Here is a 56,108-nt window from a genome sequence, read left to right as displayed (position 1 = left end):
CGCCGACGATCTCGCCCGCCCGGATGCACGCGGAGACATGCTCCGGCTCGGCAGGGTCATGTGCCACGAGCGAGGGCTCGACCTCTCGACACGCGTCGATCGCGATCGGGCAGCGGGCCGCGAACGGGCACCCCTGCGGAAGGCTCGCGAGGGACGGCGGACGCCCCTCCAGCGGCACGAGGCGGTGCGTGCCCGCCGTGAGCATATTCGGGACCGAGCGCAGAAGGCCGATCGAGTAGGGCATCTGCGGCGCCGTGAACACGTCCTCGGTCGTGCCCATCTCGACGAGCTTCCCCGCGTACATGACGCCCACACGGTCCGCGTGGCCGGCGACGACGCCGAGGTCGTGCGTGATGAGCACGATCGATGCGCCCGTGATCTCCTTCGCCGTCTCCAGCACCTCGAGGATCTGCGCCTGGATCGTGACATCGAGTGCGGTCGTCGGCTCGTCGGCCAGGATCACCTTGGGGTCGTTCGCGATCGCCATGGCGATCATGGCGCGCTGGCGCATGCCGCCCGAGTATTCGTGCGGGAACGCCTTCGCACGACGCTCGGCATCGGGAATCCCGACGACCTTGAGCAGCTCGACGGCGCGGGCAGCCGCGGCGCCTGCCGACAGGTGCGAATCATGCAGTCGCAGTGCTTCGGCGATCTGGTCGCCCACCGTGTAGACGGGCGTGAGCGCGGACAGCGGGTCCTGGAAGACCATCGCGAGGTCTTTGCCGCGGATCTTCGACAGGCGGTTGTCGTCGAGACCGAGGAGTGACTGCCCCTCGAACTCGATCGCTCCCGTGATCTGCGCCGTCGAGGGCAGCAGGCCCATCACCGCGAGCGACGACACGGACTTTCCGGACCCCGACTCCCCCACGATCCCGAGGAACTCACCGGGGTAGACGTCGTAGGAGATGCCGCGGACGGCCTGCACGGCGTTGCCCTCGCGCTGCGGGAACGTGACGCTGAGGTCCCGCACCGACAACAGGGGCGCTCCGGTGCGTCCGCGGGGTGTGTGAAGGAGGGCGTCAGTCACGGTTCATTCCAGAGGTCGGGTCGATCGCGTCGCGCAGCGCATCGCCGACGAGGCTGATCGCGAAGAGCAGGATGATGAGGACGAAGGCGGGGAAGACGAAAAGCCACGGGCGCGTGACCGCCGCCGCCGTGCCGTCGGACAGGAGCGTTCCGAGCGACACGTCGGGCTTCTGGATGCCGAAGCCGAAGTAGCTCAGCGACGTCTCTGCCATGATCGCCGAGACGACACCGAGTGTCGCATCGATGATGAGGAGCGATGCCATGTTCGGGATGATGTGACGGCTGAGGATGGTGTGCGTCGGCATCCCCATGTACCGCGCCGCGCGCACGAAGTCACGGTTGCGGAGGGACCTCGTCTGCGACCGCACCACCTGCGCCATGATCATCCAGCTGAACAGGGCGATGTAGAACATCAGCACGACCCAGGACAGACCCTTGATGAGCGGGCTCAACAGGATGAACAGGAAGAACGCCGGGATCACGAGGAGCAGCAGGATGATCCACTGCACGATCCGATCGAGCCATCCGCCGATGTAGCCCGACGCCGAACCGACGATCGCGGCGATGAGCGTCGCCGTCGGGCCGGCCACGAGACCGATGATGAGCGACTTCTGCAGGCCTGCGAGCGTCTGCGCGTAGATGTCCTGGCCGATCGAGTTGGTACCGAACCAGTGGATCATGGTCGGGCCCATGCCCATGTTGAGGACGTCGCGATCGGTGATCGACCACTGGTAGACGAGCGGCCCGATGAACGCCCACACGATGATCAGCGCCACGATCGACGCGCCGATCCAGAACCGCGGCATCCGCTTCAAGCGCTGCCAGACCAGGCCCGAGCGCGACAGCGGGCGGCGAGTCTTGGTGACTTCGCTGACGGCGTCGAGCGTGCCCTCCATCGCCTTCTCCTGCATGACCGACATGTCAGTTCCTCACTCTCGGGTCGAGTGCGGCGTAGAGCACTTCGGACAGCGTCGACGCGATGAGATAGAGGACCGCCACGAACAGGGCCGAGCCGGCGACGGCGTTGATGTCGTTCTTCTGGATCGCCTCGATCTGGAACTGGCCCATTCCGCGCCAGCTGAAGACGATCTCGAGCATCGCGGACCCGGCGATGAGCGTGCCGAAGCTGTACGCGAAGAACGTCGACATGGGGATGAGCGCGAGGCGCACTCCGTGACGGAACAACGCCTTCGACCGTGGCAGCCCCTTCGCGCGCGCCGTGCGGATGTAGTCCGCGCCCAGCACATCGAGCATGACATTGCGCTGGTAGCGCGAGAACCCGGCGGCGCCGATCATCGCGAGCGCGATCGTCGGCAGCAGCAGGTGCACCGCGCGGTCGAGGGCCAGATCCCACCAGCTTCCCGAGATGCCGGCGGTGTACTCCCCCGTGAAGGTGATCACCTGCGAGCCGACGAGGTTGTTGAACTGCGTCGCGAGGATCATCAGCAGCACGCCGATGACGAAGGTCGGCGTCGCGATGACCACGAACGAGGCGTACGTCACGATCTGGTCGCTCGCGCGGTACTGGCGCACGGCTCCCCAGACTCCGAGCAGCACGCCGATGACGGCGCCGAGCAGCGAACCGATGAGAAGCAGGCGCAAGCTCGTCCCCGAGCGGGCCGCGATCTCAGCCGTGACCTGCGCGCCGCCGACGGTGGTGCCCATGGAGAACTGCGTGAACAGCCCCACGAGCCAGTTCCACAGCCGCACGATGATCGGCACGTCCGGGTTCACGCCCATCGCATTCAGCGACGCGTCGATGGATGACTGCGGAGGGCGCGGATTGATGCCGTAGAACCGCGCGGCGGGATCGAGGGCGATGCTGGCCAGGACGTACGCCATGCACGTCGCGATCAGACTCAGGATCGCGTAGTTCAGAAAGCGCCGGATGACGTAGAGGGTCATCGAAGAGGGCTCGCGCAGACGGTCGGAGCGGAAGGATGGATCATCATTGTTCTTTCATCGAGGGCGACTCGAGCGGCCTTCGGTTCATCGACCTTAACTCGCTGAACGCTCTCCGACCGTCGTTGGCCGGGACTCTTTGCATGACCGTAACATTCCGTCACACGCATGCAAAATGCCCACTTCCAACCTGTGAATAGTTGCCAACCTGCGCTGTCGTCAGGCGACACTCAGAACGGATATCGCAGCGGCGACGATGAGAACGCCCACTGCGACGAGGCCCGGAGCATCCCAGGCGCGCGCCAGGGCGCCCGCCCCTGAGGCGGGGGAATCCGACGCCTGCCAGGCGTCGCGCAGCTCACCGATATCGCGCATCCACGCGGGCACGCGGCTCGGTTCGCGGGCTGTCCGTGCTGCTCTTCCGGGCCTCCCGGCGACGGGACCGCCATAAGCGACAATCGTCGACCCGCCGGTCAGCGCGAACTGCAGCTGCCACCGCATCTCGATGTCGGACACGCGCGACCACGGGATCCACGTGCGCCGGAGGTAGTTCTGCACGAGCACCCCGTCGCGGTCGAAGGCGACATGCGGTGCGTAGAGCGCGACGTAGACGCCCCAGACAGCGAGCAGGATCCACGGGGCGAGGCGCAGCATCTCGGGCAAGCCCGCGCGTATCGCGGCATCCACCAGCAGCCACAGCGCGACCACGCCGGACACGATCAGGATGACCGTGCCCGACGTGGGCCGCAGAACGCGCCGAGCGGGCGCATCGGCTGCGCCGTGACGGCGACGAGCGAGGGACACGCTCAGAGGCTTCCCGCGGCTCCACCGCCGAGGGTGATGCTCGCGCCCGGGATCGCGTCGAGCAGACGCCTCGTGTACTCCTGTGCGGGGTTCGCGAAGATCTCGTCGACACTTCCCTGCTCCACGACCTTGCCTCGCTCCATGACGCAGACGAGGTCGGCCACCACGCGGACGACGGCGAGGTCGTGCGTGATGAACAGGTAGGTGAGACCGAGCTCGGACTGCAGCTCGGCGAGGAGCTTCAGGATCTGATCCTGCACGAGCACGTCGAGCGCAGAGACCGCCTCGTCGAGGACCACGATGTCGGGCTTGAGTGCGAGCGCCCGCGCGATCGCGACCCGCTGGCGCTGGCCACCGGACAGCTCGTTCGCGTAGCGCGAGGCGAGGCTCTGCGGGAGAGACACCTGGTCGAGAAGCTCGCGCACGCGCTCGCGGCGCGAGGCCGCCGTGCCGACCTTGTGGATCTCGAGCGGTTCCGCGATCGTGTTCTCGATGTTGCGCAGCGGATCGAGTGACCCGTACGGGTCCTGGAACACGGGCTGCATGCGCCGACGCAGCGCGAAGATCTCCTTGCGCGAGAGCTTCGCCGTGTCGACGCCGTCGATCTCGATCGTGCCCGAGGTCGGATCTTCGAGCTTCAGCACCATCTTGGCGACGGTCGACTTGCCCGAGCCCGACTCGCCGACGAGGGCGAGAGTCTTGCCGCGCGGGATGTCGAACGACACGGAATCCACAGCGCGGAACGGCTCACTGCGGAAGCTGCCCTGACGGATCTTGTAGTCCTTCGTCAGCTCGCGCACGCGCAGCGTCGGCGTCGCGTCGGCGATGTCGGATGCTGTCCGGACGCCCCGGTCCTCCGCCACCGCCTGAATGCGCTGCGACGCGATCGACGGAGCGGCGGCGACCAGGCGCTGCGTATACGGGTGCTGCGGGTTCTCGAGAATGAGCCGGCTCGGTCCCGCCTCGACGATCTCGCCGTCCTTCATGACGATGATCCGCTCGGCGCGCTCGGCCGCAAGGCCGAGATCGTGCGTGATGAGGAGCACCGACGTGCCCTTCTCGCGCGTGAGGCCGGCCATGTGATCGAGGATGACGCGCTGCACCGTGACATCCAGCGCCGACGTCGGCTCGTCGGCGATCAGCAGCTTCGGGTCGGCGGCGAGACCGATACCGATCAGTGCGCGCTGACGCATGCCGCCGGAGAACTGGTGCGGGTACTGGTGCATACGCTTGTCGGCATCGGCGAGACCGGCTTGCTTCAGCACCTCGATGGCGCGTGCCTCGATCTCCTTCTTGCCCGACGCGATGCCGTTGGCGCGCACAGCCTCCTTCACCTGGAAGCCGATCGACCACACGGGGTTCAGGTTCGACATCGGATCCTGCGGCACGTAACCGATCTCACGTCCGCGGATGTCCTCCATCTGCGCCTTGTTGTAGAGCGTGAGGTCCTCGGCGCCGAGCATGATGGTGCCCGATGTGACGTGGCCGGTCCCGGGCAGCAGGTGGATGAGGGCGGATGCCGTCGTCGACTTGCCCGATCCCGACTCCCCCACGATGGCGAGCGTCTCGCCGGGGAAGATGTCGAAGCTGACGCCGTGCAGTACTTCGCGGCTGCCGGACTGCGACTCGAACGCGACGCGCAGGTCGCGCACGCTCAGCAGCGGTTCGCGTGAGGTCGCGTTCATCGGCGGGCCCTCGCTCTCGGATCGAGGGCGTCGCGGATGAGCTCGCCCAGAAGGATGAAGGCCAGCACCGTGACCGTCAGGATGATCGACGGGTAGATGAGAGCCATCGGAGCCACGCGCAGAGACTGCTGCGCCTGCGCAATGTCATTGCCCCACGACATGACGTTGCCGCCGAGCCCGACGCCCAGGAACGCGAGGGTCGCTTCCGCGACGATCGCCGCGGCGAGCGAAATCGTCGTGACGACGAGCAGCGGCGCGATCGCATTGGGGACGACGTGCGAGAGCAGGGTGCCGAAGCGCGACTTTCCCAGGGCCCGCGACGCGGTGACGAAGTCCGCCTGCCGCACACGCAGGACCTCGGCGCGCATGACGCGGGCGGTGGATGCCCAGGCGAAGCCGCCGATCGCGAACGCGAGAGTGAGGACGTTGCGATTGGCGGAGAAGACGCTCATCACGACGATCGCCGCGAGGATGTACGGGATCGAGAAGAAGATGTCGCCGATCCGCGAGAGCAGCGAGTCGAGCCAGCCCCCGTAGAAGCCGGCGAATGCGCCCATGACGAGACCGATCACGGTCCCGATGATCGTCGCGATGAGACCGACCGAGAGCGACGTGCGCGCACCCCACACCATGCGTGCCCAGACATCGCAGCCGAGGAACGTGAATCCGAGCGGATGCCCGTCAGTGGGACCTCCGTTGCTGTTGCCCAGCTGACAGTCGTTGTTCGGCGGCACCTGCGTGAACAGCGTGGGCCAGATCGCCATCAGCAGCACGATGGCGACGACGAGGAGGCTGAGCCAGAAGACGGGGCGGCGGCGAAGATCGCGCCACGCGTCGGTCCAGAGATTGCTGGGCTTCTCGTCGACGCGCACGGCGTCGACGACGAGAGTCGTCGTCGCAGGGGCGACGTAGTGGTTCACCCCCGCAGGGCCACCGGAGTTGTGGAGATCACTTGACATAGCGGATCCTCGGGTCGAGCAGCCCGTAGAGCAGATCTACGAGCAGGTTGACGAGCACATAGATGATCACGAACACCGTGACGAACGAGACGACCGTGGGGCCCTCGTGCTTCTGCACGGCGTGGAAGAGCGTATTGCCGACGCCGGGCACGTTGAAGATGCCCTCGGTGACGGTCGCGCCGACCAGCAGCACGCCGAAGTTCGTCGCGGAGTTCGTGATGACGGGGATGAGCGAGTTGCGCAGCACGTGCACGGGGATGACCCGCGAGCGGGACAGGCCCTTGCCGTACGCGGTGCGCACCCAGTCCTGGTTGAGGGTGTCGATGACCGACGAGCGCATGAGCCGCATGCTGGTCGCGTAGAGGCTGAGGCCGAGGACGATCGCCGGCAGCCACAGGTCGCCCCAGTCGTTCTGCGCGCCCACCGTGGGCTTGAACCAGCCCCACTGGATCGCGAGGAAGTACTGCGCGAGGAAGCTCAGCACGAAGATGGGCAGCGCCACAAAGATGAGTGCGACGACGAGTGACGTGTTGTCGAAGAGCTTGCCCTTACGCAGCGCCGAGATGGTGCCGATGATGATCGCCAGAGTGAACTCGATCGCGATCGCCATGACCGCGAGGCGGCCCGTGACCGGGAGTGTCCGGGCGAGAACGTCATTGACGGACTGACCGGAGAAGGTCACGCCCAGGTTTCCCTGGAAGATGCCGGTGATGTAGTAGAAGTACTGCACGAAGAACGGCTCATCGAGGTGATACTGCGCACGCAGCTGAGCGACCACCGCAGGGTTCGGAGTCTTGTCGCCGAACAGGGCGATGATCGGATCTCCCGGTAGTGCGAAGACCATGAAGTAGATGAGCAGAGTGGCCCCGAAGAACACGGGGATCACCTGCAACAGGCGTCTGAGGATGTAACCGAGCATCCCTCTCCTTCAGATGTGGGGCGCGGCGCGTCGGGCACGGCCGGAAACCCGCTAGAAGCATCGTGCCGCGCGAACGGCGCGGACGCGAGAGCCAGATGGACATACCGTGGGGCGGTGACTCGGTGTCACCGCCCCACGGATGATCAGGGAATGATCGGATTACTTGGTGATGAGGTAGTACAGGGGCACCGAGTTCCAACCGAACTCGACGTTCTGCACACCCTCGGCGATACCGCCGGTGACGTTCGAGTACCACAGCGGCGTCGCCGGGAGATCCTTCAGCAGGATCGACTGAGCCTTCTGGAAGTCCTCGTTGGCGGTCGCCGAGTCGGTGGCCGAGATGCCATCGGACAGCAGCTTGTCGAAGTCGGGGTTCGAGTAGTCACCGTCGTTCGAGCCGGCGTTGGTCGCGTAGAGCGGGCCGAGGAAGTTGTACAGACCCGGGTAGTCGGCCTGCCAACCGGTGCGGAAGGCGGTCTGGATCGTGCGACCCGTGACCTCCTTGCGCAGCGACGCGAAGTCGGCGAACGGAGCACCGGACGCATCGATCCCCAGCGTGTTCTTGATCGAGTTCGTCACCGCGTCGACCCACGTCTGGTGGCCGCCGTCGGCGTTGTACGCGATCTGGAACGAGCCCGACCACGGCGAGATGGCGTCGGCCTGCGCCCACAGCTTCTTCGCCTCGTCGGGGTTGTACGCGAGCACGTCGGCGCCCTCGAGCTTGTCCGACCAGCCGTCGATGACGGGAGACGTGAAGTCGCTCGCCGGAGTGCGCGTGCCGTTGAAGACGACCTTCGTGATCTCCTCGCGGTTGATCGACATCGAGATCGCCTGGCGGCGCAGCTGACCCTCTTCACCCGAGAAGTGCGCGAGGCGCGACGGGATGGTGAAGGACTGGAAGACGGCCGCGGGCTGGTTGACCGCACGGTCACCGAGCTCCGACTCGAAGGTCGCGAGCGCGGACGGCGGAACGCCGTCGATGACGTCGACCTCACCCGAGAGCAGGTCGGCGTACGCGGCATCCTGCGTCGCGTAGAAGACGATGTCCAGGCCCGCGTTGTGCGCTGCACGGCCGCCCTGGTAGTCGTCGTTCTTCACGAGCGAGATCTGCACGTTGTGCTCCCACGCGTCGGCAGAGGCGATCTTGTAGGGACCGTTGCCGATGGGGTTCTGACCGAACGCGTCCATGTCCTCGAACGCGACGTCCGGGAGCGGGTAGAACGCGGAGTAACCGAGACGCAGCGCGAAGTCGGATGCCGGCTTGTTGAGCGCGATCGTGAAGGTGTAGTCGTCGACTTCCTTCAGACCCGTGAGGTCGGAGTCCTCGTCGTAGCTGAAGCCCTCGATGTCCTCGAAGAAGTAGCTGTTCAGCTGGGCGTTGGACAGCTTCGCGCCGTAGTTCCACGCCTCGATGAAGTTGTGGGCCTGCACCTCGGTGCCGTCCGTGAACTTCTGGCCCTTCTTGAGCTTGACCGTGAGGTTCTGCGCGTCGTCGACGGTGATCGACTCGGCCATGTCGTTCTGCGGCGCACCCTTGGCGTCGTAGTAGACCAGGCCCGCGAAGATCTCGTCCAGGATCTTGCCGCCACCGACCTCGTTGGTGTTGGTCGGGATCAGCGGGTTCTCGGGCTCGGAACCGTTCGTCTTGATGATGGCGGTGCTGTCGCCGCCTCCCGACGCGCTCGGCGAGCCGCTGCCACTGCCGGAGCAGCCCGCGAGGGCCAGTCCTCCGGCGACGAGCAGCGCGATGCCCGCGAGGGCGATCTTGTTGCGCTTCAACTTGTCCTCCTGTGCAAGGGTGAATCGCCCACGGCGTGCTGTGAGAACGCAGGGGCGGGAATAGGGAAACTGTAAGTAACGGATCACTCTTCGACAAATCAACCCAGGAAAACGTTACAGACCCTTAACTCGATCGATCGCAGATGTGGCAATCTGACAAGATGATCGCCGATCGTGACCCATTCGGCCCTGCAGCACCCTCGGCATCCCCACCCCGTCTGCGCATGTCGCTCTGGTGGGAGATCGCGATCGTGCTCTGCCTGTCGGTGGGGCGCTCGGCCGTCTACTCGGTGCTGCAGCTCGTGCAGGCGCTCACGCGCGAGCAGGCGCTGGGCGATCAGTCGACGGCGCTCAACCCGGGCGCGGCCGCACAGGAGTTCTGGGACGTGCTCTATCAGTTCGTCGCGGCATTCTTCGGTTTCGCGCCGATCGCCCTCGCGATCTACCTGCTGTGGGAGCCGGGTCGGTCGGCCTTCCGGAGGATCGGGCTCGACTTCCGGCTGTTCGGACGGGATCTGGGCGCCGGCATCCTGCTCGTCGTCGTCATCGGCGTACCGGGGCTGGGACTGTACGCCGCCGGGCGATCACTCGGGATCACGGTGCAGGTGGATGCCGCGCCGCTCGACGCCTCGTGGTGGACGGTTCCGCTGCTGCTCATCGCGGCGCTGCGGGCGGGGCTCACGGAAGAGGTCATCTTCATCGGGTACCTGTTCGACCGGTTGCGCCGGCTCGGGTGGAGCACGTGGACGATCATCCTGTCGACGGCGGCGCTGCGCGGGGCGTACCACGCGTACCAGGGATTCGGCTCGATCGTCGGCAACATGGCGATGGGTGTGGTGTTCGGCTGGGTCTACCATCGCTGGGGGCGGGTCATGCCCCTCGTCATCGCCCACACCGTGATCGACGTGATCGCGTTCGTCGGCTACCCCCTCGCCGCCGCCTGGTGGCCGGGCCTGTTCTGAGCGGGCGGGGCGGGGCTGGGGTCGGGGTCGGCGAGACCGACCACATGGCGCGAGACCGCCTGCCCGGCGGTGTGTGTGGACGCCTCCGGTCGGTCTCGTGGTGGGTGCGTCGACTGCTTCCCAGGGCGCGAGTTCGGCGGAGCATCCACAGATCGGTCGGTTGGCCCCCGCGTGCGCGGTCGGCGCCCGAGGATGTGGGGATGCCGCTCATCGCCTGCCCCGTCGACCTGATCCTCGCGCGCGAGAAGCGCGCGCTCGGCGAGCGCGTCGCGGGCGACCCGACCCTCCACCGCGTGCGCCCCGGCGTGTACGCCGACAAGATCGCCTGGGCGCGCCTGGCACCGTGGGATCGGTATCTGGCTCGCGTACACGCGGTCGCGCTCACGTGGGATAACCCGGTCTTCATGCTGGAATCCGCCGCGGTCCTCCGCGGGCAGCCGGTCTTCCGCGAGCCGGCAGATATTCATCTGCTCTCGCGCACCGCGCACTCTTACCGCCGCGGCGACGTCGTCGTTCACGCCTCGGCGGATACCCGTGAACTGGTCACCGCACAGGGCCTGATCGCCACCGGGCTGATCGACACCACCGTGGATCTCGTTCGGGTGCTGCCGCCGGCGCACGGACTCGCTGTCGCGGATGCCGCGCTGCGTAGCCTCGGACTGTCGTGCGACGAGCTCGAACTCGACGCGCGGGCGCGGTTGCAGCGCTACGAACGGGGACTGCGCCGGGTGGCCTGGGTGGCCGAACGGGCCACCGGCGCAGCCGAGTCGACCGGTGAGAGCGTCAGTCGCGCCGTGATCGAGTGGCTCGGCTACGAACCGCCCGAACTGCAAGTCACCTTCCACTACGAGGACGTGACCGATCGCGTCGACTTCTTCTGGCGGCGGCAGCGCATCGTGGGCGAGTCCGATGGCTACGGCAAGTACGACGGGGCGGATACCGAGGCATCCAAAGCGCGCTTCATCCGCGAGAAGAAGCGCGAAGACCGGCTGCGCCGCCACCTGGGCGGTTTCGGTCGCTGGGACGTGGCCGACGGGTATGCGTTCACGCGATTGGACGGCATCCTCGGTACGGCCGGACTCACCCCCGTGCGCGCACGGCAGAACGCGTTTCTGCGCACCCTGGCGCACGACCCGCGCTCGGCGGTGCCACGACACCGATCGGCAGGCACGAGACCGACCGGCGGGCGGTAGGTCTCGTGCCAGACGGTCGGTCTCGTGCGCGCGCGGCTACGCGAACGCCTCGACGGGGGGGCAGGCGCATACGAGGTTGCGGTCGCCGTACGCGTTGTCGATGCGGCGGACAGGCGGCCAGTACTTCGTGCGCACCAGGGTGTGCACGGGGTACACCGCCAGCTCGCGCGGGTACGCGTGCGCCCACTCGGTGGCGACGACGGCCGCCGCCGTGTGCGGCGCGTTCACGAGGGGATTGTCGGATGCCGGCCACTCCCCCTCCTGCACACGCGACGCTTCGGCGCGGATCGCGATCATCGCCTCGATGAACCGCTCGATCTCGCCCAGGTCCTCCGATTCGGTCGGCTCGACCATGAGGGTCCCCGCCACCGGGAACGACATCGTCGGCGCGTGGAAGCCGTAGTCGATCAGCCGCTTGGCGACGTCGTCGACCGTGATGCCGGTCTCCTCCTTCAGCGGCCGCAGGTCGAGGATGCACTCGTGCGCCACGAGTCCGCCCTCGCCCGAGTAGAGCACCGGGTAGTGCTCGCGCAGCCGCGCGGCGATGTAGTTCGCCGAGAGGACCGCCGCCGCCGTGGCATCCCGGAGGCCCTCCGCACCCATCATGCGGATGTACGCCCACGAGATCGGCAGGATGGATGCCGAGCCGTAGGGCGCCGCGGAGATCGGCCCACCGTCGAAGACGTAGCCGCCCGCGTGCTCGGCGCGCTGCGCGAGCGGGTGCGACGGCAGGAAGGGCGCGAGGTGCGCCTTCGCCGCGACCGGCCCGACGCCCGGGCCTCCCCCGCCGTGCGGGATCGCGAAGGTCTTGTGGAGGTTGAGGTGCGACACGTCGCCACCGAGGTCGCCGAAGCGCGCGAACCCGACGAGCGCGTTCATGTTCGCGCCGTCGACGTAGACCTGCCCGCCCGCCTCGTGCACGGCCGCCGTGATGTCGACGACGTCATGCTCGTAGACGCCGTGCGTCGACGGGTACGTGATCATGAGGGCCGCGAGCGCGTCGGCGTGCTGGGCGATCTTCGCGCGGAGATCATCGAGGTCGACGTTGCCCGCGTCGTCGCATGCGACGACGACGACGCGCATCCCCGCGAGGACGGCGGATGCCGCGTTCGTGCCGTGCGCCGACGACGGGATGAGGCAGACGTCGCGCTGGAGGTCGCCGCGGGAGTGGTGGTACCCGCGGATCGCGAGGAGCCCCGCGAGCTCACCCTGCGAGCCGGCATTCGGCTGAAGCGACACCGCGTCGTAGCCCGTGATCTCGGCGAGCCACGACTCCAGCTGCTCGATGAGCACCAGGTACCCCGCGACATCCTCCGCGGGAGCGAACGGGTGCACGCGCGAGAACTCCGGCCACGACACCGCGGCCATCTCGGTGGCGGCGTTGAGCTTCATCGTGCAGGAGCCGAGCGGGATCATGCCGCGATCGAGCGCGTAGTCGCGGTCGGCGAGCTGCTTGAGGTAGCGCATCATCGCCGTCTCGGAGTGGTGCACATGGAAGACGGGGTGCGTCAGGAACTCGTCTTCACGACGCAGGTTCTCCGGCAGAAGCTCCGAACCCGCGACGGCCGAGAACCCGAAGGCCCGCTGCTCGGGGCCGCCGAACACCTGGGCGAGCGCGTGCAGCTCGCTCGTCGTCGTGGCCTCGTCGACGGAAATGCCGACCGAGTCGCTGTCGCGGAACCACAATTGGAATCCGCGCTCGCGGGCCGTCTCGACGACAGCGCCAGCGCGCCCCGGCACGTTGACGACGATCGTGTCGAAGAAGTCGTCGAAGACGACCTCGTTCCCGGCGGCCACGATCCAATCGCGCAGCAGGTGCGCTTTCGCGGTGACGTCGGCGGCGATCCGGCGCAGGCCGCCGGGACCGTGGTAGACCGCGTACATGGATGCCATGACGGCCAGCAGCACCTGGGCGGTGCAGATGTTCGAGGTCGCCTTCTCGCGCCGGATGTGCTGCTCGCGGGTCTGCAGGGAGAGTCGGTAGGCGGGTGCGCCGGCGGCATCCTGCGAGACGCCGACGAGGCGCCCGGGAAGCTGCCGCTCGAGGCCCGCCCGCACGGCCATGTAGCCGGCGTGCGGACCGCCGAAGCCCATCGGCACTCCGAAGCGCTGCGTCGTGCCGACGGCGATGTCCGCCCCGAGCGAGCCCGGCGAGCGCAGCAGCGTCAGCGCGAGAAGGTCGGCAGCGACGACGACGAGGCCGCCCTGGGCCTGCACCGCGGCGATGGCCTCGGACGGGTCCCCGATGCGGCCCGTGGCGCCGGGGTATTGGATGAAGGCGCCGAACGCACCCTCGGCGGGAACGAATGCACCCTCGGCGGGAACGAATGCACCCTCGACGATCTCGATGCCGACGGCGGCGGCGCGGTGGTGGAGGAGCGCCTTCGTCTGCGGGAGCGCGTCGGCATCCACCAGGAAGACGTTCGACGTCGACTTCGAGGCGCGCCGCGCGACGAGCATGCCCTCGACGACCGCGGTGGACTCGTCCAGCATCGACGCGTTCGCCGTGGCGAGCCCCGTGAGGTCGGTGACCATCGTCTGGAAGTTGATGAGCGCCTCGAGACGCCCCTGCGAGATCTCGGGCTGATAGGGCGTGTACGCCGTGTACCAGGACGGGTTCTCGAAGACGTTCCGCGCGATGACCGACGGCGTCAGCGTGTCGTAGTAACCGAGGCCGATCATCGACCGCGCGGGGCGGTTGAGCGCCGCGAGGGTGCGCAGCTCCGCGAGCGCCTCGGCCTCGGTGGCCGCGGCGGGGATCGCCGACTCGGCGACGGGCGCAGCGTGGATGGATGCCGGGACGGCGCGCTCGACCAGGGCATCGACGGTGTCGTAGCCGAGCGCGCCCAGCATGATCGCCTGCGCATCGGCATCCGTGCCGATATGCCGGTCCCGGAATGCGGCGGAGGTCACTCCTCGCCGCCCGTGAGCGCGACGTAGGCTGCGCGATCCATGAGCGTCTCGACGTCGGCCGGGTCGACCTGGATCTTCACGAGCCATGCGCCGAACGCGTCGCCGTTGACCGAAGAGGGGTCGGAGACGACGGCGTCGTTGATCTCGACGACCTCGCCGGTGAGCGGGGCGTAGAGCTCGCCGACCGACTTCGTCGACTCGATCTCGCCGCAGACCTCGCCTGCGGTCACGCTCGAACCGACAGCCGGAAGGTCGACGTAGACGACATCACCGAGCTTGTCGGCGGCGTAGTCCGTGATGCCGACGGTCGCGACGTCGCCCGCGAGGGCGACCCACTCGTGCTCGTCGGTGTACTTGAGGCTGGTCAGGTCGGTCATGCGGTCCTCCGGTAGAAAGGCAGAGCGGTCACGGTCGCGGGGATGCGGGTTCCCCGCACGTCGATGAAGAGTTCGGTGCCCGCCTCGGCGAACGCGGGCGGAACGAAGGCCATGGCGATGGGGTGGCCGAGCGTGGGGCTGAGAGCCCCGCTCGTGATCTCGCCGATCGGCTCGCCCTCCACGGCTGCGGCGTACACGGCATAGCCGGCGCGGCCGGCGCGGCGTCCTTCCGCCGCGAGACCGACGAGCACGGGCAGGTCGGTGGGCGCGGCGGCGAGCGCCTCCTTGCCGACGAAGTCGTCCTTATCGGATGCCACGACCCGGCCGAGTCCCGCCTGCGCGGGGAGAATGCGATCGCTCAGCTCGTGGCCGTGGAGCGGCATCCCGGCTTCCAGGCGCAGGGTGTCGCGGGAGGCGAGGCCCGCCGGGACGAGGCCGAGAGGCGCGCCTGCGGCAAGCAGAGCGTCCCACAGGGCGGTGGCCACCGCGTTCGGGACCATGAGCTCGAAGCCGTCCTCGCCCGTGTAGCCGGTGCGGGCGACGAAGACGTCTTCACCGGCGAAGCTCCCTCCGAGCCATGCGTAGTATCCGAGCTCGGCGAGGCCCTCGACGGTGAGCCCCGCGGCCGCGTGGACGATCTCCTGCGCACGGGGGCCCTGCACCGCGATGAGAGCGACGTCGTCGGAGATGTCGTCGATCACGGCGTCGCCGACGTAGCGCTCCCACGCCGCGGCCACGAGTGCCCGGTTTCCGGCGTTGGAGATCACGAGGAAGTCCTCGTCACCGCGCCGGTAGACGATGACGTCGTCGATGACGCCGCCGGCATCCGACAGGAGGAGGGAGTACTTCGCCTTGCCGACCTTCATAGAGGAGATCCGACCGGCGAGGGCCGTGTCAAGCACGGCGGCGGCGCCCGGGCCCGCAAGCGTGAACTCGGCCATGTGCGAGATGTCGAACAGGCCCGCGGCGTGGCGTACGGCGTGGTGCTCGGCGAGGTCGGAGGTGTAGCGCACAGGCATCGACCACCCGCCGAAATCGGTGAAGGAGGCACCGAGCGCGGCATGGCGATCGTGGAGTGGGGTGGTGCGAAGTTCGGACACGAGTTCTCCCCGAGATCGGGCGGAGGATGCCGGGAACCCGGCATCCGTGAACTCCCCCTCTGTCATGGGCCTGAGAGCTTCACCGGCACCGTCAGGCGGATGCTGGCTTTCACCGTCGGCGGAGCCCCCTCACACAGCGGGGATCGCTTTTCAGAGCGGCCGGACGCGAGCGGTACGCGGACCTGAGAGATTGGCGGGGAGGCTTGCTCCTTCGGTGCTCGGCATCCCGTGAAAGAAGCGGATGCCGGGGCTCTCCCGCGCGCGTCATGCGGCCTGTGTTCTGTTGTGCGCCCAGCATAGCGGCTCGAGACGACATCCCCGGGACAGCAGCCCGGCCGGATATCACCGGACGCAGGAACCTGTCGAGACGGGGGCGGATGCCGCGGTCACGCTCTGCAGCAGCGGCTGGACCTCTGCCAGCGTCATCGCGTACCCGCGGCCCGCGCCGTCCTCGCCACGCGCGAAGACGATCCCCGCAACCTCACCCGCGGGTGTGAGCAGAGGTCCACCGGAGTTGCCGGGCTGGACGTCCGCGGCGAGCGCGTAGATCTCGCGTGGCGCACTCCCCGCGTCGTAGATGTCCGGAATGGAGGCGAGGCCCTCGGAGAGAACGGTGGCGCCGACGCTCGTGAACGGGCCGCCGTGCGGGTAACCCTGCGCAGCGGCGGCGTCGCCCGGCGCAAGGCCATCGCTGAGAGTGAGCGCCGGCGCGCCGAGGTCGTCGGCGGCGATGATCGCGACGTCCCGCTCCGGGTCGAACGCGACGACTCGACCCTCGCGCGGGGCACGGCCAGGGAGTTCCACGAGGGGGTTGACGACGCCGGCGACGACGTGGGCGTTCGTCGCGATGAGGCCCTCGCCCACGATGACACCCGACCCGGTCATCGCGATGGCGCACGCGTACGCCGTGCCGCTGATGCGGGCGACCGAGCCCGCCGCCTGTTGCAGCACGGGATCGTCGAGCGACACCGGAGGCGCGGCGTCGGTCGCTGTGAAATCGAGCAGCTCGCCGAAACGCGGCATCCCCTCGTCTACGACGACCGTGCGAAGCCGCGCGAGCGCCGCGTCCACCGGCGCCGGGGTCAGCCTGTCGATCGCACCGAGAACACGTGAGCCGGAGATCGCGCCGGAGACCACGGGCGTGCCGTTCGCCGCGATCGCCGGGCCGACCAGGAGGAGGACGAGCGCCGTGCCGAGCGCACCGGCAACGGCACCGAGGGTGCGGTCGAGGAGGCGGAGGTGCGCACGGTCCACTCTTCGCCGCAGGGCGCGTCCGACGATCCCGCCGATCCGTGCTCCCGCGATCACGATCAGGACGACCAACGTCGCTGTGAGCACTCCCCGCCACATCAGGTCGGGGATGACCCCCGCCAGGTACGGCGCGAGCAGCGGCACGAGCCAGACAGCGATGAACGCGCCGACGATAGCGCCCACGTGGACGCCGAGCGACGCGACGAGCCCGCGCGCGATTCCCACCAGAACCGCGATGACGAGCGCGGCGATCATCACGATGTCGACAGCGTTCTCGAGCAGCACGGTCCCTCCTCGAACGAGGATAGCCATCGTTCCTGTGACCTGGCCTGCGTTCGTGCTTCCAGGTTTGTGTTCTGGTCATCGTGACTATAAGATCGATCCCGGAGTTATGGTCACTATGACAAAAACAGCGGAAGAGATCGGTGTCGCCGTGTCGACCGTCATCTTCAGCCTGCGCCGCCGCCTCGGCGGTGACGGCGCGACGATCGTGCTGCCTCTCGTCAAGCGCACGCGTGATCCGCACGAGGGACAGTGGGCCCTGCCCGGCGGATGGCTCGGCCGGGGCGAAGGACTTGAGCGCGCGGCATCCCGCACGCTCGCCGAGACGACGACCCTGACGCCCAGCTACCTCGAGCAGCTCTACGCCTTCGGCGATCCCGGACGCTCCCCCGGCCGCGTCGTCTCGATCGTCTACTGGGCGCTCGTGCGCGAGGACATCTCGCTCGAGACCGAGCAGCACAACGTCGCCTGGTTCGACGCCACCGCTCTTCCTCCCCTCGCCTTCGACCACAACCAGATCGTCGACTACGCCCTGTGGCGCTTGCGCAACAAAGTCGGCTACAGCCGGATCGCGCACGGTCTCCTGCCCGACCTCTTCACCCTCGCGGACCTTCGCGAAGTGTACGAGGCGATCCTCGGCCGGCGCCTCGATCCCGCGAACTTCCGGCGTCAGGTGGAGAACTCGGCCACCCTGATCCCGACCGACCGGTTCCGCACGGGCAGTCATCGGCCCGCGCGTCTCTACCGCTACAACCAGGACGTCGAGCTCGCCGACCGCGGCCCGCTTCCCTTTTCGATCGATCACAGCCGCCACGCCAGAGAGGCACAATCATGACCCTTCTGCAGACCCAACCCCACGACCGGAACCGTCCCGACGCGAGCGTCGACCACGAGATCCAGGCGATCGTGCAGGGATCGTCGACGGCCGAGACGTGCAACACCGACCTGGCAGCAGGACCGTGGGACTTCGATGCCCGGCCCGGCTACGGCCCCGGCTCGTCGATGGGCGATGTGATCCCGACCGGCGCACCGCGTCAGGGCGAGCTGCCCGCGGAGTACCGCGAGGCATCCGAGGCCGAGCTCCACGACCGCATCCGCGCCGCGAAGCAGACCCTCGGCGACCGCGTCGTGGTGCTCGGCCACTTCTACCAGCGCGAAGAGGTCGTGACGCACGCCGACTACGTGGGCGATTCGTTCCAGCTCGCGAACGCCGCGCTCGCGCAGCCGCAGGCCGAGGCGATCGTCTTCTGCGGCGTGCACTTCATGGCCGAGACCGCCGACCTGCTCTCCCGCCCCGACCAGGCCGTCATCCTGCCGAACCTCGCGGCGGGGTGCTCGATGGCCGATATGGCTTCGATCGACGACGTCGAGGACTGCTGGGAGCAGCTCGCCGAGGTCTACGGACCGCTGGATGCCGTGGACGAGGACGGTCTCGTCCCCGTCATCCCCGTCACGTACATGAATTCGTCCGCCGCGATCAAAGGATTCGTCGGGCGCAACGGCGGCATCGTGTGCACGTCGTCGAACGCGCGCACGGTGCTCGAGTGGGCGTTCGCACGCGGGCGCCGCGTGCTGTTCTTCCCCGATCAGCACCTCGGCCGCAACACAGCGAAGGCGATGGGCGTGCCGCTGGAGGCCATGCCGATGTGGAACCCGCGAAAGCCTCTCGGCGGCTCGAGCGAAGACGAACTCGCGGACGCCCGCGTCATCCTCTGGCACGGGTTCTGCTCGGTGCACCGCCGGTTCACCGTCGACCAGATCGACAAGGCGCGCGCCGAGCACCCCGGCGTCCGCGTCATCGTGCACCCCGAGTGTCCGATGGCCGTCGTGGATGCCGCGGACGAGGCGGGCTCCACCGATTACATCCGCAAGGCGATCGCGGCGGCGACCGAGCCGACGACCTTCGCGGTCGGCACCGAGATCAACCTCGTCCAGCGCCTCGCGGCGCAGTTCCCGCAGCACGAGATCTTCTGCCTCGACCCCGTCGTCTGCCCGTGCTCGACGATGTACCGGATCCACCCGGGCTACCTCGCCTGGGTCCTCGAGGAGCTCGTCGCGGGACGCGTCGTCAACCGCATCGAGGTACCCGGCGACGTTGCCGACCCCGCCCGCACGGCCCTCGAACGCATGCTGGCGGCGAAACCGTGACCGCGCTCGAGGTCGTGGTGGTCGGGTCCGGTATCGCCGGACTGACCGCGGCGCTGCACGCTGCCGATGCGGGTTGTCGCGTGACGCTCGTGACGAAGGACGTCCTCGAACACGCCAACACCCGCTACGCGCAGGGCGGCATCGCAGGGGTCATGTTCGACGACGACCGTGTCGAGGATCACATCCACGACACCCTCGTCGCCGGTGCGGGACTCAGCGATCCCGACGCCGTCCGCGTGCTCGCCGAGGAAGGCCCCGGGCGCATCCGTGAGCTGATCGCGCTCGGTGTCGAGTTCGACCGTGCGGCGGACGGTGACTTCGTCAAGGGTCTCGAGGCGGCGCACTCGTACCCCCGCATCCTGCACTCGGGCGGGGATGCCACCGGCACCGCGATCGAGAAGGCCCTCGTCGCGCGTCTGCGCGCGAGCGCGGTGCGAGTCATCGAGCACGCGTTCCTCGTCGACCTCGTCATCGACGGGGCGACAGGACGCGCGGCGGGCGTCGACCTGTGGTGCGACGACGCGCGCCGCGAGGTGCTCCCGGCGGACGCGGTCGTGCTCGCGACGGGGGGTGCGGGGCAGCTCTACGCGCACACCACCAACCCCCCGGTCGCGACGGGAGACGGCATCGCCGCGGCGCTGCGCGCGGGGGCGGCGGTGGTCGATCTCGAGTTCGTCCAGTTCCATCCGACTGTGCTCCCCGCCCAGGGCGCGGCAGACCCGTTTCTCGTATCCGAGGCCGTCCGCGGCGAGGGCGCGGTCCTGCGCGACGACCAGGACCGCCGCTTCATGCTCGACGTGCACCCGGATGCCGAGCTCGCGCCGCGCGACGTCGTCGCCCGCGCCATTGCCGAGGTCATGGCCGCGCAGGACGGCCGTCCCGTGCTGTTGGATGCCACGGCTCTCGGTCCGGGCAGCGGCAGCAGCGCAAAACGCACCGCGCAGTTCCTGCGCCGACGGTTCCCGACGATCGACGCCGCCGTGCGCGAGCGCGGCTGGGACTGGGCGCGCGAGCCCATTCCGGTGACGCCGGCCGCCCACTACCTGATGGGCGGCGTCACGACCGATCTGTCCGGTCGTGCGAGCCTGCCGGGTCTGTATGCGGTGGGCGAGGTCGCACGCACGGGCGTACACGGCGCGAACCGGTTGGCGTCCAATTCGCTACTCGAGGGGGCGGTGTTCGGCGCGCGGGCCGGAGACGCGATCGTCGCGGATGCCGCGTCCGGCACCTGGCCGGAGGCCGCGGGCTTCGCGCGCGGCGTCGAGAGCGTCGCGTCGCCCGCCACGGCCGCGCCGGAGTTCTCTCGCGCAGCCCTGCAGGATCTGCTGTGGGAGGACGCGGGGCTCGTGCGCGACGAGAGCGGGTTGTCGCATGCGGCGTCCGTCATCGCCGCGTGGCGAGCGGATGCCGACGAGCCCGCCACCGAGACAGGATTCGAGGACGCGAACCTGCTGCGCGTGAGCGCGGCACTGACGTCGGCCGCCCTCGCCCGCCGCGAGTCGGTCGGCGCGCACGCGCGCCGCGACGAAACTCCTGACGATCGTCGTCAATCGACCCCGATAACGGCCTCGCAGGACGTTTCCGTCCCGGATCACCGGAGTTTTCGCGACGCGAAGGTGGCGGCGTGCTGAGCGGCGACCACATCGACTTCGTCGTGCGCGCAGCGCTCGACGAGGATGCCCCGTGGGGCGACCTCACCAGCGAAGCCTTGATCCCCGCCGATGCCGTCGCCACGGCCGAACTGCGCGCGCGCGAGTCGGGCGTGTTCAGCGGAGGAGAGGTCTTCACGGCCGCGTTCGCCCTCACCGATTCCCGGATCGACATCGACGTGCGTGCGTCCGACGGCGAGGCGTTCGCCGCGGGTGACGTGCTCGCGTCGGTCACCGGCCCGGCGCGCGGCGTGCTCCAGGCGGAGCGCGTCGGGCTGAACTTCACCCAGCGCATGTCGGGCATCGCGACCCTGACCGCCGCGTACGTCGCCGCGGTCGCCGGCACCGGCGCCCGCATCGCCGATACCCGCAAGACGACGCCCGGGCTCCGCCGCTTCGAACGGCACGCCGTCCGCAGCGGCGGGGGCCACAATCACCGGTTCAGCCTTTCCGACGCAGTCATGGCGAAGGACAATCACCTCGCGGTTCTCGTCGCCCGGCACGGGTCGATCACCGCGGCGCTGCAGGCGGCCCGCGCCGCGCTGCCCCACACGACGCACCTCGAAGTCGAGATCGATCGCCTCGATCAGCTCGACGCGGTGCTCGCCGCCGGCACCGGGCCGCGCGGGGTTGGCACGATCATGCTGGACAATTTCTCGCTCGACGACCTGCGCGCGGGAGTCGCCGCGATCGCCGGACGCACGATCGTGGAGGCGTCGGGCGGGGTGAATCTCGACACGGTCGCCGCGATCGCTGCGACCGGCGTCGACGTCGTCTCGGTGGGCGCCCTCACGCACTCGGCGCGCGCCCTGGACCTCGGGCTCGACGTGCGCGTCGAAGCCTGACCGAAGGCGGTTCCGTGCTGTACCTCGACCACGCCGCGACGAGCCCCGTGCGCCCCGAAGCGCTCGAGGCGATGCTGCCGTACCTCACCGAACGCTACGGCAATCCGTCGAGCCACCACACGGTCGGCGAGGCCGCCGCCGCGGCCCTCGCTGACGCGCGGGCGAAGGTCGCCGCCGTCCTCGGCGTCCGCACGAACGAGGTCGTGTTCACGTCGGGCGGCACGGAGGCCGACAACCTCGCGATCAAAGGACTGGCGATCGGCGCGGCGCTGCGACGCGACAGCCGTCGCAGCCGCGACTCTCCCGTGCACGTGATCACGACCCCGATCGAGCACGAGGCAGTGCTGGCATCGTGCGACTACCTCGAGCGGGTACACGGGTTCGACATCACCCTCGTTCCCGTCGACGACACGGGTGCGATCGACCCCGCCGACGTCGCGGCGGCGATCCGCCCCGAAACCGCCGTCGTCTCGATCGGCTACGCGAACAACGAGATCGGCACGGTGCAGGACGTCGCCGCCCTCGCGGAGATGACGACGGCGGCCCGCGTGCCACTGCACCTCGACGCCGTCCAGGCGGCGGGGTGGCTGCCCCTGCGCGGCACCGGCGCCGACGCGCTCTCGCTCGCCGGGCACAAGATCGGCGCGCCCCAGGGGATCGGCGTGCTGGCCGTCCGCGCGCGACTGCCGCTCGAGCCCGTCCTGCACGGGGGCGGGCAGGAACGCGGCCGCCGCAGCGGCACCGAGAACCTCGCCGGCGCGGTCGCGTTCGCGACCGCGCTGGAACTCGCCGAAGCGGAGCGGGAGAGCGCCGCGGAACGCGTCGGCGCGCTCCGCGACGCGTTCGTGGAGAGGGTTCTGGCGCACGTCCCGACGGCGCAGGTGACGGGGCATCCGACCCGGCGGCTGCCCGGCACGGCGAGCTTCACCTTCGCGGGGACGAGCGGCGAGGCCGTGCTCCTCGAACTCGAGCGACGCGGACTCGTCACCTCGAGCGGGTCTGCGTGCGCGGCCGGGAGCGACGAGCCGTCGCACGTGCTCGTCGCGTGCGGCATCGCCCCCGACATTGCGCAGAGCGCCGTTCGGTTCACGTTCGGTCACGCCCTGACAACGGACCTCTCCCCCATCGCCGATGCGGTCGCCGCCGCGGTCTCGGCAGTACGATCGGGCACGTGAACACGCCGGTCGATCCCCGCCCGCTCGTCACAATCATCGTGCCGGGACGTGACGTCGCGGTGTTCGCGACCGAGGCACTGGCATCGCTGCGCGCGCAGACCTTCGCCGCCTGGCGGGCGATCCTCGTCGACGACGGGTCGGCGGATGCCACCGGCGAGGTCTTCGCGGAGGCTGCGGCATCCGACGCCCGATTCACCGTCGTGCGCCACGGCGCGCCACGCGGTCTCGGCGCCGCCCGGAACACGGGCCTCGATCTCGTCTCGACGCCGTTCGTCGGGTTTCTCGATGCCGACGATGTCATGGTACCGCGTGCCATCGAGCGCCTGATCGGTGCGATCGACGCGAGCGGCAGCGACATCGTCGTGGGCGCGTACGTGCGCCTGCGGCCCGGACCCGACGGACGCTATGCGCCGGGTCCGGTGCAGCCGTGGGTCGCCGCCGCAACGGCGCCCGCGCGTCAGGGGACGACGCTCGCCGAACACCCCGAGGTATCCGGCAACATCGTCGCCTGGTCGAAGCTCAGTCGCGTCGAACTCTGGCGCGCGCACGGGCTGCGCTTTGCCGAGGACCGCCTGTACGAAGACCAGATCGTGGCGCAGCGCCTCTACGTCCACGCCCGCGCCATCGACGTCATCCCCGACGTCGTCGTGCAGTGGCGCGAGCGCGCGGATGGCTCGTCGATCACGCAGCGCAAAGACGCCCTGCCGGTGCTCGCCGACTACCTCGATGCGCTCCGGGGTGGCATCGCCGTCCTGGATGCTGCCGGTCAGCGCGCGGCCGCGCGCGCGCGGATTCGGCTCATCCTCGATATGGACACACCGCCGCTCGTGCGCATCGCGCAGCAGCACGCCGACGATGCCTACCGCCGTGCGGTCGGCGCACTCGTTCGTGAGCTGTCCGCTCGCGCGGAGCACGAGTCGGTGGCGCTGGATGCCGCAGGCGCCGACCTGCGTTCGGCCGCCGCCCTGTGGTGAGATACGCCCAGATGAGAGAGACGCCGGGTGATCCCGGGTTAGGGTGGGCTCATGGCCGACGTTTCCTCGAACATCCCCGACGTTCCCGAGTCTCCCGAGGGTCCCGACCTCGACGCTTTGCGCGACGAGATCGACGAGCTGAAGAAGGTGCCGACCGAGGAACTCGTCAATCCGACGCCCGAGTTCGTCGAGGAGAACGAGCCGACGCCGGAGCCGACCGACGCGATCGGGTCCGAGACGTGGCCGTCCGCGGACTGACCCGCTCTCGCCCGCGGCGCTGACCTGTCACTCCGGAGGCGACTCCGTCATGGCGCTCCACACTGCTTCATCCCCCGCGCGCTCGACCGGCGGGTCGGCGACGAGGCGCGCGGCATCCGCTCCCGCCGCGCCCTCGGGGGCTCGGTCGGCACGCCGCTCGGGCAGCGCTCGGGGAGCTGCCGCCTGATCGATGCCCTCGATACGAGCCGCGGCCATCTGCTCGGCGGCGAGCTCGGCGTAGAGCCCGCCGTGCGCCAGCAGCTCGGCGTGCGTGCCCGATTCGACGATCCGCCCCGCCTCGACGACGTGGATCGTGTCGGCGCCGACGACTGTCGAGAGACGGTGCGCGATCGACAGCGTCGTGCGGCCCGACGCCGCGGCGTCGATCGCCTCCTGCACGATCCGCTCCGACACGGTGTCGAGCGCGCTCGTCGCCTCGTCCAGGAGCAGCACCGGCGGGTCTTTGAGCAGCACGCGTGCGATGGCGATGCGCTGCTTCTCACCGCCCGAGAGGCGGTAGCCACGCTCCCCGACGACGGTGTCGTAGCCCTTCTCGAACGCTGTGATGATGTGGTGGATGTTCGCGCTCGCACACGCGGCCTCGATCTCGGCATCCGTTGCGTCAGGCTTCGCGTAGCGCAGGTTCTCGCGGATCGTCGCGTGGAAGAGGTACGTCTCCTGCGACACGATCCCGATGTGGTCGATGATCGACTCCTGCGTCAAGGTCTTCACATCGGCGCCGGAGAAGAGCACGCTGCCCGCGGAGGCCTCGTAGAACCGCGGCGCGAGATACAGCACGGTCGTCTTGCCTGCGCCGGAGGGCCCCACGAAGGCGACGTGCTCGCCCGGCTCGGCGACGAAGGACACGCCGTCGAGCGTCGGACGCGCCTCCTCCGCGGCATCCGGGTAGCGGAAGACGACGCTGCGGAACTCGATGCGCCCGACCGGTCCGGGCGCCGCGGCCACGGTGGTCGCGTCCGAAGCATCCTGGATCGCGGGGACCAGATCGAGGTACTCGAAGATCCGGGCGAACAGTGCCCGCGACGTCTGCAGATCGAGGGCGACCCGCATGAGTCCCATGAGCGGCTGCAGCAGACGTGCCTGCACGGTCGTGAACGCGACCACGGTGCCGGCGGTGATCGTGGCGGCGCCGGCCGCACCCCCGATGAGGTACCCCGACACGAGGTAGATGACCGCCGGCACGGATGCCATCAGCACCTGCACGACCGCGAAGAAGCCCTGCCCGCTCATCGCGCGCTGCACCTGCAGACGCACCTGGTTGGTGTTCTCCTCCCGATAGCGCGCCGACTCGGTGCGCTGACGGTTGAAGGCCTTGGAGAGGAGGATGCCCGACACCGACAGCGTCTCCTGTGTGATCGACGTCAGTTCGGAGAGGGACTCCTGGGTGTGCCCCGCGATGCGCGCCCGCACCTGCCCCACGCGACGCTGCACGAACACGAGGATCGGCATGAGCACGACGGCGATGATCGTCAGCCGCCAGTCGATGAGCACCATCGCGACGAGAGCGGAGATGACGGTGACGGTGTTGCCGAGGATGCTCGTGACGGTGTTCGTGAGCACGCCGGAGACGCCGCCGACGTCGTTCTGCAGGCGCGACTGGATGACGCCGGTCTTGGTGCGCGTGAAGAAGCCGAGTTCCATGGCCTGCAGATGATCGAAGAGACGCACGCGCAAGTCGCCCGTGACGGCGTTGCCGACGGTGGAAGTGAGCCAGGTCTGGGCCACGCCGAGGACCGCCGACAGCAGGAAGAGACCGATCATCGCACCGACGAGCCGCCACAGGAGCCCGACGTCGACGCCGGTGCCGTCGGTGGGGAACAGTGCCTGATCGAAGATCTGCTGCACGATGAGCGGGGGGACGACGCCGATCGCGGCTCCCGCGACGACCATGACGCCGGTCAGGACGATGCGACCGAGGTAGGGGCGGAACATCGCGACGACGCGCGCGCCGAGGTTCTCGACCTGGGGCGCCTCCGCGTTGAGGCGCTTCTGGACGGCGACGTCGACACCGCGGAAGGCGGCGCCACCGCGCATTCCCCCGCCCGGTGCCCCGCCGCCGAGGCCGCCCATGCTCATGGCGTCACTCTATCCGCGCGCGCCGACACGACGGTCGCGGTCGAACCGCGCCCCCGCTCCCTGCCGCAGGCAGACGTCAGCCCAGCCCCGCCACCAGATTGACCACGCTCGCGAGGATCACGGCGCCGAACAGATACGCGACGAGCGTCTGCGCGACGACGATGCGACGGATCTCGTTCGCCGAGAGGTTCGTGTCGGACACCTGGTACGTCATCCCGAGGCCGACTGAGAAGTAGCCGAAGTCCGAATACATCGGATCGTCGTCCTGGTTGAAGTCGATGCCGCCGTTGAGTCCTGTCTCGCGCCGCGAGTAGAAGCGGTGCGCGTACCGAAGCATGTAGTCGACCTGGATCAGCGCCCACGACGACGCGACCGCGAGGATCGCGACGCCCGCCGTGAGCGCCGCCGTGCGCGAGTCGTCGCGACTGTGGATGAGCACGGCGACGACGGCGACGAGGCTCACGAGGCTGCCGGTCAGGGCGATCGTGCGGGCGAGCGTGCGGCCGGGATCCTCCGTGGTCGCGTGCGCCCGGGTCTGCGCGGCGTCCATCGGCCACAGCGCGACGAGGAGCCACGCCACGTTCACGATCGCGAGCGCCGCCCAGCCGGCGAGGAGAGCCGTGAGCAGCCCCACCACCGGCAGGGCGATGACTCCCGCGGCGACGCCGACGATGATCGAGACCGGGCCCCGGACGGCGACGCGGGAACGTCGGTGCGTGCTCATTCCGTGATCGTCTCACCTCGGCCGGGAATAGCGTGTCCGACCCGGCGGTTACGCTTGAGGTTCGTCCCGTCGCTCGACCGGGCACGGCTCCCCGTTCGCACGATCTCGCAGGAGAACCGCATGTCCCGCGCCGACACCGCTTCCGTCACCGCTCCCGGTGAGACCCCGACGACGGGCCTGGCGGACCGCGTCGACCCGGAGGCGAGCCGCGTGATCTGGCTGCTGCTCGCGGCCGCGTTCGTCGCGATCCTCAACGAGACGACGATGGGCGTCGCCATCCCCCACCTCATCGGGGACCTCGGCATCACTGCCGTGCAGGCGCAGTGGCTCACGACCGCCTTCATGTTGACGATGGCAGTCGTCATCCCCACGACGGGGTTCCTGCTGCGCCGCTTCACGACGCGCACGATGTTCGCCGCCGCGATGGGGCTCTTCTCCGCGGGCACGCTCGTCGCCCTGCTCGCACCCGGATTCGAAGTGCTGGTCGTCGCGCGCGTCATCCAGGCTTCAGGCACGGCGATCATGATGCCGCTGCTCATGACCACGCTGATGGACGTCGTGCCGCCCCACCTGCGCGGGCGGATGATGGGGCGCGTCAGCATCGTGATGTCGCTCGCCCCGGCGATCGGACCGACCCTCTCCGGCGTCATCCTCGACACGCTGAACTGGCGCTGGATCTTCGGGATCGTCCTGCCGATCGCGCTCGTCGCCCTCGCCGTCGGTGTGCGGTGGATCCACAACCTGGGCGAGCAGACGCGCGCCCCGATCGACTTGCTGTCAGTCGTCCTCTCGGCCTTCGGGTTCGGCGGGCTCGTGTTCGGCCTGAGTCAGATCGGCGGCGGTGGGCACAACGGCACGGATGCCGCGGCGCAGGCCGCGCAGGCGTCCGCCACGACGACGCTCATCATCGCTCTCGCGGTGGGCGTCGTGGCGCTCGGCCTGTTCCTCTGGCGCCAGGTCGTGCTCCAGCGACGTGATGATGCGCTTCTCGACCTCCGCATTTTCCGCTCGGGCAACTTCTCGCTGTCGGTCGCCCACTTCGCCGTGATGTCGCTCGCCTTCTTCGGCACGATCACCGCGCTCCCTCTGTACCTCCAGGGGCCGCTCGGACTCACGACGACGGAGTCCGGACTCGTCGTCCTGCCCGGCGCCGTCGCGATGGGGCTCCTCGGCCCCGTCATCGGGCGCATCTACGACCGATGGGGCACGCGCGTGCTGCTCGTCCCCGGAACCATCATCGTCATCACGATCCTGTGGTCGTTCACGACGCTCACCGAGTCCACGCCCGTGTGGTTCATCCTCGTGACCCAGACGGTGCTGTCGATCGGGCTGGCGATGTCGTTCACGCCACTGTTCACGGCATCCCTCGGCTCGCTCACCCCCAAGTTCTACTCGTACGGCAGTGCGACGGTCTCGACCGTGCAGCAGGTCGCGGGAGCGGCGGGTGTGGCCGTGCTCATCTCGGTGATGTCGTCACGCAGCGGCGCCGCGCTCGCGGAGGGCGCGGAGTCAGCAGCGGCGGGCGCCGCCGGTGCGCGCAGCGCGTTCCTCGTGGCCGCGATCATGGCGATGCCGCTGCTGGTCAGCGCGTTCCTGATCCGCAAGCCCGCAGACGACCCGTCGGCACCGGCCGCGCACGGGCACTGACGCCGCACGCGTAGCGCTCTCGGCACCATCCGTCTAGCCCCCCGCGCGACGACTCGGGCATCCGTAGCGTCGAGGCATGACTGAGAACCTCACCGGAAAGCGCATCGCGTTCCTCGCGACCGACGGCTACGAAGACTCCGAACTCACTTCGCCCTGGCAGGCGGTGACGAATGCCGGGGCGGAGGCGGTACTCGTCTCGCCGGCGACGAAATCGATCGAGGGAAAGAACGGGCACACACAGCAGGTCGACCTCGCGATCGCCGACGCGAACGCTTCGGATTTCGACGGGCTCGTCCTGCCGGGAGGCGTCGTGAATGCGGATCAGCTGCGGATGGATCGGCCGTCGATCGCCTTCGCGCGGGAATTCTTCGCGCAGCACAAGCCCGTCGGCGCGATCTGCCATGCGGCGTGGACGCTCATCGAGGGCGACGTCGTACGCGATCGGACGCTGACGAGCTATCCGAGCCTCACGACCGACCTGCGCAACGCCGGCGCGACATGGGTGGATGAGGAAGTCGTCGTGGATCGCGGCTTCGTCACGAGTCGCACGCCCGACGACCTGCCCGCCTTCAACGCGAAAGTGATCGAGGAGATCGCGGAGGGGAACCACGCCGGTCAGACCGCGTGACGGACGCGTGAGCCTCGCGTCAGATCGTGCTGCAGCACCCGCCGCCGCAGCAGCTGGCGCCCTCGTCGATGACGGGCAGAAGGTTCTGCTCGGCACCCTGCAGATCGCTGACGGACTGGAGGGTCGGGGTGGGGAGGTTCGACGTCGCCATGTCACGATCATACGTCCGGCACCCCTGACCCGGGCGCGTGGCGACACTGACGTGCCGATGACAGAGGTTGCGGGAGTGCTGCAGGCCAACAGCGACCTCGGCGCGATCGCGTCGGCCCTGTACAGCGCGTACTGAACGGCGCCTCGCCGCGTCAGACGCCGAGCTTCTTGGCGGCCTTCTTCGCCGCCTTGTCGACGATCTTGCGCGACTGGTCGCGGGCCTTACGCAGCGAGGGGTCGTCCCAGAGGTTCTTGGCGGCTTTGCTGATCTCGCGGTAACGCGAGCGACCCGCGCGAGCGCCGAGCACGTAGGCTCCCGCGCCGACGAGGCCGACGACGAGCCAGAACTTGAATCCGGACATGGTGTTCCTTCCGTTCAGGACGACTTCCTCGAGGCTAGGGCGCCGGCGCCCGTGGTCTCAGGAGGTTGACAGCGGCGGTGCCGAGCGATCGCGACTGCGCCCAGACAGCGTCCGGACAGCGTCGGCGCTCGCGCCACCGCAACGGCGCCGTCTCAGCTCCGAGACGACGCGCGACATCGCTCGTGATGAGCCGAGCGTGCGCGAGCCGAGCGAGCACTTCGACGCGCACGCGGCGGACGCGCGGACCGTCCGAGGCGAGGGCGGCGGCTCCCGCGACCCGCCACCAGGCATCCATCACCGCGAGCACCTCGGCGGCGTCCCGCTCGTCCGCCAGCTCGCCGGTCAAACGCCCCACGCCGGATTGCCGCCCCCGACGATCCGCGCGTCGCGCGCGCCACCACAGCAGGATGCCGCCTGCCGTCGCGATCACGAGGAGCGCGAGCCCGGTCGTGGCGGCGAACGGATGCTGCGCGTCGATCTCGCTCCAGCGTGCGGTGAGCGCGACGGCCCCGGCGAGAAGCCAGAGCCCGGCGCACAGCAGGATGAGCACCGCAGGCACCCGTGATCCCCACAGCGATCCGTTCGCACGGCGCGGCTCGAGCCAGACGAGGAAGGCGAGGGATGCCGAAGCGCACAGGCCCGCCGGCAACAGCGCGGCCTGCAGCGTGAGACCGCCGCGCGACGAGAGCACGAGCGCCGCGGCGACGGCGGCGAGCACGAACGCCAGGACGAGAGCCATGCGATGAGAGGTCACGGTGGGCCGCAGGGCTCGTGCTCCGGGATCGCGTCGGAGATTCGCCGCGACGACGGCGTCCAGGCGTGCGCGCTCGTGTCCCGTGCGGAGATGCGGGTCGGCGACGAGCACCGCGACGCGCCACGCGTCCTCGACGGCGGCGGCGGCATCCGCATAATCGGCGTCGAAGAGCAGCAGGTCGATGCGCCCGAGAGTGCGCTCGTCGATTCCCGTCGCGGAGGAATGCCCGTACCCGGCCATCGCCACCTCCCGTCCGTGCGTCGGATCGTCGGGATGCGCTCAGCGTACGCTCCCGCGCGCGCCCACGGCAGTCAGGTCACCGGGTGCGCGCGAAGGTCCTGGGCGAGCATGACGATGATGCCACTCGGATCGCGCAGGTAGGTGAGCGACGCAGTGCATGCCGATCTCATTCGGCAGCGTGGGCGACGACAGTGGCGTCGAGATCACGCACGGCGATGCCGACGTTGACGAACGAGATCACCATGTCCAGATGCTACTGCGCGCTCCACAGCGCATCGGCGTCGAGGGTGAGATCCATCACCTGTCGCAGCAGGCCGCCCATGGTCGTCGCGCCGAGCAGCACGTAGCGGTCGTACTCGCCGAGCGGCGCGATCTCCGCGAGCTGCCACGCGGCGGCGAGCGGATCATCGGACAGCTCGGTGGCGGCATCCCACCGCGCGTGCGGGGCACGGGCGATCACGCGGCGCACGATCGACTCCGCCTCGGCGCGCAGAGGCGCCAGAGCCTCGTTCCAGATGAGCGGTGGCACCGGGGTGATCTCCGCGCGCGGGTACGGGTCGTCCTCCAGCCATCGTTCGGCCACGAAGCGATCGGTGCCCACGGCAACGATCTGCAGGTCGTCGGCGCCGGCGGCTACGCGAACGAGCCGCGCTCGTGTCCCCAGGGAGAACCGCTCGTCTCCGCCACCGGACTCCCGTCCGCGCTCGATGAGCACGACTCCGAACTCGGGTTCGTCGGCGTCGAGCAGTCGGCCGATCATCGTGAGATATCGAGGCTCGAAGACGCGCAGCGGGATCGGGGCGTGCGGAAACAAGACCGATCCGAGTGGGAACATCGGCATCTCGGACATTACTGCAGTCAAGCACCGCGGACGTACAGTGGAAAGATGCCTCGTCCACGACCCGATACCCCCGGCGCCGGCCAGGAGTCGGTCTGGGACTATCCGCGACCACCGCGCATCGAACCGGTCGCCGCCCGGATCACGATCCGTCTCGGCGGCGAGATCATCGCCGACACGCGACGCGCGGTGCGCGTGCTCGAGACGAGTCATCCCCCCGTGTTCTATCTGCCGATCGCCGATTTCACACCCGACGCGCTGACTGCCGGTGCGGGTTCGTCCTTCTGCGAGTTCAAGGGTGCGGCGCGGTACCTCGACGTGCGCGGCGGTGGCGAGATCCGTCCCGCGGCGGCGTGGAACTACCCGCATCCCTCACCGGGCTTCGAGGCGCTCGTCGACCGGGTCGCGGTCTACGCGCAGCAGATGGACGAGTGCACGGTCGACGGCGAGGTCGTGGTCCCGCAGCCCGGAGGGTTCTACGGCGGGTGGATCACGTCGGCCGTCGTCGGACCCTTCAAAGGCGTGCCCGGGTCGATGGGATGGTGACGGCTGGCGCCGTCGTCACACGTTGAAGCGGAACTCCACGACGTATCGTTCGACCTCTGCCGCGATCTGTTCCCCGCTCATGTCCGACACATCGATCACCCCGTGAGCATCGACCCACGGCGCGACCTCCCGCCCGGCAACCTCGGGCCAGGTCGGCTCGACGACGTGCGTGAAGCCTCGATCACGTTCGCGGAGTCGCGACGCGTGGCCGATGGTGTCGCTCATCGTCAAGACGACCCAGCACAATCCCGCGTCCGCTGAGTCGGCCGCTCGACGCCAGGTCTCACGCGCTGGCTCGCTGTCATTGACGGCATCCACCACGACCGTCCGACCGGTCCGCAGATTCAGTTCAGCCATCGCGCGAACCGCTTCGTAGGCGGCGACGCCCGTCTCCCACCCGTGCGGGAAGCCCGCACCGAGCAGGGCTTCCTCGACCGGGTCGATGGACAGACGCGTCGCGCCGAGACGAGCACCGACGAGGTCAGCGACGGTCGTCTTGCCCACGCCGGGCAGCCCAGAGATCACGATGAGCATCAGATGCCTAACTGTGACGGAACTCCACGACGTCGCCGTCCTGCATGACGTAGTCCTTGCCCTCGAGGCGCGCCTTGCCGGCCGCACGGGCCGCCGCGACCGATCCCAGCTCGACCAGGTCGTCGAAGGAGATGACTTCGGCCTTGATGAAGCCCTTCTCGAAGTCGGTGTGGATGACTCCCGCCGCCTGCGGCGCCTTCCAGCCCTTGCCGATCGTCCACGCGCGGGCCTCTTTGGGCCCCGCCGTGAGATAGGTCTGCAGGCCCAGCGTGTCGAAGCCGATGCGCGCCAGCTGGTCGAGGCCGGACTCCTCCTGCCCCGTGGATGCCAGCAGCTCTGCGGCATCCGCCGGATCGAGGTCGATGAGCTCCGACTCGATCTTCGCGTCGAGGAAGACGGCCTTCGCCGGGGCGACGAGCGCCTCGAGCTCCGCCTTGCGCGCGGCATCCGTCAGCACCTGCTCGTCGACGTTGAAGACGAAGATGAACGGCTTCGCGGTGAGCAGGCCCAATTCCTTGATGGGAGCGAGGTCGAGGTTCGACCCCGACAGAAGCTCACCGCGCTGGAGCGCGTCGCGCGCCGCTTCCGCAGCCGCCAGCACCGACGGGTCGAGCTTCTTGCCGCGCACTTCCTTCTCGTAACGCGCGATCGCCTTCTCGAGGGTCTCGAGGTCGGCGAGCTGCAGCTCCGCGTTGATGGTCTCCATGTCGGATGCCGGGTCGACCTTGCCGTCCACGTGCACGACATCGCCGTCTGAGAATCCTCGGACAACCTGGGCGATGGCGTCCGCTTCGCGGATGTTCGCGAGGAACTTGTTGCCCAGACCTTCGCCTTCGCTCGCGCCACGGACGATCCCCGCGATGTCGACGAACGACACTGCCGCGGGAAGCGTCCGCTCCGAGCCGAACACCTCGGCGAGGCGGTCGAGCCGCGCGTCGGGCAGGTTCACGACGCCGACGTTCGGCTCGATCGTCGCGAACGGGTAGTTCGCGGCCAGGACCTGGTTCTTGGTGAGCGCGTTGAAGAGGGTCGACTTGCCGACGTTCGGGAGACCGACGATTCCGATGGTGAGTGCCACGGGATTCGATTCTACGCGGGCTTGTCATTCCTTCCGCGTGCGGAACGCGTGGGTCGTGTACGGCACCTCGATCGTCCGCTCGCCCGTGGCCCCCACCTCGTCGAAGAGGTGCTCGATCTCGCGATCGATCCGGGTGCGCTCATCGGGCGCAGCCGTGATGATGTAGCTGCGCGAGTGGACCATCGCGGTGAGAGCGGCGCGCGTCATCGGACGCGACCACTGCCACTCGCGCTCCTCCAGCGCGCCGAACGGGGCCGCCACCGTCGGCCCACCCTCAGCGAGGAGCTGCTCCGCATGCGACCCCCGCATGATCTCGGTGAGCCGCGCGACCCACGGTACCCGCTCATCGCGGATGTTCCAGATGAGGCCGAGAGCGCCCCCGGGTTTCAGCACGCGCCCGATCTCGTCGGAACCTGCGATGGGGTCGACCCAGTGCCACGCCTGTCCGAGCACGACCGCATCGACACTCTCGTCCGGCAGCGTGACCCGCTCCGCCGTCCCGACGAGCGTCTCGACGCCGGGGAGCGCCGCGCGCAACCGGTCGAGCATCGCGGCATCCGGTTCGACGGCGATCACCTCGCCCGCGAGGCGCTGCACGACGCGCGTCAGCTTGCCGGTCCCCGCGCCGACGTCGGCGACACGCGGGCGCTTCCCCGCGTGCTCCAGAAGCCACGCGACGGCATCCTCCGGATAGTCCGGCCTTCCGGTGTCGTAAGCCTCGGCCGCGACGCCGAAGCTTCTCGCCATGTCATCCCGTGTCGCCATGAACGCGACGATACGCCCGCGCAGCGACATCCGCGCGCAACAGGATGCAACCTCCCGCCGCATAGCGTCGGGGTATTCGGCGGCGAGTTCTGCCGCACCGATCGAACACGAGGAAGTGATGTCGATGACTACTGTCGCCCCCACCAGAAGCGACGCCCGCACGGCCCCCACGACGATGCGCGCCGCCGTCGTCGTGAGCTCCGGCCAGCCCCTCGTCGTCGAGGAGGTGCCGATCCCCACACCCGGTCCGGGACAGGCGCTCGTCCGCGTCATCGCGAGCGGGGTCTGTCACACCGATCTGCACGCGGCGCGCGGCGACTGGCCGGTGGCACCGAAGGCGCACCTGATCCCGGGTCACGAGGGCTATGGCGAGGTCGTTGCGCTCGGTGACGGCGTGACGACACTCGAGGTCGGGCAGAAGGTCGGCAACGCTTGGCTCTGGTCGGCGTGCGGCGTCTGCCAGTATTGCCGCACCGGCTGGGAGACCCTGTGCGAAGAGCAGCAGAACGGCGGCTACTCCGTCGACGGGAGTTTCGGGGAGTACATGCTCGTCGACGAGCGCTACGCCGCACGCATCCCCGACGGCGCCGACCCCGTCGAGGTGGCGCCGATCCTCTGCGCGGGAGTCACCGTCTACAAAGGACTCAAGATGACGGGAGTACGACCCGGTGAATGGGTGACGATCTCGGGCATCGGCGGGCTCGGTCACATCGCCGTCCAGTACGCCCGCGCGATGGGCATGCGCGTTGCCGCGGTCGACGTCGACGACGCGAAGCTCGAGCTCGCCCGCCGGCACGGCGCCGAGGTCACGGTCAATGCCGCGACGACCGACCCCGGCGAGGCCATCCAGGCGGCGACCGGCGGCACCCACGGCGTGCTCGTGACCGCCGTGCACCCTAGGGCGTTCGACCAGGCACTCAAGGTCGTGCGCCGTGGCGCGACGATCGTCTTCAACGGCTTGCCGCCGGGAACCTTCGACGCGGACATCTTCGACATCGTGCTCCGCGCGATCACGATCCGGGGCTCGATCGTCGGGACCCGCCAGGACATGATCGAGGCCCTCGACTTCTACGCGCGCGGAGAGATCCACCCGACCGTCGCCGTCGAGTCCCTCGACGACATCAACGACATCTTCGAGCGCATGGAGCACGGCAAGATCGACGGCCGCGTCGTCATGACGTACTGACGGGGGGAAGGATCCGGGAGGGGTGGCCGCAGCAGGACCATCCCTCCCGGTACGTCCGCGCGACACGGCTCGCGGCGCGCCTGCGCCGCGCTGCCGCGACCTCGGGTGAGAGTGGAGGCGTGGGACTGGACTTCACTGCGATCGACTTCGAGACGGCGAACTCCTCCAGCGCCTCCGCCTGCGCCGTGGGTCTCGCCCGCGTCAGGGACGGCCGCGTCGTCGAGACGACCGGGTGGCTCATCAAACCGCCGCCGGGGCACGACACGTTCTTCGAGCTGAACGTCGGCATCCACGGCATCCGCTCCACCGATGTCGAGAACGCTCCGACGTGGACCGCGCAGCTGGAGGATCTGTGCGCCTTCATCGGCGACGACGTGCTCGTCGCGCACAACGCCGGCTTCGACATGGGGGTGCTCCGCCGCGCCTGCGAGGCGACGGATGCCGCGTGTCCGCCCTATCGCTACGCCTGCAGCGTGCAGGTCGCGCGCCGGACGTACGACCTCGCCTCCTACCGGCTGCCTCTCGTCGCCGCGGCCGCCGGCTTCCTCGACTTTCCGCACCATGACGCGACCGCGGATGCGCTCGCGTGCGCGCACATCATGATCGACGCCGCTCGTCGTGCCGGAGCATCCGACATCATCGAGCTCGCGATGCTGCTCGGCGTACGCGTGCCGCAGATCCCGGTCGCGGCTCCCGCGTCGGTCTGAGTCGGTCCGCACCGCTCCGCCGTGTTCCGGGGAGCCGCGACGGCGATGTCGGACGTCTCCGGCATCCTGACGATATGGACGCCACCATCGTCATCGCTCTCGCGCTCGCCTGCCTCTTCGCCGGAATGCTCGCAGGGTGGTTCGCCGCGTCCGCCCGCGCGGCGGAGCGCGCCGCGGCGGAGCGCGCCGAGCTCACCGCCCGCGCCGTCTCCGCCGAGGCCGCGCGGAGCTCGCTCGGGGACCAGCTCGAACAGCAGCGCGCCCTCACGCGCGAGCTCGGCGCCCAGGTGCGCAGCGACCAGGCTGCACAGCAGGAGCGGGAACGTCGCGAGCAGGTGGTGCTGCGGGCACTCGCGCCCGTCCAGGAGACGCTGCTGACGATGCAGCACAAGATCGACGAGCTCGAGCGCGAACGCCAGGTGCAGTACGGCTCGCTCGCCGAGCAGCTGCGCCGCGCGCACGCGTCCGACGAGGCCCTGCGGGCGACGACCGAATCGCTCGCCGGCGCTCTGCGCTCCAATGCGACCCGCGGCGTCTGGGGAGAGACGCAGCTGCGTCGTGTCGTCGAGTCCGCGGGTCTGACGCGGTACGTCGATTTCGACACCCAGGCGTCCATCGTCTCCGACGCGGGAGCGGGTCGCCCCGACATGATCGTGCGTCTGCCGGGCGGCAAGGGGCTCGCCGTGGATGCCAAGGTCCCGCTCGACGCGTACCTCGAGGCGTCCGCGATTCCGCCGACGGCTCAGGGCGACGATGCGGCGCGGCGCACCCAGCTGCTGCAGAAGCACGTCAAGGCGGTCCGCGCGCACATCGACGCGCTCGCGAAGAAGACCTACTGGGCAGGGCTCGAGTCGAGTCCCGAGTTCGTCGTCTGCTTCATCCCGAGCGAGTCACTCCTCGCCGCCGCGCTCGAAGAAGACCCGAGCCTGCTCGATTACGCCTTCGGCAAGCGCGTCGCGCTCGCGTCACCCGTGAACCTCTGGGCTGTGCTGAAAACGGTCGCGTACACGTGGACGCAGCAGGACGTGTCGACCGAGGCTCGCCGCCTCTTCGCGCTCGGCAACGAACTGTACGAGAGGCTGGGCGCGCTCGCCGGCCACGCCGACGACCTGCGCCGATCGATCGAGCGGACCGTCGAGAGCTTCAACCGCTTCACGGGCTCGCTCGAGTCGCGGGTTCTCGTCAGCGCGCGACGATTCCCCGGCATCGACGAGACCAAGCTGGATGCCGCGGCCGCCCCAGCGCCGATCGAGAAGCATCCGCGCACACTGACGGCGCCCGAGCTCACCGAGCAGCTCAGCGCTGACGTCGGCGATCTGCGGGAGCGACTGTGATCGGCGTGATCAGGCGCCGGGGAAGAGGTTGAGCAGCGCGACCACGGCGATCGACACACCCGCGAAGGCACCGATCATCCACCAGGCATTGACCTGGTGGCCCTCGGGCATCCGCCGGCGCAAGAGCACATCGGGGCGACGCGACAGGTCGACGGGGACCTCGATCTGACCGGTCCTCGGACTGCTGGCTGCTGCGGACATGTGAACCCCCGGGAAATGACGTAGACGACGTTCAGGTCGCCGGTGACCGTCACCCATTGTGCCAGAGGCGGCGCTGACGCGCCGGAGTGCCGGCCGGATCTTTCCCAGACGGTCACCGAGGCGCTACCATCCGCCGCGCGCGGGACCTGCGCACGGCGGCGTCACAGCCACTTGGACGCGAGGTGCTCCGACGTGATGCGACGGAGCGTGCCCGAAGCGCCGCGCAGCACGATGCTCTCGGTGATGATGTAGTCGGGCCCGGAGCGGCGCACGCCCCCGACGAGTTCGCCGTTGGTGACACCGGTCGCGACGAAGATCGTGTTCGTGCCCGTGACCATCTCGTCAGCCTCGTAGACGTAGTCGTCGAGCTTCAGGCCGGCATCGATGCCCTTCTGCTTCTCTTCGTCGTCACGCGGCCACAGACGCCCCTGGATGTGCCCGCCGAGCGCCTTGATGGCGCAGGTCGTCGCGACGCCTTCGGGCGACCCGCCGATGCCGATGCACATATCGGTGCGGGCGTTGTAGCGTGCCGCGTTGATGCCGCCGGCGACGTCGCCGTCGCTCATAAGGCGCGTTCCTGCGCCGGCCTCACGGATCTCCTCGATGAGGCGCGCGTGGCGCGGCCGGTTGAGCACCGAGACGACCATCTCGTCGACCGGCTTGCCGAGCGCCTTCGCGAGGCGGTGGATGTTCTCCGCCACGGGAAGGCGGATGTCGACCACTCCGACGCCGGCGGGCCCGGTCACGAGCTTGTCCATATAGAAGACGCTCGAGGCATCCAGCATCGTGCCGCGATCGGAGACGGCCAGGACCGAGAGGGCATTGTTGCGTCCTTCCGCGGTCAGGGAGGTGCCGTCGATCGGGTCGACGGCGATGTCGCACTGCGGCCCGCGCCCGGTGCCGACGTGCTCGCCGTTGTAGAGCATGGGCGCGTTGTCCTTCTCGCCCTCGCCGATGACGATCACGCCGTCGAAGTTGACGGTCGAGAGGAAGGCGCGCATCGCGTCGACGGCGGCACCGTCGGCCAGCTCCTTCTGCCCTCGCCCGATGAAGGGAACGGAGCGGATCGCGGCGGCTTCGGTCGCGCGGACGAGCTCCAGAGCGAGGTTGCGGTCGGGATGCAGGGGACTCATGTCCGCGGTCAGGCTCACCATGCTCCGAGACTACGACCATCCTTGTCGCGACGTGGGAAGATTCACCCCGGCGTCGCATGAAGGAATCGCACTTCTTTCACCCGTGCGAGGATCAGCCGAACGGCGGTTTTGGCCGGTCGTTCCCGCGTCGCCTCCGACCCGCCTTCGCTAGAGTGACCGGTGGAGACATCCGCAGACCTGAGGAGTGGAAATGCCCGTCGCAACCCCCGAGCAGTACGCCGAGATGCTGGACAAGGCGAAGGCGGGCGGCTACGCCTTCCCCGCGATCAACGCCGCCAGCTCGCAGTCCATCAACGCCGTTCTCCAGGGCCTCACCGAAGCCGGCTCCGACGGCATCATCCAGGTGACCACGGGCGGCGCCGACTACTTCGCCGGCCACACCGTCAAGGGCCGCGCAACGGGCGCCCTCGCGTTCGCGAAGTTCGCGACGGAGGTCGCCAAGAACTACCCGATCACTGTCGCGCTCCACACCGACCACTGCCCCAAGCCCGCGCTCGAAGACTTCGTGCTGCCGCTCATCGCGGCATCCGAGGAAGAAGTCAAGGCGGGCCGCAACCCGATCTTCCAGTCGCACATGTGGGACGGCTCGGCCGTGCCGCTGGACGAGAACATCGAGATCGCCAAGGAGCTCCTGCCCCGCATGAAGGCGATCAACGCGATCCTCGAGGTCGAGATCGGCGTCGTCGGTGGCGAAGAGGACGGCGTCAAGCACGAGGGCTCCAACGAGGCGCTCTACACGACGACGGCCGACGTCTCGAAGTTCGTCGACGCCCTCGGCCTCGGCGAGAACGGTCGCTACATCGCCGCGCTCACGTTCGGCAACGTCCACGGCGTCTACAAGCCGGGCAATGTGAAGCTGCGCCCCGAGCTCCTGGGCGAGATCCAGGCGGGCATCGCCGAGCGCTTCGGTACCGGCGAGAAGCCCCTCGACCTCGTCTTCCACGGTGGCAGCGGTTCAACGCCCGAGGAGATCGCCCTCGCGGTCAAGAACGGTGTCGTGAAGATGAACATCGACACCGACACGCAGTACGCCTTCACCCGTTCAGTCGCCGGCTTCATGTTCCAGAACTACGACGGCGTCCTGAAGGTCGACGGCGAGGTCGGGAACAAGAAGGCCTACGACCCGCGCGCCTGGGGCAAGATCGCCGAGTCGGCGATGGCCGCCCGCGTCGTCGAGGCGACGCAGCAGCTCGGTTCGGCGGGGCACTCGATCAGCGCCTGACCCGCGCCCCGTCACGCGAGAAACCACGCCTCGCCCGAGAGCCACCGCAGCAGTGGTTCCCAGGGCGGGTGTGGTTTCTCGCGCTATGGGGGGTGAGGATGCCACGGTTCAGGGCGCGCGGTACACGTCGAGGATGGTCGGCGCCCCCTCGGGGCGATACTCGATCACGATCTCGTCCCCCGCGGCGACACGCCCCGAACGCAGCACCTTGAGATAGGGGCCGAGACGGCGCGCGTCCGAGAATCGCCTGACCCAGCCCCGCGCCTCCGCTCCGCCGATGCGGCGCGCGAACGTCTGGCACGGGGTGCGCGGCATCGTGACCTCGACCCGCAGCCGGTCGCCGATGCGCCAGACCTCCCCGATGCGCGCGGCGTTCACGTCGACGCCTTCGGTGCGCAGGTTCTCACCGAACAGTCCGGGTGGCACGTCGCGGCCGAGCTCGGCCGCCCACCACTCGGCATCCTCCTTCGCATACGCGTAAAGCGCCTTGTCGAGCCCTCCGTGATGCTTGCGGTCGGCCTGCACATCGGCGTACACGCCGTAGGGTCCGATCTTGACGGCGCCCTCGACGGGCCGCTTGTCGATCGCGGTGATGCCGATCGTCCCCGCGTCGGGGAGCAGTGCGTGGACGGCGCAGACGGCGACGAGCTGAGACATGCGCGACATCGTACCGACTGCGGCGAGTCGACCCGGACCGGTGCGCCCGTCAGCGCACGAGATGCGCCGCGATGGCGGGATCACCGAAGAGGGGCACCATGAGGCACGCGGTGAGCGCCGTGTAGGTGACGATCGCTCCGACGAGCGGGATCCACCACGAGATCCGCCCCCGTGAGAGCACGCGCAGCGACACGATCGCGGTGGCGAGCCAGCCGAGCACCAGCAGCGCGGCACCGATGCGACCCCAGAGGTCACCCTGTGCGATATTGGTGAACTCGCCGGCGATTCCCGCGACACGCATCCACGTCTGCGCGAAATCGGCGAAGTGCCAGAGCTGCGCTACCGCGCTGATCACCGTCACCAGCCCGTAGGCGAGGAGGATGAGTGTGATCACCCGATCCGCGCGCCGCGTCGGCTGCGCGGCGCGTGTCGTCGCGTGCATCGGACGAGTCGATGGCTGCGGGGGCGCGACGGGGCGCGGCGCCGCAGGAGCCGCATCGTCGTACGCGAAGGACGGCGCGGGCTCACGGATCGCGGCGCGCTGCTCCTCCGGGGTCGCGTACTCGCCGTACTGCGGCGCGGGCCGCGGCGAGGCGGAGTCCGGCGCCCCGGCCGACGTCGTCGCGGCATCCGGCGTGCCAGGTCTGGCGTCCGCACGATCCGACGGGCCCCGCGCGCCGTCGACGCCGGTCACGAGCGGTTCCGTCCCCCCAGCGCGCGGCCGTCGCGGCGACCCTCGGCATCCTGGCGCAGCTCCTTGGGTAGCGAGAACATGAGGTCTTCCTCGGCCGTGCGCACCTGCTCGACGTCGCGATATCCGGCGCCGGAGAGCTCCTCGAGCACCTCACGCACGAGGACTTCGGGCACGGACGCGCCGCTCGTGACGCCGACCGTCTCCACGCCGTCGAGCCACGACTGCTCGATCTCGTGCGCGTAGTCGACACGGTAGGCGGCCTTCGCCCCGTACTCGAGCGCGACCTCGACGAGACGCACGGAGTTCGAGGAGTTGGCCGACCCGACGACGATCACGAGATCCGCGTCCTTCGCGACCTTCTTGATCGCGACCTGCCGGTTCTGCGTCGCGTAGCAGATGTCGTCGGACGGCGGGTCCTGAAGCTCGGGGAACCGCTCGCGCAGTCGCCGCACGGTCTCCATCGTCTCGTCGACGGAGAGGGTCGTCTGCGACAGCCACACGACCTTCGAAGGATCCTTCACGACGACGGTGTCGGCATCGGCGGGCGAGTTCACGACCGTGACGTGATCGGGCGCTTCGCCGGCGGTGCCCTCGACCTCTTCGTGCCCGTCGTGACCGATCAGGAGGATCTCGTAGTCGCTCTTGGCGAACCGCACCGCTTCACGGTGCACCTTCGTCACGAGCGGACAGGTCGCGTCGATCGCCTGCAGACCCCGATCGGATGCCGCGTTGACGACGGCGGGTGAGACTCCGTGCGCGCTGAACACCACGTGCGCGCCCTCGGGTACCTCGTCCACCTCCTCGACGAAGATCGCACCCTGGGCCTCGAGTTCGGTGACGACGTGGATGTTGTGCACGATCTGCTTGCGCACGTAGACGGGCGCGCCGAAGCGCTCGAGCGCCTTCTCCACGGCGATAACCGCGCGGTCGACGCCGGCGCAGTAGCCGCGCGGCGAGGCGAGCAGCACCTTCTTGGAACCGGCCACCGGGTTATCCTGAAGCCGCCCTCGCGGACCCGGGATGCGGGGCGACGGAAGACGGACGGCTGTGCTGCTCACGCTTCCGATTCTAGAGAGGACTCGCTGGGTGAAGGCCCGGTACGCGTTCGACCACCCGCGGGAGAGGCAGCGATGACGACTTTCGAACCGGCGCCCGGCCAGGCGCCGCCGCCCGACTCGGTACATCCGCGGGATTCGTCCCCCGAGACGCCGACGTCGATCTCGCGCCTGAACGAGACGATCCGCGGCTTCGTCGCGAACTGGGGCTCGGTGTGGGTCGAGGGCGAGATCACGGCGTGGAACCTCCGCGGCGGTCATGTGTTCGGCCGCCTCAAGGATGCCTCCGGTGACGCCCTCATCTCCTTCCGTCTGTGGTCATCGACCCTCCAGCGGCTCCCCGACGATCTGAAGCTCGGCGACCGGGTCGTCGCGTGCGTGAAGAGCGACTACTTCGTGAAGTCGGGCGATTTCACGTTCACGGTGTCGGCGATGCGCCACACCGGCCTCGGCGATCAGCTCGAGCGCCTGGAACGTCTGCGGGCACAGCTGCGCTCCGAAGGGCTCTTCGACCCGTCCCGGAAGAAGCGGCTGCCCTTCCTCCCCCACGTCATCGGCCTCATCACGGGCGAGCGCAGCGATGCGGAGCGCGACGTCCATCGCAACGCCGAACTGCGGTGGCCGCACGTGCGCTTCCGCACGATCCATGCCGCCGTCCAGGGCGACCGGTGCGTCCCGGAGACGATCGCGGCCCTCCGCACGCTCGACGCCGATCCGGAGGCCGACGTCATCGTCATCGCGCGCGGCGGCGGCGACCCGCAGACGCTGCTCGGGTTCAGCGACGAGAAGCTCGTGCGCGCCGTGGCCGCGGCGTCCACTCCCGTCGTCTCCGCGATCGGGCACGAGAACGACCATCCGCTCCTGGATGACGTCGCGGACCTTCGGGCCTCGACGCCGACGGATGCCGCGAAGCGCGTCGTCCCGGACGTCGCCGAGCAGCGGTCCATCGTGCAGCAGCTGCGCAGCCGCGCGCGCTCGCGCCTCACACAGCGGGTCACGCACGACATCGCGCAGCTCGACCAGTTGCGCAGCCGCCCCGTGCTGCGCGCACCCGAGGGCATGCTCGTGGCACGCTCGCACGAGCTGTTCGCGCTCACCTCGCGCGGACGCGACGTGGTCACCCGCAGCGTGCACGAGGGCGAGCGACGCGTCGCGCAACTGCAGGCATCACTGCGCGCCCTCTCCCCCGGCGCGACCCTCGCCCGCGGCTACGCGATCGCGCACACCGAAGGCGGCGTCATCGTCCGGGATGCCACGCAGGCGCCCGCAGGCACGGCGGTCGTCGTGACCGTCGCGGAAGGCTCCTTCGCGGCGCGATCAGAGGGTCCCGTGGCCGAGGACGCGCCCGCCCCGTGAGCCCGGTCAGCGCGTCGGCACGCCCGGTCCATCTGTGTCGCGGCGCCGTTCTAAGATGGAGGTCATGACTGCCGACGCCGCCGCCGACGTGGCGAGCCTGTCGTTCGAGCAGGCCCGAGACGAGCTCGTCCGGGTCGTCGCAGAGCTCGAACAGGGCGCGCCGACCCTCGAACAGTCGCTGGCGCTCTGGACGCGCGGCGAAGCACTCGCGGCACGCTGCGAGGAGTGGCTCGTCGGAGCGAAGCGCCTGCTCGATGCCGCCCGTCCCGCTGAGGCCGACGCGTGAACCGCCCTCACCCCCTCCCCTCGATCGCGACGGCGGAGTGATGGCATCCGCGCCCCGCATCGTCGCCGAACTCGGCCGTCCCGAGACTCCGCAGGAGACGGCCGATCGCAAAGCCGCGTCGTCAGCCGCCTACCGCTCCAGCAAGACGTTCCGGAACCTCATCGCCGCGCTCCTCGTGACGGTCGCCGTCGTCGCCGTCGTCTATCTCGGCGTCCCGCGTGGCTCTCTCGCCGAGCCCGAGCCCGTCGATGTGGCCGCCGCGGCCGCGCAGGTGTCGGCGTCACTCGAGCACCCGATCCTCGTCCCCGCCGTCCCCGCCGACTGGCGGGCGAACTCGGCGCGCGTGGAGGGTCAGATGTGGCGGGTCGTGTACGCCCCGGCCTCCGGCTACGTGCGTGTCGCGCAGGCGATCGACGCCCCCGACGGATGGGTGCAGACCGAGCTCGGCGGCTATGCGCCGACCGGCTCCGTCACGATCTCCGGCATCGAATGGGATGAGTACCGCATCCCCTCCGCCGGCCGCACCGACTCGGTGTCGTATGCGCTGGCGACGGATGCCGGGAACGACATCGTGCTCGTGTACGGCGACACCGACCCCGACACCGCGGCGATCGCGGCGGGAGGCGTCGCCGACCAGATCCGTGCCCTGCGTGAGGAGACACCATGACCGAACAGGCCGCACCCGCCCGGGAGACTCCCGCAGTCGTCTGGGCCGACATGCGCGCCGGCAACGCCCGATTCGTCGCCGGTGAACCGCACCACCCGAACCAGGACGTCGAGCGTCGCCACCTGCTCGCGGCCGCCCAGACGCCGCGCGCCGCGCTCTTCGGCTGCGCCGACTCGCGCCTCGCGGCCGAGATCATCTTCGACCAGGGCCTCGGCGACCTGTTCGTCGTGCGTAATGCCGGCCAGGTGGCATCCGACTCGGCCATCGCGAGCCTCGAGTACGCCGTCGCCGCGCTCGACGTGCCCCTCATCATCGTGCTCGCCCACGACGCGTGCGGTGCCGTGCGAGCCGCGATCGACTCGACGACACTGGAGAGCCCCGAACTGCCCTCGGGCATCTGGCAGCTCATCGCCAAGATCGTCCCCGCCGCGCGAACCGTGCTGCGGGAGAACGACGGCGTCGACCCCCGCGAGCTCGACGCCGAGGACGTCGGCATCGCGCACCTGCGCAACACGATCGATGACATCCTCGCCTCGTCGCGACTCATCGCCGACGCGGTCGCGGCGGGGCGCCTCGGCATCGTCGGGGCGAACTACCGCTTGAGCGAGGGCACCGCCGTGCCGCACGTGACCGTCGGCATCGCCGACTGAGATCTACGAACCAGTACACACACGAGGACGTGAGATGACCGACACCACCGAATACCGCATCGAGCACGACACCATGGGCGAAGTGCGCGTTCCCAAGGACGCCCTGTACGCCGCGCAGACCCAGCGCGCGGTGGAGAACTTCCCGATCTCCGGCACGGGCCTGGAGTCGACCCAGATCGCCGCGCTCGCCCGTATCAAGAAGGCCGCCGCGCTCGCCAACAAGGAGCTCGGCACCCTCGACGCGGGCATCGCCGACGCGATCGCCGCCGCAGCCGACGACGTCATCACCGGCCGCTACGACAGCCACTTCCCCGTCGACACCTATCAGACCGGGTCGGGCACGTCGTCGAACATGAACATGAACGAAGTCCTCGCGACTCTCGCGACGCAGAAGCTCGGCGCCACGGTTCACCCGAACGACCACGTCAACGCCTCGCAGTCGTCGAACGACGTCTTCCCGACCTCCGTGCACATCGCGGTGACTCAGGCCCTCATTGACGACCTGATCCCGGCGCTCGACCACCTCGCCGTCGCCCTCGAGGCGAAGGCCGAGCTGTGGAAGGATGCCGTCAAATCGGGCCGGACGCACCTCATGGACGCCACCCCGGTGACGCTCGGCCAGGAGTTCGGGGGCTACGCCCGTCAGATCCGCCTCGGCATCGAGCGCGTGCAGGCGGTCATCCCTCACGTGGGCGAGGTGCCGCTCGGCGGCACTGCCGTCGGCACCGGCATCAACACTCCCCTAGGGTTCCCGCAGAAGGTCATCGCGCTCCTCGCCGCCGAGACGGAACTGCCGATCACCGAGGCGAAAGACCACTTCGAGGCGCAGGCGAACCGCGACGGCCTCGTCGAGGCATCCGGAGCCCTCCGCACGATCGCGGTCTCGCTGACGAAGATCAACAACGACCTTCGGTGGATGGGGTCGGGCCCCAACACCGGCCTCGGCGAACTGCACATTCCCGACCTGCAGCCCGGCTCCTCGATCATGCCCGGCAAGGTCAACCCCGTGGTGCCGGAGGCGACCCTGATGGTGTGCGCGCGCGTCATCGGCAATGACGCGACCGTCGCGTGGGCGGGCGCCTCCGGGTCGTTCGAGCTCAACGTCGCGATCCCGGTGATGGGCACGGCACTCCTCGAGTCGATCCGACTGCTGTCGAACGCCATGCGCGTGCTGGCCGACAAGACGATCGACGGCCTCGAGGCCAACCGCGAGCGCGCCGCTGCCTTCGCTGGCATGTCGCCGTCGATCGTCACGCCGCTGAACAAGCTGATCGGCTATGAGGCGGCCGCCAAGATCGCCAAGCACGCCGTCGCGAAGGGCATCACGGTGCGCGAGGCGGTCATCGACCTCGGCTACGTCGAGCGCGGCGATCTGACCGAGGCACAGCTGGACGAGAAGCTCGACCTGCTCTCGATGACGCACCCGGGGTGATCTGCGCGGGGACCGGCACGGTTCCCCTCTCCCGACGGGCCATAATGACAGGGTGACCCGCTCGATGGCCGCCGGGGGACACCGCCGGCGCCACCTCCGTACGCTCGGCCTCGTGCTGACGATCGTGGGGGCGGGGTTCGCGGTGACCGCGCTTGCGGTCCTCGGCATCCTCGCGCTCACCGATGCCGACGTCTCCTGGAGTGCGATCGCCGCCTACGGCATCGGAGCCCTCGCGACGCTCGTCGTCACCGCGCTCGTCGGGTGGACGGTCCTCGAGCCGCCGGCACCGCTCACGCCCGCGCCGGCGGGCGACGGCGCCGAAACGTCGTTCGAGATGCAACGCCGCCTCCTCGACGATGTCCGTCACGAGCTGAAGACCCCGATCACGATCGTGCGCGGACACCTCGAGATCATGAATCCGGACGACCCCGCCGACGCCGCCGCCACCCGGGAGCTCGGCATGGCCGAGCTCGACCGCATGACGCGCCTCATCGGCGACATCGACCTGCTCGCGGCGGTCGAGGCCGACAGCTTCACGATGAGCGATGTGGATCTCGCGGCGCTGACGCAGCGCGTCGGTGAACTCGTGGCCGTGATCCCCGGTCACACGTGGAGTGTGGAGCAGAGCGCGGGGGGCGTCATCCACGGCGACCGCGATCGCCTCCTGCAAGCGTGGCTGCAGCTGGCGGACAACGCGGCAAAGTACACGCCGGCCGGCAGCGGGATCGAGATCGGCAGCGCCGTGCACCCCTCCGGAGCGCAGCTGTGGGTGCGCGATCACGGCCCCGGCATCCCACCCGCGATGCGCCACCGCGTCTTCCGGAGGTTCGACCGCGGCGCCGGCAAGCGCTCGGTCGGCGGTTCCGGCCTCGGGCTCGCGATCGTCGACACGATCGCGAAGGCGCACGGCGGCCGGTGCACCGTCGCCGACACACCCGGCGGCGGTGCGACCCTGACGATCGAGATCCCACTCGGTACCGGGGCGACCCTTCCCACACCGGTACGCGCCGGTGACGTGGTGACCCAGAGAGAGGCATCCGGATGACACGCATCCTCGTCGTCGACGACGAACCGCACATCGTCTCCCTCGTGACGCGGGCCCTCCGCGCCGAAGGCTTCGACACCGTCAGCGCCGACGACGGCCAGGAGGCGCTGGATGCCGCGCAGGGCGATGACATCGACCTCGTCATCCTCGATGTCGGCCTACCGTCGATGGACGGGTTCGACGTCCTGCGCGCGCTGCGCGCGCAGGGCGGACGCATGCCGGTCATCATGCTCACCGCCCGATCCGGCACGTCCGACACGATCGAAGGCCTGGATGCCGGGGCCAGCGACTACGTGCCCAAGCCTTTCTCCGTCGCTGAACTCCTTGCGCGCGTGCGTTCACGGCTGCGGGAGCGCACCGGCGCGATCACGATGGTGCTGACGCACGGCGATGTCACCGTCGACCTGCTCGCCCGGCGCGCGACGGTGGCGGGGCGTGAAGTGGATCTGTCCGCACGCGAGTTCGCTCTGGCCGAGCAGTTCCTGCGGCATCCGGACACCGTCCTCACCCGCGAGCAGCTCTTGAGCCGCATCTGGGGCATGGACTTCGATCCCGGGTCGAACGTCGTCGACGTGTACGTGCGCTACCTGCGCGGCAAGGTGGGCAGCGACCACATCGTGACCGTGCGCGGCGAGGGCTACCGCTGGGAGTAGCCCTCGCCGTCACGCGTCAGCTCAGTTCGCCCTGCTCCAGCAGATCGGTGACGAGCGCGGCGATCGCGGAGCGCTCCGAGCGCGTCAGGGTCACGTGCCCGAACAGGGCGTGGCCCTTGAGCGTCTCGATGACGGAGGCGACGCCGTCGTGGCGGCCCACGCGGAGGTTGTCGCGCTGACCGACGTCGTGAGTGAGCACGACGCGCGAGTTCTGTCCCATGCGGCTGAGGACCGTCAGCAGCACGTTCCGCTCGAGCGACTGCGCCTCGTCGACGATCACGAACGCGTCATGCAGCGACCGGCCGCGAATGTGCGTGAGCGGGAGCACCTCGAGCATCCCTCGCGCGACGACCTCTTCGAGCACGTTCCCTGAGACGACCGAGCCGAGCGTGTCGAACACAGCCTGCCCCCACGGGTTCATCTTGTCGCCCTGGTCGCCGGGCAGGTAGCCGAGCTCCTGCCCGCCGACGGCGAACAGCGGCCGGAAGACGATGATCTTCTTCTGCTGCTGCCGCTCGAGAACCGCCTCGAGGCCCGCGCACAGCGCGAGCGCCGACTTGCCCGTGCCCGCTCGGCCTCCGAGCGACACGATCCCGACCTCGGGGTCGAGCAGCAGATCGATCGCGATGCGCTGCTCGGCCGAGCGCCCGTGCAAGCCGAAGACGTCTCGGTCACCGCGCACGAGTTTGTAGCCGCCGTCGCCCGTCACTCGGCCGAGGGCCGAGCCCCGTTCGGAGTGGAGGATGAGCCCCGTGTTGACGGGGAGCCCGCGCACATCGTCGGTCGCGGCCACCTCCGACTCGTAGAGGTCGCTGATGTCGTCGCCGGAGAGGTGCAGGTCGGCGATACCCGTCCAGCCGCTGTCTACCGCCTGCTCCGCCAGATACTCCTCCGCATTGATGCCGAGAGACGCGGCCTTGACCCGCATGGGCAGATCCTTCGAGACGACCGTGACCTCCTGCCCGTCCTGAGCGAGATGCATCGCGACCGAGAGGATGCGGGTGTCGTTGTCGCTGAGGCGCAGGCCCTGCGGCAGCACGGAGGCATCCGTGTTCGCGAGCTCGACACGCAGCGTGCCGCCCTGGCCGACCGGCACGGGGAAGTCGAGCCGGCCGTGCTCGACGCGCAGCTCGTCGAGATGACGGAGGGCCTGTCGGGCGAAGTAGCCCAGCTCGGGGTCGTGGCGCTTGCCCTCGAGCTCCGTGATGACGACCACCGGGACGACGACGGAGTGCTCGGCGAAGCGGAAGAAGGCCCGCGGATCGCTCAGCAGCACCGAGGTGTCGAGGACGTAGGTGCGGAGGTCCTGTTCCACCTCCGCGGCCTCGTCGACGTGCTGCTGCTTCAGTGGAACTCGTGTGGTCACAACCCGCTCCCGCCCCGGGTGGAACCACCCGGAATATCGAGTCGGCCGCGAGCCACGAGTCAGTGGAAGGCCGACTCGACCGGGCACCTTGCCCGATGTGACGACCGTACGACGGCGCCGGATGCCGGAGCGAAACCGACACGCCGCGACGACGTTGCGCGCGGGTTAATTCTCGTCGACGACAGCGATGACGATCTCGTCGCTGTCGTGCGGGGTCGCCGCTTCGACCTCGTGAGTCGTGCCGCCGTCGTCCTGGACGACCTCATCGACGAGCTCGATGGTGAAGACCTCGGAGACGTCGGGTTCGACGATGAGCCCCTCGCGGGCGTACTCCGCCGCGATCACACGGCCCGACGCCGCGGCGTCGGCGAACGCGTCGCCGAGGAGGCGCAGCGTGTCGGCGCCCGTGCCGACGTGAGCCGACACGCGGATCGTCGTGCCGCGCGCGGTGACGGTGAGTCCATGGTTGGCGAGCGCGGCGGCGAGCGCGGGCGGATCCTGCGGCGCGAGGGCGACGATGCCCGCGTGTGCGTCCCGAGGTGTGACGACCGGGATGTCGTAGCGGTCCGCCAGCGTCATGACGTCGTCGGCCCGCGCGTGCACGTCCGCAGCGATGGCGGGGATCCCGGCATCCAGCATCTCGCGCAGCGCCGTCGCCAGCCGTGCGGCGGCGAGCGGATCCGAGGGTGACACCGAATAGGCCGCAGCGCCCTCGAGCGCGGGGGGCGTCCCGAGTACCGACGCATCGCCCGCCATCCCCGAGATGCCCGAGAGCACGGGTGCGATCCGGGCGCGGGCCGCCGGAGAGAACCGGGCGAATCCCGTGCCCCGGCCTGCGCGCAGCCACTTGTACCCGTTGCCCGTGACGACGTCGGCGAGGCTCCAGTCGACATCCACGACGCCGAAGGCCTGCACGGCGTCGACGATCAGCAGGCGGTCGCCGATGACGGCGCGGATGCCGGCGAGGTCGGCGAGCGCGCCGGTGCGGTAGTCGACGAGGCTCAACGCGACCGCGGTCGCGTCGTCTCCGAGCGCGTCGGCGATCGCTTCCGGCGTGACGATGCCGCCCGCGGGGTCGATCTCGCGCACCGCGAGGACGCCGCGCGCGTCGGCGGCGCGGTGCGCGGTGATGCGTACTGCCGGGAAGTCCTGGGCGGGCACGACGACGGTTCCCTCGAGGCCGAACATCGCGTGCGCGAGTCCGTGCGTCGTGGACGGCTGCAGGACGATCTCGTCGGTCGGCGCGCCCAGCACGCGCGCGACCAGTTCGCGCGCCTCACCGATGCGCGCACCGACGAGCTCGGTCCCCGCCGCACGGCCCGTGCCGAGCAGTTCCGCATCGGCCTGCAGCTCGGCGCGTACACCCGGAGAGAGCGGCCCGAGCCGCGCCCAGTCGAGATATCCCGCCGCGAGGTCGAACGACGAGATCAGGGGCTCCAGGTCACTCACGCATGCCATTCTGACACGCGGCGTCGCTCGTGACTCGGGCGCCGGCGTCGACCCGGCGGGGTCAGCCGCCGTAGCGACGGTCGCGCGTCGCGTAGTCGCGGATCGCGCGCAGGAAGTCGACTTCGCGCAGGTCCGGACCGAGCGCTTCGACGAAGTAGAACTCGGAGTGCGCAGACTGCCACAGCAGAAAGTCACTCAGCCGCTGCTCTCCCGAGGTGCGGATGACGAGATCGGGGTCGGGAAGGCCGCCCGTGTACAGATGCTCGCCGATCTGCTCCGGGGTCAGGCTCGCCGCGAGCTCCTCGAGGGAGCCGCCGCTCTCGTCGTGCTTCGCGATGATGCTGCGCACGGCATCGACGATCTCACCGCGTCCGCCGTAGCCGACCGCCAGGTTGACGTGCAGCCCGGTGTTGCCGACCGTGCGCTCCTGCGCGGTCTGGAGCACGCGCGCAAGGGCGGGGGGTAGCGCGTCGGAGCGCCCGACGATCTGCACGCGCCAGCCCGGCTCGTGCGAGAGCTCGTCGGCGAGTTCGGCGATGATCTCGATGAGGTCGTCGAGCTCCCGCGAATCACGCTTGCGCAGATTGTCGTTCGACAGCAGATACAGCGACACGACGCGGATGCCGAGATCATCGCACCAGCGCAGGAACTCGTGCATCTTCGCGGCCCCGGCGCGGTGACCGTCCGCGACCGTCGGGAATCCCGCCTGTCGCGCCCAGCGACGGTTGCCGTCGATCATCATGGCGACATGATGCGGGACCGCCTCGGGCGTGAGCGCCCTGCGCAGGCGGGAGCTGTACACCCGGTAGAGGAGACCCCTGCCCTCACCGGCTCTGCGCGCACTCACATCCCTACGCTACTCCGCATCGGGCGCCTCCCCACGTATGTAGGCTCGAGCATACGAGCACGCGTAGGCTTCAGAACGTGCCCGAGCCTATTCCCGATGAGGGCGTCGAGATGCCCCAGCTGCCTCTTCTCGAGGCGGCCGCCGTCAGTGCGCAGGTCGACCTGAAGCCGACATGGCGCGGCTGGATCCACGCAGGAACTTTCCCCGTCGCCATCGCCGCGGGGATCGTGCTGATCGTTCTCGCCGAGGGGGCGGCGGCGAAATGGGCCTCAGCGGTCTTCATGGCGACCTCGGTGCTGCTGTTCGGCAACTCCGCGCTGTATCACCGGTTCAACTGGAAGCCGACGACGAAGGCCGTCCTCAAGCGCATCGACCACGCGAACATCATGCTGCTGATCGCGGGAACCTACACTCCGATCGCCGTGCTCGCGCTGCCGCCGCAGAAGGGACTGCTGCTGCTCGCCCTCGTCTGGTCGGGGGCGCTGCTGGGCATCCTCTTCCGTGTGTTCTGGATCAACGCCCCGAGGTGGCTGTACGTCGCGCTGTATCTGCTCCTCGGCTGGGCCGCCGTGATGTACCTCGTCGATCTGCTGCAGGCGAGTGTGGCCATGATGGTGCTCGTGATCGTCGGCGGCCTCCTCTACACGGGAGGCGCGGTCTGCTACGCGCTCAAGAAGCCGAACCCCTGGCCGGGCCACTTCGGCTTTCACGAGATCTTCCACGTGTGCACGGTGCTCGCGTTCCTCTGCCACTGGACAGCGTGTCTGCTCACCGCGCTCGACCCGGTCGTCCCCTCTCTCGGCGCGTCCTGAGGTCGTTCTCTGAGATCGTTTTCCGAGATCGTTCTCTGAGCAGCCCTGCCGCGGTACAGCTCAGCGACCGGTGCCGTCCTCGCCGGGATCGATGTCCTGATCGTCGACATCGGACGCGCGGGTCGCGTCCTCCGCCTGGGCCTGGGCTTCGGCATCCAGCTGCTCGTTGACGTCGGCGCGGTACCCGGCGCGTCGGATCCGACGCAGCATGTCGATGATCAGGAACACGACGACGACGGCGACGAGCGCGATCGCGACGAACCCGATGAAGCCGGGGGTGACGACGTCGGGGTCGACGGTCATCGAGGGTGAGGGGGTGGCGAGGCCCGCGGGGAGAATGTGCATCGTTCCTCGGTTCGTCGGTTCGGGTGCCGGCCTCGCAGAGCGTAGCCTGGACATCCAGCCTAAATCCCCTCCCCCGCCGGAGTGCGACATGACCACGACGACGCCCACGCCGCCCTCGCCCGAGGCGATGGCCGTGCAGGCCGAGCTCGACGACCGCTACGGCAGATCCCGCCGTAGCCGCCGCGGCACATGGATCGCATTCGGTGTCATCGCGGCCGTGATCGTCGGGTACTTCGGCTGGTCGACGGTGACGCAGTCGATGGATTCCGTGGACATCGACACCACGGGGTTCCAGATCGTCGACGCGCACTCCATCACGGTCCAGTTCCAGGTGACGCTGCGTCAGGGTGAGCCGGTCACGTGCGCGCTCGAGGCGCAGGACACCGAGCACGGCGTGGTCGGGTGGCGCGTCGTCGAGTACCCTGCCGACGCGGCGCACAGCCGCAGCTTCTCGGAGACGATCCCGACCGTCGCCGAAGCGACGACGGGTTTGGTGAGCTCCTGCTGGATCCCGTAGTCTGATCCGACACACGCGCCCCGGCTGCCGGCCGGGGCGTTCGGTTTACCCCCCAGCAGACCGCACAGACCTAGGAGAAGACACGTGGCCGAGAACACGGACACCTTCCTCACGCAGGACGCCTACGACCGGCTCGCCGCCGAGCTCGAGCACCTGTCGACGACCGGTCGCACCGAGATCGCGGCCCGCATCGAAGCCGCCCGCGAAGAAGGCGACCTCAAGGAGAACGGCGGCTACCACGCCGCGAAGGACGAGCAGGGGAAGCAGGAGGCCCGCATCCGCACGCTGCAGGCACTCCTGAAAGACGCCGTGGTCGGCGAAGCCCCCGAGGCCGACGGCATCGTCCGGGGTGGCACGGTGGTGACAGCGATCGTGGCGGGCGGTGAAGAGGTCTTCCTCCTCGGCAGCCGCGAGATCGCGGCGGGCTCCGAACTCGACGTCTACAGCGAGGCCTCCCCGCTGGGCGCGGCGATTCTCGGCCTCGCCGAGGGCGCGAAGACGTCGTACACTGCACCCACGGGCCGCGAAATCCCCGTCGAGATCGTGAAGGTCGCCACCTACACGGGGCAGTAGTACACCGGGCAGTGATACACCGGGCAGTGATACACGGCGCAGCGACACCCGTGGGGACGCTCACCGCGCCGAGGAGCGCGGACCGCGTCAGTCCTCGACGACGCGCGGAGTGAAGCCCGCGGATTCGAGCACGTCGATCACGTGAGCGCGGTGCTCGGCGCCTCGGGTCTCCACGCTGAGCTGCAGCACGACTTCACTGATCTGGAGCCCCTGACCGTGGCGCGTGTGGAGCACCTCGATGACGTTGGCTCCGGCGATCGCGAGAAGCTCCGACACACGCGCGAGCTGACCGGGACGGTCGGGCAGAGGGATCTGAAGCGACATGTAGCGGCCCGATGCCGCGAGCCCGTGCGCGACGACGCGCTGCAGCAGGAGAGGGTCGATGTTCCCCCCGGACAGGACGACTGCCGTCGGTCCGCTCGCGCGGATCTTTCCGGCCAGGATCGCCGCGACGCCGACGGCACCCGCGGGTTCGACCACCTGCTTCGCCCGCTCGAGGAGGATCAGCAGCGCGCGCGCGATGTCGTCGTCGCTCACGGTGACGACCTCGTCGACGAGCTCGCGGATGACGTCGAACGGGACGTCGCCCGGGCGGGCGACCGCGATGCCGTCCGCGATCGTCGGGGTGGTCGCCACCGTCAGCGGCTCTCCGGCGGCGAGCGACGAGGGGTAGGCGGCGGAGTTCTCCGCCTGCACGCCGATCACGCGGACGGTGCGCCCCTCTGCGGCGGCGCGCGCCTTCACGGCGGCGGCGACTCCGGCGATCAGGCCTCCCCCACCGATGCCGAGGACGACGGTGTCGAGATCGTCGATGGCGTCCCACAGCTCGAGGCCGAGGGTGCCCTGCCCGATGATGATGTCGCGGTGGTCGAACGGCGGGATGAGCACGGCGCCGGTGCGCTCGGCGAACTCGGCCGCCAGCCGCAGCGGAGTCTCGACGGTCGCGCCCTCCAGGATCACCTCCGCTCCATAGCCCCGCGTCGCGAGGAGCTTGGGCACGGGGACCCCGAGCGGCATGAAGATGGTGGCCGGGATGCCGAGCTTCTGCGCCGCGAGCGCGACGCCCTGAGCGTGATTGCCGGCCGATGCCGCGACGACGCCCCGCGCGCGCTCCTCGGCGGTGAGGCGAGAGAGCCGGTAGGTCGCCCCGCGGATCTTGAACGAGCCCGTGCGCTGGAGATTCTCGAGCTTCAGGTGCACGGGCGCGCCCAGCACGTCGGAGAGATGCTCGGACACGTCGAACGGGGTCCGCACGACGACGTCGCGCAGGACGGCAGCGGCATCCTCGAACTCCGCCAGCGACGGGATCGCCGACAGCGCACTCGCGTACGCGGCG

Annotated in this window: 57 protein-coding genes and 2 riboswitches (2 of these 59 cut by a window edge); of the genes, 26 read left to right on the top strand and 31 right to left on the bottom strand. The window is 69.4% G+C overall.

All coding sequences use genetic code 11. The features are described from left to right. The 8 genes from WFI52_RS03070 to WFI52_RS03035 form a co-directional block, all read right to left on the bottom strand. Positions 1 to 1,027 carry the 5' portion of an ABC transporter ATP-binding protein gene (locus tag WFI52_RS03070; RefSeq protein WP_336625063.1) on the bottom strand. It extends 1,103 nt beyond the left edge of the window, so the window shows 1,027 of its 2,130 coding nt (coding positions 1-1,027); it begins with the start codon at positions 1,025 to 1,027; its stop codon lies off the left edge, out of view. Next, complete coding sequence (locus WFI52_RS03065; protein ID WP_336625064.1) at positions 1,020 to 1,946, bottom strand: ABC transporter permease; 927 nt, start codon at positions 1,944 to 1,946, stop codon at positions 1,020 to 1,022. Before WFI52_RS03065 ends, WFI52_RS03070 begins: the two co-directional genes overlap by 8 nt. 1 nt (position 1,947) lies before the next feature. Further along, positions 1,948 to 2,931, bottom strand: a complete 984-nt coding sequence (locus WFI52_RS03060; RefSeq protein ID WP_336625065.1) for an ABC transporter permease — start codon at positions 2,929 to 2,931, stop codon at positions 1,948 to 1,950. A gap of 216 nt (positions 2,932 to 3,147) precedes the next feature. After that, positions 3,148 to 3,732 carry a PH domain-containing protein gene (locus tag WFI52_RS03055; RefSeq protein ID WP_336625066.1) on the bottom strand — a complete coding sequence of 195 codons (585 nt, stop codon included), beginning with the start codon at positions 3,730 to 3,732 and terminating at the stop codon, positions 3,148 to 3,150. Between the two features lie 2 nt (positions 3,733 to 3,734). Beyond that, positions 3,735 to 5,417, bottom strand: coding sequence for an ABC transporter ATP-binding protein (locus WFI52_RS03050; protein WP_336625067.1), 1,683 nt, complete (start codon positions 5,415 to 5,417; stop codon positions 3,735 to 3,737). Next, positions 5,414 to 6,376, bottom strand: coding sequence for an ABC transporter permease (locus WFI52_RS03045; RefSeq protein ID WP_336625068.1), 963 nt, complete (start codon positions 6,374 to 6,376; stop codon positions 5,414 to 5,416). Before WFI52_RS03045 ends, WFI52_RS03050 begins: the two co-directional genes overlap by 4 nt. After that, entirely contained in the window at positions 6,366 to 7,295 is a 930-nt protein-coding gene (locus WFI52_RS03040) for an ABC transporter permease (protein ID WP_336637391.1), read from the bottom strand. Before WFI52_RS03040 ends, WFI52_RS03045 begins: the two co-directional genes overlap by 11 nt. A 159-nt stretch (positions 7,296 to 7,454) precedes the next feature. Further along, a complete protein-coding gene (locus tag WFI52_RS03035; RefSeq protein ID WP_336625069.1) occupies positions 7,455 to 9,074 on the bottom strand; it encodes a peptide ABC transporter substrate-binding protein in 1,620 nt (539 codons plus the stop codon). Between the two features lie 161 nt (positions 9,075 to 9,235). On the opposite strand from WFI52_RS03035, the gene WFI52_RS03030 reads away from it, so the two are divergent. Next, positions 9,236 to 10,036 carry a CPBP family intramembrane glutamic endopeptidase gene (locus WFI52_RS03030; protein ID WP_336625070.1) on the top strand — a complete coding sequence of 267 codons (801 nt, stop codon included), beginning with the start codon at positions 9,236 to 9,238 and terminating at the stop codon, positions 10,034 to 10,036. Between the two features lie 200 nt (positions 10,037 to 10,236). Then, positions 10,237 to 11,229 (top strand): hypothetical protein, encoded by a 993-nt coding sequence (locus tag WFI52_RS03025; protein ID WP_336625071.1) that lies wholly within the window; start codon positions 10,237 to 10,239, stop codon positions 11,227 to 11,229. A 36-nt stretch (positions 11,230 to 11,265) separates the two neighbouring features. On the opposite strand, the gene gcvP is transcribed toward WFI52_RS03025, so the two are convergent. From gcvP to WFI52_RS03005, 4 genes are all read right to left on the bottom strand, one after another. Continuing rightward, positions 11,266 to 14,082, bottom strand: a complete 2,817-nt coding sequence (gene gcvP / locus WFI52_RS03020; protein ID WP_442927679.1) for an aminomethyl-transferring glycine dehydrogenase — start codon at positions 14,080 to 14,082, stop codon at positions 11,266 to 11,268. A gap of 56 nt (positions 14,083 to 14,138) precedes the next feature. Then, positions 14,139 to 14,519: a glycine cleavage system protein GcvH gene (gene gcvH / locus WFI52_RS03015; RefSeq protein WP_336625073.1), complete on the bottom strand. Its 381-nt coding sequence runs from the start codon at positions 14,517 to 14,519 to the stop codon at positions 14,139 to 14,141. Continuing rightward, complete coding sequence (gene gcvT, locus WFI52_RS03010; RefSeq protein ID WP_336625628.1) at positions 14,516 to 15,619, bottom strand: glycine cleavage system aminomethyltransferase GcvT; 1,104 nt, start codon at positions 15,617 to 15,619, stop codon at positions 14,516 to 14,518. The genes gcvH and gcvT overlap by 4 nt, the downstream gene beginning before the upstream one ends. Before the next feature lie 52 nt (positions 15,620 to 15,671). After that, positions 15,672 to 15,778: riboswitch (glycine riboswitch) on the bottom strand. Between the two features lies 1 nt (position 15,779). Continuing rightward, a riboswitch (glycine riboswitch) is annotated at positions 15,780 to 15,887 on the bottom strand. Positions 15,888 to 15,961: 74 nt separating this feature from the next. Beyond that, positions 15,962 to 17,155, bottom strand: coding sequence for a MarP family serine protease (locus WFI52_RS03005; RefSeq protein WP_336625074.1), 1,194 nt, complete (start codon positions 17,153 to 17,155; stop codon positions 15,962 to 15,964). A gap of 115 nt (positions 17,156 to 17,270) precedes the next feature. On the opposite strand from WFI52_RS03005, the gene WFI52_RS03000 reads away from it, so the two are divergent. From WFI52_RS03000 to WFI52_RS02970, 7 genes are read left to right on the top strand one after another with little or no spacing between them, the layout of a single operon-like run. Then, positions 17,271 to 17,987, top strand: coding sequence for an NUDIX hydrolase (locus tag WFI52_RS03000; protein WP_336625075.1), 717 nt, complete (start codon positions 17,271 to 17,273; stop codon positions 17,985 to 17,987). After that, a complete protein-coding gene (gene nadA, locus WFI52_RS02995; protein WP_336625076.1) occupies positions 17,984 to 19,300 on the top strand; it encodes a quinolinate synthase NadA in 1,317 nt (438 codons plus the stop codon). Before WFI52_RS03000 ends, nadA begins: the two co-directional genes overlap by 4 nt. Next, complete coding sequence (nadB, locus tag WFI52_RS02990; protein WP_336625077.1) at positions 19,297 to 20,931, top strand: L-aspartate oxidase; 1,635 nt, start codon at positions 19,297 to 19,299, stop codon at positions 20,929 to 20,931. The genes nadA and nadB overlap by 4 nt, the downstream gene beginning before the upstream one ends. Next, on the top strand, positions 20,925 to 21,794 hold the full coding sequence (gene nadC, locus WFI52_RS02985; protein WP_336625078.1) for a carboxylating nicotinate-nucleotide diphosphorylase: 870 nt from the start codon (positions 20,925 to 20,927) through the stop codon (positions 21,792 to 21,794). The genes nadB and nadC overlap by 7 nt, the downstream gene beginning before the upstream one ends. 14 nt (positions 21,795 to 21,808) lie before the next feature. Next, on the top strand, positions 21,809 to 22,969 hold the full coding sequence (locus WFI52_RS02980) for a cysteine desulfurase family protein (protein ID WP_336625079.1): 1,161 nt from the start codon (positions 21,809 to 21,811) through the stop codon (positions 22,967 to 22,969). Beyond that, entirely contained in the window at positions 22,966 to 23,943 is a 978-nt protein-coding gene (locus tag WFI52_RS02975; RefSeq protein WP_336625080.1) for a glycosyltransferase family 2 protein, read from the top strand. The genes WFI52_RS02980 and WFI52_RS02975 overlap by 4 nt, the downstream gene beginning before the upstream one ends. Positions 23,944 to 23,994: 51 nt before the next feature. Beyond that, complete coding sequence (locus WFI52_RS02970) at positions 23,995 to 24,201, top strand: hypothetical protein (RefSeq protein ID WP_336625081.1); 207 nt, start codon at positions 23,995 to 23,997, stop codon at positions 24,199 to 24,201. Positions 24,202 to 24,228: 27 nt separating this feature from the next. On the opposite strand, the gene WFI52_RS02965 is transcribed toward WFI52_RS02970, so the two are convergent. Next, positions 24,229 to 26,292 carry an ABC transporter ATP-binding protein gene (locus WFI52_RS02965; RefSeq protein WP_336625629.1) on the bottom strand — a complete coding sequence of 688 codons (2,064 nt, stop codon included), beginning with the start codon at positions 26,290 to 26,292 and terminating at the stop codon, positions 24,229 to 24,231. Positions 26,293 to 26,374: 82 nt separating this feature from the next. Next, positions 26,375 to 27,022, bottom strand: a complete 648-nt coding sequence (locus WFI52_RS02960; RefSeq protein WP_336625082.1) for a DUF1345 domain-containing protein — start codon at positions 27,020 to 27,022, stop codon at positions 26,375 to 26,377. Between the two features lie 120 nt (positions 27,023 to 27,142). Here WFI52_RS02960 and WFI52_RS02955 point away from each other — a divergent pair, with 120 nt between their 5' ends. Together WFI52_RS02955 and WFI52_RS02950 are read left to right on the top strand one after the other, a co-directional pair. Next, positions 27,143 to 28,669: a DHA2 family efflux MFS transporter permease subunit gene (locus tag WFI52_RS02955; protein ID WP_336625083.1), complete on the top strand. Its 1,527-nt coding sequence runs from the start codon at positions 27,143 to 27,145 to the stop codon at positions 28,667 to 28,669. A 76-nt stretch (positions 28,670 to 28,745) separates the two neighbouring features. Beyond that, a complete protein-coding gene (locus WFI52_RS02950) occupies positions 28,746 to 29,297 on the top strand; it encodes a type 1 glutamine amidotransferase domain-containing protein (protein WP_336625084.1) in 552 nt (183 codons plus the stop codon). 19 nt (positions 29,298 to 29,316) lie between these two features. On the opposite strand, the gene WFI52_RS02945 is transcribed toward WFI52_RS02950, so the two are convergent. From WFI52_RS02945 to WFI52_RS02930, 4 genes are all read right to left on the bottom strand, one after another. Further along, positions 29,317 to 29,448, bottom strand: a complete 132-nt coding sequence (locus tag WFI52_RS02945) for a hypothetical protein (RefSeq protein WP_336625085.1) — start codon at positions 29,446 to 29,448, stop codon at positions 29,317 to 29,319. 151 nt (positions 29,449 to 29,599) lie between these two features. Then, positions 29,600 to 29,809: a hypothetical protein gene (locus WFI52_RS02940; protein ID WP_336625086.1), complete on the bottom strand. Its 210-nt coding sequence runs from the start codon at positions 29,807 to 29,809 to the stop codon at positions 29,600 to 29,602. A gap of 34 nt (positions 29,810 to 29,843) precedes the next feature. Next, entirely contained in the window at positions 29,844 to 30,803 is a 960-nt protein-coding gene (locus WFI52_RS02935) for a hypothetical protein (protein ID WP_336625087.1), read from the bottom strand. A gap of 253 nt (positions 30,804 to 31,056) precedes the next feature. Next, positions 31,057 to 31,653, bottom strand: a complete 597-nt coding sequence (locus WFI52_RS02930) for an LON peptidase substrate-binding domain-containing protein (RefSeq protein WP_336625088.1) — start codon at positions 31,651 to 31,653, stop codon at positions 31,057 to 31,059. Positions 31,654 to 31,689: 36 nt separating this feature from the next. On the opposite strand from WFI52_RS02930, the gene WFI52_RS02925 reads away from it, so the two are divergent. Further along, positions 31,690 to 32,187: a DUF427 domain-containing protein gene (locus tag WFI52_RS02925; protein WP_336625089.1), complete on the top strand. Its 498-nt coding sequence runs from the start codon at positions 31,690 to 31,692 to the stop codon at positions 32,185 to 32,187. Between the two features lie 15 nt (positions 32,188 to 32,202). Here the strand turns inward: WFI52_RS02925 and WFI52_RS02920 are convergent, their stop codons facing one another. The 3 genes from WFI52_RS02920 to WFI52_RS02910 are packed head-to-tail and all read right to left on the bottom strand — an operon-like array spanning position 32,203 to position 34,564. Further along, positions 32,203 to 32,721, bottom strand: a complete 519-nt coding sequence (locus tag WFI52_RS02920; RefSeq protein ID WP_336625090.1) for an AAA family ATPase — start codon at positions 32,719 to 32,721, stop codon at positions 32,203 to 32,205. 7 nt (positions 32,722 to 32,728) lie between these two features. Further along, a complete protein-coding gene (ychF, locus tag WFI52_RS02915; RefSeq protein WP_336625091.1) occupies positions 32,729 to 33,799 on the bottom strand; it encodes a redox-regulated ATPase YchF in 1,071 nt (356 codons plus the stop codon). Positions 33,800 to 33,823: 24 nt separating this feature from the next. After that, the gene (locus WFI52_RS02910; RefSeq protein ID WP_336625092.1) at positions 33,824 to 34,564 is read right to left on the bottom strand and encodes a class I SAM-dependent methyltransferase; all 741 of its coding nucleotides are present in this window, start codon (positions 34,562 to 34,564) and stop codon (positions 33,824 to 33,826) included. A 175-nt stretch (positions 34,565 to 34,739) separates the two neighbouring features. Here WFI52_RS02910 and adhP point away from each other — a divergent pair, with 175 nt between their 5' ends. From adhP to WFI52_RS02895, 3 genes are all read left to right on the top strand, one after another. Continuing rightward, positions 34,740 to 35,750, top strand: a complete 1,011-nt coding sequence (adhP, locus tag WFI52_RS02905) for an alcohol dehydrogenase AdhP (RefSeq protein WP_442927678.1) — start codon at positions 34,740 to 34,742, stop codon at positions 35,748 to 35,750. Positions 35,751 to 35,869: 119 nt separating this feature from the next. Further along, positions 35,870 to 36,457, top strand: coding sequence for an exonuclease domain-containing protein (locus WFI52_RS02900; protein WP_336625093.1), 588 nt, complete (start codon positions 35,870 to 35,872; stop codon positions 36,455 to 36,457). 74 nt (positions 36,458 to 36,531) lie between these two features. Continuing rightward, positions 36,532 to 37,791, top strand: coding sequence for a DNA recombination protein RmuC (locus tag WFI52_RS02895; protein WP_336625094.1), 1,260 nt, complete (start codon positions 36,532 to 36,534; stop codon positions 37,789 to 37,791). Between the two features lie 9 nt (positions 37,792 to 37,800). Here the strand turns inward: WFI52_RS02895 and WFI52_RS02890 are convergent, their stop codons facing one another. Then, positions 37,801 to 37,992 (bottom strand): UDP-N-acetylmuramyl pentapeptide phosphotransferase, encoded by a 192-nt coding sequence (locus tag WFI52_RS02890; protein ID WP_336625095.1) that lies wholly within the window; start codon positions 37,990 to 37,992, stop codon positions 37,801 to 37,803. A 161-nt stretch (positions 37,993 to 38,153) separates the two neighbouring features. Further along, on the bottom strand, positions 38,154 to 39,146 hold the full coding sequence (glpX, locus tag WFI52_RS02885) for a class II fructose-bisphosphatase (RefSeq protein ID WP_336625096.1): 993 nt from the start codon (positions 39,144 to 39,146) through the stop codon (positions 38,154 to 38,156). A gap of 190 nt (positions 39,147 to 39,336) precedes the next feature. Between glpX and fbaA the strand changes: the two genes are divergently transcribed. Next, the gene (fbaA, locus tag WFI52_RS02880) at positions 39,337 to 40,368 is read left to right on the top strand and encodes a class II fructose-bisphosphate aldolase (protein WP_336625097.1); all 1,032 of its coding nucleotides are present in this window, start codon (positions 39,337 to 39,339) and stop codon (positions 40,366 to 40,368) included. Between the two features lie 108 nt (positions 40,369 to 40,476). On the opposite strand, the gene WFI52_RS02875 is transcribed toward fbaA, so the two are convergent. Genes WFI52_RS02875 through WFI52_RS02865 form a run of 3 tightly spaced genes read right to left on the bottom strand, consistent with a single transcriptional unit; the run spans position 40,477 to position 42,705 of the window. Next, positions 40,477 to 41,025 (bottom strand): MOSC domain-containing protein, encoded by a 549-nt coding sequence (locus WFI52_RS02875; RefSeq protein ID WP_336625098.1) that lies wholly within the window; start codon positions 41,023 to 41,025, stop codon positions 40,477 to 40,479. Positions 41,026 to 41,074: 49 nt separating this feature from the next. Beyond that, the gene (locus WFI52_RS02870; protein ID WP_336625099.1) at positions 41,075 to 41,719 is read right to left on the bottom strand and encodes a DUF6264 family protein; all 645 of its coding nucleotides are present in this window, start codon (positions 41,717 to 41,719) and stop codon (positions 41,075 to 41,077) included. Beyond that, positions 41,716 to 42,705 (bottom strand): 4-hydroxy-3-methylbut-2-enyl diphosphate reductase, encoded by a 990-nt coding sequence (locus WFI52_RS02865; RefSeq protein WP_336625100.1) that lies wholly within the window; start codon positions 42,703 to 42,705, stop codon positions 41,716 to 41,718. The genes WFI52_RS02870 and WFI52_RS02865 overlap by 4 nt, the downstream gene beginning before the upstream one ends. A 144-nt stretch (positions 42,706 to 42,849) precedes the next feature. Here WFI52_RS02865 and xseA point away from each other — a divergent pair, with 144 nt between their 5' ends. From xseA to WFI52_RS02830, 7 genes are read left to right on the top strand one after another with little or no spacing between them, the layout of a single operon-like run. Next, on the top strand, positions 42,850 to 44,130 hold the full coding sequence (gene xseA, locus WFI52_RS02860; RefSeq protein ID WP_336625101.1) for an exodeoxyribonuclease VII large subunit: 1,281 nt from the start codon (positions 42,850 to 42,852) through the stop codon (positions 44,128 to 44,130). Between the two features lie 55 nt (positions 44,131 to 44,185). Then, on the top strand, positions 44,186 to 44,416 hold the full coding sequence (locus WFI52_RS02855) for an exodeoxyribonuclease VII small subunit (RefSeq protein ID WP_442927671.1): 231 nt from the start codon (positions 44,186 to 44,188) through the stop codon (positions 44,414 to 44,416). Between the two features lie 40 nt (positions 44,417 to 44,456). Then, entirely contained in the window at positions 44,457 to 45,083 is a 627-nt protein-coding gene (locus WFI52_RS02850; protein ID WP_336625103.1) for a DUF4245 family protein, read from the top strand. Next, positions 45,080 to 45,733, top strand: coding sequence for a carbonic anhydrase (locus tag WFI52_RS02845; RefSeq protein ID WP_336625104.1), 654 nt, complete (start codon positions 45,080 to 45,082; stop codon positions 45,731 to 45,733). The genes WFI52_RS02850 and WFI52_RS02845 overlap by 4 nt, the downstream gene beginning before the upstream one ends. Positions 45,734 to 45,767: 34 nt before the next feature. After that, positions 45,768 to 47,165 carry a class II fumarate hydratase gene (locus WFI52_RS02840; RefSeq protein ID WP_336625105.1) on the top strand — a complete coding sequence of 466 codons (1,398 nt, stop codon included), beginning with the start codon at positions 45,768 to 45,770 and terminating at the stop codon, positions 47,163 to 47,165. A 52-nt stretch (positions 47,166 to 47,217) separates the two neighbouring features. Then, entirely contained in the window at positions 47,218 to 48,210 is a 993-nt protein-coding gene (locus tag WFI52_RS02835; RefSeq protein WP_336625106.1) for a sensor histidine kinase, read from the top strand. Further along, on the top strand, positions 48,207 to 48,863 hold the full coding sequence (locus WFI52_RS02830; RefSeq protein WP_336625107.1) for a response regulator transcription factor: 657 nt from the start codon (positions 48,207 to 48,209) through the stop codon (positions 48,861 to 48,863). Before WFI52_RS02835 ends, WFI52_RS02830 begins: the two co-directional genes overlap by 4 nt. Positions 48,864 to 48,879: 16 nt before the next feature. Here WFI52_RS02830 and WFI52_RS02825 read toward each other — a convergent pair whose 3' ends face one another. From WFI52_RS02825 to WFI52_RS02815, 3 genes are all read right to left on the bottom strand, one after another. After that, positions 48,880 to 50,229: a PhoH family protein gene (locus tag WFI52_RS02825; RefSeq protein WP_336625108.1), complete on the bottom strand. Its 1,350-nt coding sequence runs from the start codon at positions 50,227 to 50,229 to the stop codon at positions 48,880 to 48,882. 165 nt (positions 50,230 to 50,394) lie between these two features. Beyond that, the gene (locus WFI52_RS02820; protein WP_336625109.1) at positions 50,395 to 51,687 is read right to left on the bottom strand and encodes an aminotransferase class V-fold PLP-dependent enzyme; all 1,293 of its coding nucleotides are present in this window, start codon (positions 51,685 to 51,687) and stop codon (positions 50,395 to 50,397) included. A 52-nt stretch (positions 51,688 to 51,739) separates the two neighbouring features. Further along, a complete protein-coding gene (locus WFI52_RS02815; RefSeq protein ID WP_336625110.1) occupies positions 51,740 to 52,525 on the bottom strand; it encodes an isoprenyl transferase in 786 nt (261 codons plus the stop codon). Between the two features lie 110 nt (positions 52,526 to 52,635). On the opposite strand from WFI52_RS02815, the gene trhA reads away from it, so the two are divergent. Then, the gene (gene trhA, locus WFI52_RS02810; RefSeq protein WP_336625631.1) at positions 52,636 to 53,337 is read left to right on the top strand and encodes a PAQR family membrane homeostasis protein TrhA; all 702 of its coding nucleotides are present in this window, start codon (positions 52,636 to 52,638) and stop codon (positions 53,335 to 53,337) included. Between the two features lie 60 nt (positions 53,338 to 53,397). On the opposite strand, the gene WFI52_RS02805 is transcribed toward trhA, so the two are convergent. Then, positions 53,398 to 53,682 carry a hypothetical protein gene (locus WFI52_RS02805; protein WP_336625111.1) on the bottom strand — a complete coding sequence of 95 codons (285 nt, stop codon included), beginning with the start codon at positions 53,680 to 53,682 and terminating at the stop codon, positions 53,398 to 53,400. Positions 53,683 to 53,770: 88 nt separating this feature from the next. On the opposite strand from WFI52_RS02805, the gene WFI52_RS02800 reads away from it, so the two are divergent. Further along, positions 53,771 to 54,199 (top strand): DUF4307 domain-containing protein, encoded by a 429-nt coding sequence (locus tag WFI52_RS02800; protein ID WP_336625112.1) that lies wholly within the window; start codon positions 53,771 to 53,773, stop codon positions 54,197 to 54,199. An 84-nt stretch (positions 54,200 to 54,283) separates the two neighbouring features. Beyond that, a complete protein-coding gene (gene greA / locus WFI52_RS02795) occupies positions 54,284 to 54,772 on the top strand; it encodes a transcription elongation factor GreA (RefSeq protein WP_336625113.1) in 489 nt (162 codons plus the stop codon). Positions 54,773 to 54,859: 87 nt separating this feature from the next. Here greA and ilvA read toward each other — a convergent pair whose 3' ends face one another. After that, positions 54,860 to 56,108 carry the 3' portion of a threonine ammonia-lyase gene (gene ilvA / locus WFI52_RS02790; protein ID WP_442927669.1) on the bottom strand. Its footprint extends 26 nt past the window's final position, so only the last 1,249 of its 1,275 coding nucleotides appear in the window; the start codon falls outside the window, past its right edge; its stop codon occupies positions 54,860 to 54,862.

Source organism: Microbacterium sp. MMO-20, assembly GCF_037147735.1.
Taxonomy (GTDB): domain Bacteria; phylum Actinomycetota; class Actinomycetes; order Actinomycetales; family Microbacteriaceae; genus Microbacterium.
This window is presented reverse-complemented; position numbering and strand designations above follow the sequence as displayed.

Bases quoted from the DNA above. Each gene is read 5' to 3' on its own strand.
- WFI52_RS03065 (WP_336625064.1), bottom strand. From the start codon at position 1,946: ATGTCGGTCATGCAGGAGAAGGCGATGGAGGGCACGCTCGACGCCGTC.
- WFI52_RS03060 (WP_336625065.1), bottom strand. From the start codon at position 2,931: ATGACCCTCTACGTCATCCGGCGCTTTCTGAACTACGCGATCCTGAGT.
- WFI52_RS03050 (WP_336625067.1), bottom strand. From the start codon at position 5,417: ATGAACGCGACCTCACGCGAACCGCTGCTGAGCGTGCGCGACCTGCGC.
- WFI52_RS03045 (WP_336625068.1), bottom strand. From the start codon at position 6,376: ATGTCAAGTGATCTCCACAACTCCGGTGGCCCTGCGGGGGTGAACCAC.
- WFI52_RS03040 (WP_336637391.1), bottom strand. From the start codon at position 7,295: ATGCTCGGTTACATCCTCAGACGCCTGTTGCAGGTGATCCCCGTGTTC.
- WFI52_RS03030 (WP_336625070.1), top strand. From the start codon at position 9,236: ATGATCGCCGATCGTGACCCATTCGGCCCTGCAGCACCCTCGGCATCC.
- WFI52_RS03025 (WP_336625071.1), top strand. From the start codon at position 10,237: ATGCCGCTCATCGCCTGCCCCGTCGACCTGATCCTCGCGCGCGAGAAG.
- gcvP (WP_442927679.1), bottom strand. From the start codon at position 14,082: ATGCTGGGCGCGCTCGGCTACGACACCGTCGATGCCCTGGTCGAGCGC.
- gcvH (WP_336625073.1), bottom strand. From the start codon at position 14,519: ATGACCGACCTGACCAGCCTCAAGTACACCGACGAGCACGAGTGGGTC.
- WFI52_RS03000 (WP_336625075.1), top strand. From the start codon at position 17,271: ATGACAAAAACAGCGGAAGAGATCGGTGTCGCCGTGTCGACCGTCATC.
- nadA (WP_336625076.1), top strand. From the start codon at position 17,984: ATGACCCTTCTGCAGACCCAACCCCACGACCGGAACCGTCCCGACGCG.
- WFI52_RS02970 (WP_336625081.1), top strand. From the start codon at position 23,995: ATGGCCGACGTTTCCTCGAACATCCCCGACGTTCCCGAGTCTCCCGAG.
- WFI52_RS02965 (WP_336625629.1), bottom strand. From the start codon at position 26,292: ATGGGCGGCCTCGGCGGCGGGGCACCGGGCGGGGGAATGCGCGGTGGC.
- WFI52_RS02960 (WP_336625082.1), bottom strand. From the start codon at position 27,022: ATGAGCACGCACCGACGTTCCCGCGTCGCCGTCCGGGGCCCGGTCTCG.
- WFI52_RS02955 (WP_336625083.1), top strand. From the start codon at position 27,143: ATGTCCCGCGCCGACACCGCTTCCGTCACCGCTCCCGGTGAGACCCCG.
- WFI52_RS02950 (WP_336625084.1), top strand. From the start codon at position 28,746: ATGACTGAGAACCTCACCGGAAAGCGCATCGCGTTCCTCGCGACCGAC.
- WFI52_RS02945 (WP_336625085.1), bottom strand. From the start codon at position 29,448: ATGGCGACGTCGAACCTCCCCACCCCGACCCTCCAGTCCGTCAGCGAT.
- WFI52_RS02940 (WP_336625086.1), bottom strand. From the start codon at position 29,809: ATGTCCGGATTCAAGTTCTGGCTCGTCGTCGGCCTCGTCGGCGCGGGA.
- WFI52_RS02935 (WP_336625087.1), bottom strand. From the start codon at position 30,803: ATGGCCGGGTACGGGCATTCCTCCGCGACGGGAATCGACGAGCGCACT.
- WFI52_RS02930 (WP_336625088.1), bottom strand. From the start codon at position 31,653: ATGTCCGAGATGCCGATGTTCCCACTCGGATCGGTCTTGTTTCCGCAC.
- WFI52_RS02925 (WP_336625089.1), top strand. From the start codon at position 31,690: ATGCCTCGTCCACGACCCGATACCCCCGGCGCCGGCCAGGAGTCGGTC.
- WFI52_RS02920 (WP_336625090.1), bottom strand. From the start codon at position 32,721: ATGCTCATCGTGATCTCTGGGCTGCCCGGCGTGGGCAAGACGACCGTC.
- WFI52_RS02910 (WP_336625092.1), bottom strand. From the start codon at position 34,564: ATGGCGACACGGGATGACATGGCGAGAAGCTTCGGCGTCGCGGCCGAG.
- adhP (WP_442927678.1), top strand. From the start codon at position 34,740: ATGCGCGCCGCCGTCGTCGTGAGCTCCGGCCAGCCCCTCGTCGTCGAG.
- WFI52_RS02895 (WP_336625094.1), top strand. From the start codon at position 36,532: ATGGACGCCACCATCGTCATCGCTCTCGCGCTCGCCTGCCTCTTCGCC.
- WFI52_RS02890 (WP_336625095.1), bottom strand. From the start codon at position 37,992: ATGTCCGCAGCAGCCAGCAGTCCGAGGACCGGTCAGATCGAGGTCCCC.
- glpX (WP_336625096.1), bottom strand. From the start codon at position 39,146: ATGGTGAGCCTGACCGCGGACATGAGTCCCCTGCATCCCGACCGCAAC.
- fbaA (WP_336625097.1), top strand. From the start codon at position 39,337: ATGCCCGTCGCAACCCCCGAGCAGTACGCCGAGATGCTGGACAAGGCG.
- WFI52_RS02875 (WP_336625098.1), bottom strand. From the start codon at position 41,025: ATGTCTCAGCTCGTCGCCGTCTGCGCCGTCCACGCACTGCTCCCCGAC.
- xseA (WP_336625101.1), top strand. From the start codon at position 42,850: ATGACGACTTTCGAACCGGCGCCCGGCCAGGCGCCGCCGCCCGACTCG.
- WFI52_RS02855 (WP_442927671.1), top strand. From the start codon at position 44,186: ATGGAGGTCATGACTGCCGACGCCGCCGCCGACGTGGCGAGCCTGTCG.
- WFI52_RS02850 (WP_336625103.1), top strand. From the start codon at position 44,457: ATGGCATCCGCGCCCCGCATCGTCGCCGAACTCGGCCGTCCCGAGACT.
- WFI52_RS02845 (WP_336625104.1), top strand. From the start codon at position 45,080: ATGACCGAACAGGCCGCACCCGCCCGGGAGACTCCCGCAGTCGTCTGG.
- WFI52_RS02840 (WP_336625105.1), top strand. From the start codon at position 45,768: ATGACCGACACCACCGAATACCGCATCGAGCACGACACCATGGGCGAA.
- WFI52_RS02830 (WP_336625107.1), top strand. From the start codon at position 48,207: ATGACACGCATCCTCGTCGTCGACGACGAACCGCACATCGTCTCCCTC.
- WFI52_RS02820 (WP_336625109.1), bottom strand. From the start codon at position 51,687: ATGGCATGCGTGAGTGACCTGGAGCCCCTGATCTCGTCGTTCGACCTC.
- trhA (WP_336625631.1), top strand. From the start codon at position 52,636: ATGCCCCAGCTGCCTCTTCTCGAGGCGGCCGCCGTCAGTGCGCAGGTC.
- WFI52_RS02805 (WP_336625111.1), bottom strand. From the start codon at position 53,682: ATGCACATTCTCCCCGCGGGCCTCGCCACCCCCTCACCCTCGATGACC.
- WFI52_RS02800 (WP_336625112.1), top strand. From the start codon at position 53,771: ATGACCACGACGACGCCCACGCCGCCCTCGCCCGAGGCGATGGCCGTG.